46 protein-coding genes (1 of these 46 running past the window's edge) are annotated in these 57,671 nt (G+C 44.9%); 19 read left to right on the top strand and 27 right to left on the bottom strand.

The window, feature by feature from the left end; translation table 11 throughout:
- The 11 genes from BLS64_RS06565 to BLS64_RS06515 all read right to left on the bottom strand — a co-directional run.
- Nucleotides 1–118 carry the 5' portion of an acyl carrier protein gene (locus BLS64_RS06565; RefSeq protein WP_093112708.1) on the bottom strand. It extends 143 nt beyond the left edge of the window, so only the first 118 of its 261 coding nucleotides appear in the window; it begins with the start codon at nucleotides 116–118; its stop codon lies off the left edge, out of view.
- Nucleotides 119–127: 9 nt separating this feature from the next.
- Complete coding sequence (locus BLS64_RS06560; RefSeq protein ID WP_093112707.1) at nucleotides 128–1,408, bottom strand: beta-ketoacyl-[acyl-carrier-protein] synthase family protein; 1,281 nt, start codon at nucleotides 1,406–1,408, stop codon at nucleotides 128–130.
- A complete protein-coding gene (locus BLS64_RS06555; protein WP_093112706.1) occupies nucleotides 1,401–1,859 on the bottom strand; it encodes a 3-hydroxyacyl-ACP dehydratase FabZ family protein in 459 nt (152 codons plus the stop codon). Before BLS64_RS06555 ends, BLS64_RS06560 begins: the two co-directional genes overlap by 8 nt.
- A gap of 4 nt (nucleotides 1,860–1,863) precedes the next feature.
- Nucleotides 1,864–2,658, bottom strand: a complete 795-nt coding sequence (locus BLS64_RS06550) for an enoyl-ACP reductase FabI (RefSeq protein ID WP_093112705.1) — start codon at nucleotides 2,656–2,658, stop codon at nucleotides 1,864–1,866.
- The gene (locus BLS64_RS06545; protein WP_093112704.1) at nucleotides 2,652–3,704 is read right to left on the bottom strand and encodes a type III polyketide synthase; all 1,053 of its coding nucleotides are present in this window, start codon (nucleotides 3,702–3,704) and stop codon (nucleotides 2,652–2,654) included. Before BLS64_RS06545 ends, BLS64_RS06550 begins: the two co-directional genes overlap by 7 nt.
- Nucleotides 3,705–3,714: 10 nt before the next feature.
- Nucleotides 3,715–4,419 (bottom strand): methyltransferase domain-containing protein, encoded by a 705-nt coding sequence (locus BLS64_RS06540; RefSeq protein ID WP_093112703.1) that lies wholly within the window; start codon nucleotides 4,417–4,419, stop codon nucleotides 3,715–3,717.
- Nucleotides 4,416–5,546, bottom strand: a complete 1,131-nt coding sequence (locus BLS64_RS06535) for an NAD(P)/FAD-dependent oxidoreductase (RefSeq protein ID WP_093112702.1) — start codon at nucleotides 5,544–5,546, stop codon at nucleotides 4,416–4,418. Before BLS64_RS06535 ends, BLS64_RS06540 begins: the two co-directional genes overlap by 4 nt.
- Nucleotides 5,547–5,600: 54 nt before the next feature.
- Nucleotides 5,601–6,293: an OmpA family protein gene (locus BLS64_RS06530; protein ID WP_093112701.1), complete on the bottom strand. Its 693-nt coding sequence runs from the start codon at nucleotides 6,291–6,293 to the stop codon at nucleotides 5,601–5,603.
- An 8-nt stretch (nucleotides 6,294–6,301) separates the two neighbouring features.
- Nucleotides 6,302–6,769, bottom strand: a complete 468-nt coding sequence (locus tag BLS64_RS06525) for a lipocalin family protein (protein WP_093112700.1) — start codon at nucleotides 6,767–6,769, stop codon at nucleotides 6,302–6,304.
- A gap of 84 nt (nucleotides 6,770–6,853) precedes the next feature.
- On the bottom strand, nucleotides 6,854–7,015 hold the full coding sequence (locus BLS64_RS06520; RefSeq protein ID WP_093112699.1) for a DUF1328 domain-containing protein: 162 nt from the start codon (nucleotides 7,013–7,015) through the stop codon (nucleotides 6,854–6,856).
- Nucleotides 7,016–7,144: 129 nt separating this feature from the next.
- A complete protein-coding gene (locus BLS64_RS06515) occupies nucleotides 7,145–9,142 on the bottom strand; it encodes an alpha-ketoacid dehydrogenase subunit alpha/beta (protein WP_093112952.1) in 1,998 nt (665 codons plus the stop codon).
- A gap of 139 nt (nucleotides 9,143–9,281) precedes the next feature.
- Between BLS64_RS06515 and BLS64_RS06510 the strand changes: the two genes are divergently transcribed.
- The 6 genes from BLS64_RS06510 (at nucleotide 9,282) to BLS64_RS06485 (ending at nucleotide 15,392) form a co-directional block, all read left to right on the top strand.
- Nucleotides 9,282–10,229 carry an isopenicillin N synthase family dioxygenase gene (locus tag BLS64_RS06510; RefSeq protein WP_093112951.1) on the top strand — a complete coding sequence of 316 codons (948 nt, stop codon included), beginning with the start codon at nucleotides 9,282–9,284 and terminating at the stop codon, nucleotides 10,227–10,229.
- 5 nt (nucleotides 10,230–10,234) lie between these two features.
- Nucleotides 10,235–10,591 (top strand): translation initiation factor, encoded by a 357-nt coding sequence (locus BLS64_RS06505; protein WP_093112698.1) that lies wholly within the window; start codon nucleotides 10,235–10,237, stop codon nucleotides 10,589–10,591.
- A gap of 14 nt (nucleotides 10,592–10,605) precedes the next feature.
- Entirely contained in the window at nucleotides 10,606–11,541 is a 936-nt protein-coding gene (locus BLS64_RS06500; protein WP_093112697.1) for a DUF1835 domain-containing protein, read from the top strand.
- A 1-nt stretch (nucleotide 11,542) separates the two neighbouring features.
- Nucleotides 11,543–12,418 (top strand): nucleoside phosphorylase, encoded by an 876-nt coding sequence (locus BLS64_RS06495; protein WP_093112696.1) that lies wholly within the window; start codon nucleotides 11,543–11,545, stop codon nucleotides 12,416–12,418.
- Between the two features lie 68 nt (nucleotides 12,419–12,486).
- Nucleotides 12,487–14,538 carry a polyphosphate kinase 1 gene (gene ppk1 / locus BLS64_RS06490; protein ID WP_093112695.1) on the top strand — a complete coding sequence of 684 codons (2,052 nt, stop codon included), beginning with the start codon at nucleotides 12,487–12,489 and terminating at the stop codon, nucleotides 14,536–14,538.
- The gene (locus BLS64_RS06485) at nucleotides 14,535–15,392 is read left to right on the top strand and encodes a substrate-binding domain-containing protein (protein WP_093112694.1); all 858 of its coding nucleotides are present in this window, start codon (nucleotides 14,535–14,537) and stop codon (nucleotides 15,390–15,392) included. Before ppk1 ends, BLS64_RS06485 begins: the two co-directional genes overlap by 4 nt.
- Here the strand turns inward: BLS64_RS06485 and ung are convergent, their stop codons facing one another.
- On the bottom strand, nucleotides 15,393–16,058 hold the full coding sequence (gene ung, locus BLS64_RS06480) for a uracil-DNA glycosylase (RefSeq protein ID WP_093112693.1): 666 nt from the start codon (nucleotides 16,056–16,058) through the stop codon (nucleotides 15,393–15,395).
- Nucleotides 16,059–16,104: 46 nt separating this feature from the next.
- Here ung and BLS64_RS06475 point away from each other — a divergent pair, with 46 nt between their 5' ends.
- Nucleotides 16,105–18,276, top strand: a complete 2,172-nt coding sequence (locus BLS64_RS06475; RefSeq protein WP_093112692.1) for an endonuclease MutS2 — start codon at nucleotides 16,105–16,107, stop codon at nucleotides 18,274–18,276.
- Between the two features lie 13 nt (nucleotides 18,277–18,289).
- Nucleotides 18,290–18,703: a thiol-disulfide oxidoreductase DCC family protein gene (locus BLS64_RS06470; RefSeq protein ID WP_093112691.1), complete on the top strand. Its 414-nt coding sequence runs from the start codon at nucleotides 18,290–18,292 to the stop codon at nucleotides 18,701–18,703.
- 7 nt (nucleotides 18,704–18,710) lie between these two features.
- Here the strand turns inward: BLS64_RS06470 and BLS64_RS06465 are convergent, their stop codons facing one another.
- The 4 genes from BLS64_RS06465 to BLS64_RS06450 all read right to left on the bottom strand — a co-directional run bounded on the left by BLS64_RS06465 (nucleotide 18,711) and on the right by BLS64_RS06450 (nucleotide 25,302).
- Nucleotides 18,711–19,862, bottom strand: coding sequence for a flavohemoglobin expression-modulating QEGLA motif protein (locus tag BLS64_RS06465; protein ID WP_093112690.1), 1,152 nt, complete (start codon nucleotides 19,860–19,862; stop codon nucleotides 18,711–18,713).
- An 82-nt stretch (nucleotides 19,863–19,944) separates the two neighbouring features.
- Nucleotides 19,945–21,255, bottom strand: coding sequence for a dicarboxylate/amino acid:cation symporter (locus BLS64_RS06460; RefSeq protein ID WP_093112689.1), 1,311 nt, complete (start codon nucleotides 21,253–21,255; stop codon nucleotides 19,945–19,947).
- Nucleotides 21,256–21,276: 21 nt separating this feature from the next.
- Entirely contained in the window at nucleotides 21,277–22,341 is a 1,065-nt protein-coding gene (gene aroC, locus BLS64_RS06455; protein ID WP_093112688.1) for a chorismate synthase, read from the bottom strand.
- A gap of 48 nt (nucleotides 22,342–22,389) precedes the next feature.
- Entirely contained in the window at nucleotides 22,390–25,302 is a 2,913-nt protein-coding gene (locus BLS64_RS06450; RefSeq protein ID WP_093112687.1) for an FAD-binding and (Fe-S)-binding domain-containing protein, read from the bottom strand.
- A gap of 129 nt (nucleotides 25,303–25,431) precedes the next feature.
- Here BLS64_RS06450 and BLS64_RS06445 point away from each other — a divergent pair, with 129 nt between their 5' ends.
- On the top strand, nucleotides 25,432–25,902 hold the full coding sequence (locus tag BLS64_RS06445; protein ID WP_093112686.1) for a hypothetical protein: 471 nt from the start codon (nucleotides 25,432–25,434) through the stop codon (nucleotides 25,900–25,902).
- A 30-nt stretch (nucleotides 25,903–25,932) separates the two neighbouring features.
- On the opposite strand, the gene bshA is transcribed toward BLS64_RS06445, so the two are convergent.
- Genes bshA through BLS64_RS06430 form a run of 3 tightly spaced genes read right to left on the bottom strand, consistent with a single transcriptional unit; the run spans nucleotide 25,933 to nucleotide 30,509 of the window.
- The gene (gene bshA / locus BLS64_RS06440; protein WP_093112685.1) at nucleotides 25,933–27,093 is read right to left on the bottom strand and encodes an N-acetyl-alpha-D-glucosaminyl L-malate synthase BshA; all 1,161 of its coding nucleotides are present in this window, start codon (nucleotides 27,091–27,093) and stop codon (nucleotides 25,933–25,935) included.
- Between the two features lie 3 nt (nucleotides 27,094–27,096).
- Nucleotides 27,097–30,024 (bottom strand): glycoside hydrolase family 3 N-terminal domain-containing protein, encoded by a 2,928-nt coding sequence (locus tag BLS64_RS06435; protein WP_093112684.1) that lies wholly within the window; start codon nucleotides 30,022–30,024, stop codon nucleotides 27,097–27,099.
- Nucleotides 30,024–30,509, bottom strand: coding sequence for an ABC transporter ATPase (locus BLS64_RS06430; RefSeq protein WP_093112683.1), 486 nt, complete (start codon nucleotides 30,507–30,509; stop codon nucleotides 30,024–30,026). Before BLS64_RS06430 ends, BLS64_RS06435 begins: the two co-directional genes overlap by 1 nt.
- A 198-nt stretch (nucleotides 30,510–30,707) precedes the next feature.
- Here BLS64_RS06430 and BLS64_RS06425 point away from each other — a divergent pair, with 198 nt between their 5' ends.
- Nucleotides 30,708–31,235, top strand: coding sequence for a hypothetical protein (locus BLS64_RS06425; protein ID WP_093112682.1), 528 nt, complete (start codon nucleotides 30,708–30,710; stop codon nucleotides 31,233–31,235).
- A 50-nt stretch (nucleotides 31,236–31,285) separates the two neighbouring features.
- Here the strand turns inward: BLS64_RS06425 and BLS64_RS06420 are convergent, their stop codons facing one another.
- Genes BLS64_RS06420 through BLS64_RS06405 form a run of 4 tightly spaced genes read right to left on the bottom strand, consistent with a single transcriptional unit; the run spans nucleotide 31,286 to nucleotide 35,612 of the window.
- Nucleotides 31,286–32,077 (bottom strand): (Fe-S)-binding protein, encoded by a 792-nt coding sequence (locus tag BLS64_RS06420; protein ID WP_093112681.1) that lies wholly within the window; start codon nucleotides 32,075–32,077, stop codon nucleotides 31,286–31,288.
- A gap of 55 nt (nucleotides 32,078–32,132) precedes the next feature.
- Complete coding sequence (locus BLS64_RS06415) at nucleotides 32,133–33,467, bottom strand: (Fe-S)-binding protein (protein ID WP_093112680.1); 1,335 nt, start codon at nucleotides 33,465–33,467, stop codon at nucleotides 32,133–32,135.
- A gap of 19 nt (nucleotides 33,468–33,486) precedes the next feature.
- Nucleotides 33,487–34,437, bottom strand: coding sequence for an MlaD family protein (locus BLS64_RS06410; RefSeq protein WP_093112679.1), 951 nt, complete (start codon nucleotides 34,435–34,437; stop codon nucleotides 33,487–33,489).
- A gap of 53 nt (nucleotides 34,438–34,490) precedes the next feature.
- Nucleotides 34,491–35,612, bottom strand: coding sequence for an N-acetylmuramoyl-L-alanine amidase family protein (locus BLS64_RS06405; protein ID WP_093112950.1), 1,122 nt, complete (start codon nucleotides 35,610–35,612; stop codon nucleotides 34,491–34,493).
- A gap of 127 nt (nucleotides 35,613–35,739) precedes the next feature.
- On the opposite strand from BLS64_RS06405, the gene BLS64_RS06400 reads away from it, so the two are divergent.
- A complete protein-coding gene (locus tag BLS64_RS06400) occupies nucleotides 35,740–38,436 on the top strand; it encodes a putative LPS assembly protein LptD (RefSeq protein ID WP_093112678.1) in 2,697 nt (898 codons plus the stop codon).
- Nucleotides 38,437–38,446: 10 nt separating this feature from the next.
- Nucleotides 38,447–38,827 carry a RidA family protein gene (locus BLS64_RS06395; RefSeq protein WP_093112677.1) on the top strand — a complete coding sequence of 127 codons (381 nt, stop codon included), beginning with the start codon at nucleotides 38,447–38,449 and terminating at the stop codon, nucleotides 38,825–38,827.
- A gap of 5 nt (nucleotides 38,828–38,832) precedes the next feature.
- On the opposite strand, the gene BLS64_RS06390 is transcribed toward BLS64_RS06395, so the two are convergent.
- The gene (locus BLS64_RS06390) at nucleotides 38,833–43,227 is read right to left on the bottom strand and encodes a translocation/assembly module TamB domain-containing protein (RefSeq protein ID WP_245693384.1); all 4,395 of its coding nucleotides are present in this window, start codon (nucleotides 43,225–43,227) and stop codon (nucleotides 38,833–38,835) included.
- Nucleotides 43,228–43,333: 106 nt separating this feature from the next.
- Here BLS64_RS06390 and tsaD point away from each other — a divergent pair, with 106 nt between their 5' ends.
- The 6 genes from tsaD to BLS64_RS06360 are packed head-to-tail and all read left to right on the top strand — an operon-like array spanning nucleotide 43,334 to nucleotide 48,563.
- Complete coding sequence (tsaD, locus tag BLS64_RS06385; RefSeq protein ID WP_093112675.1) at nucleotides 43,334–44,356, top strand: tRNA (adenosine(37)-N6)-threonylcarbamoyltransferase complex transferase subunit TsaD; 1,023 nt, start codon at nucleotides 43,334–43,336, stop codon at nucleotides 44,354–44,356.
- Between the two features lie 4 nt (nucleotides 44,357–44,360).
- The gene (locus BLS64_RS06380) at nucleotides 44,361–45,074 is read left to right on the top strand and encodes a 16S rRNA (uracil(1498)-N(3))-methyltransferase (RefSeq protein ID WP_093112674.1); all 714 of its coding nucleotides are present in this window, start codon (nucleotides 44,361–44,363) and stop codon (nucleotides 45,072–45,074) included.
- A gap of 45 nt (nucleotides 45,075–45,119) precedes the next feature.
- Entirely contained in the window at nucleotides 45,120–45,764 is a 645-nt protein-coding gene (locus BLS64_RS06375; RefSeq protein ID WP_093112673.1) for a DUF4159 domain-containing protein, read from the top strand.
- Entirely contained in the window at nucleotides 45,761–46,279 is a 519-nt protein-coding gene (locus tag BLS64_RS06370) for a TrmH family RNA methyltransferase (RefSeq protein ID WP_245693383.1), read from the top strand. Before BLS64_RS06375 ends, BLS64_RS06370 begins: the two co-directional genes overlap by 4 nt.
- Before the next feature lie 19 nt (nucleotides 46,280–46,298).
- Nucleotides 46,299–47,387 carry an AI-2E family transporter gene (locus tag BLS64_RS06365; protein ID WP_093112672.1) on the top strand — a complete coding sequence of 363 codons (1,089 nt, stop codon included), beginning with the start codon at nucleotides 46,299–46,301 and terminating at the stop codon, nucleotides 47,385–47,387.
- Nucleotides 47,388–48,563: a THUMP-like domain-containing protein gene (locus BLS64_RS06360; protein ID WP_093112671.1), complete on the top strand. Its 1,176-nt coding sequence runs from the start codon at nucleotides 47,388–47,390 to the stop codon at nucleotides 48,561–48,563. It begins immediately after the preceding gene.
- Nucleotides 48,564–48,569: 6 nt separating this feature from the next.
- Here the strand turns inward: BLS64_RS06360 and BLS64_RS06355 are convergent, their stop codons facing one another.
- The gene (locus BLS64_RS06355) at nucleotides 48,570–49,385 is read right to left on the bottom strand and encodes a glycosyltransferase family 2 protein (protein ID WP_093112670.1); all 816 of its coding nucleotides are present in this window, start codon (nucleotides 49,383–49,385) and stop codon (nucleotides 48,570–48,572) included.
- A 194-nt stretch (nucleotides 49,386–49,579) separates the two neighbouring features.
- Complete coding sequence (locus tag BLS64_RS06350; protein WP_093112669.1) at nucleotides 49,580–55,519, bottom strand: HAMP domain-containing protein; 5,940 nt, start codon at nucleotides 55,517–55,519, stop codon at nucleotides 49,580–49,582.
- A gap of 392 nt (nucleotides 55,520–55,911) precedes the next feature.
- Between BLS64_RS06350 and BLS64_RS06345 the strand changes: the two genes are divergently transcribed.
- The gene (locus BLS64_RS06345; RefSeq protein ID WP_093112948.1) at nucleotides 55,912–56,280 is read left to right on the top strand and encodes a response regulator transcription factor; all 369 of its coding nucleotides are present in this window, start codon (nucleotides 55,912–55,914) and stop codon (nucleotides 56,278–56,280) included.
- Between the two features lie 24 nt (nucleotides 56,281–56,304).
- Here BLS64_RS06345 and BLS64_RS06340 read toward each other — a convergent pair whose 3' ends face one another.
- Nucleotides 56,305–57,123: a response regulator transcription factor gene (locus BLS64_RS06340; RefSeq protein ID WP_093112668.1), complete on the bottom strand. Its 819-nt coding sequence runs from the start codon at nucleotides 57,121–57,123 to the stop codon at nucleotides 56,305–56,307.
- Between the last annotated feature and the right edge of the window lie 548 nt (nucleotides 57,124–57,671).

Here is a 57,671-nt window from a genome sequence, read left to right as displayed (position 1 = left end):
TGATCTCCAGGTCCCGGGTAAAATCAGTTTTGATGTTGAAATCCTGAAATGCAAGATCATTCTGCACATAAGGCTTCACGATCTTTTTAAGGCAGTAAATAATTTCGTTTGTTTCCATAACTAAAAATTATAGTTCATTTTTTTGTTTCCTGAATATGACAACCGCATTAACGTCTCCAAAACCAAAACTGGCCTTGATCAAAGTTTTTACCTGATGTTCTTTGGTCTTCTGCGGAATTCTGTCCCGGGAGACCTGCTTTTCAATATCCGGATGCAGGTCTTCGCTGTTAACATTCCCAAAAACAAGATCCTTCTTTACCTGAAGTACGCTTGCCACACATTCAATGCTGCCGGCGGCGCTAAGGCAGTGCCCTGTCAGTCCTTTAAAGCTATTGATCATGGGAAAATCCTCACCCTTTCTATTTAAGGCCGAAGTCCAGTTCTCCATTTCTTTAGCATCCATCGCGGTTGCCGTTAGATGGCCGTTGATGGCATCGATCTCTTCCGGATGCACCTTCGAATCTTCAAGAGCTTTTATAATGCACTTCTGCACTCCCAAAGAATTTGGAGCGGTCATGCTTCCACCGGTCCTTTGCCCGCCGCTGTTTACGTGCCCGCCAAGTACTTCGGCATAGATCTTTGCCCCTCTTTCTCTGGCCGATTCCAGGTCTTCAAGCATTAAAGCCCCTGCTCCGCTCCCCGGCACAAATCCTGCCGCCGTGGCGCTCATTGGCCTTGAACCTTCCTGTGGGCTGTCATTATATTGATGCGGCAAAATGCGCATGGCGTCAAATCCTCCCCATATATAAGGTCCGCTGTCACTGCAGCTGCCGGCGAGCATTCTTTTTGCCTGCCCCGACTTGATCCGTTCGTAAGCCATGATCACAGCTTCGGTACCTGTAGTACAGGCCGATGAATTTGTGCTCACCATATTGCCGCAGCCCAGCTTGCTGTTCAGGAAAGCGCTTATCCCACTGGCCATGGTTTGCGTCACCCCGGTGCTTCCCAGGCGGCGTACCCTGCCTTCATCGATCAAATGAATGGCTTCTCTAAATTTGTCCACACCAAGTATTCCGGTGCCAAAGATGATCCCGCTGTCCCAGTCGGTTTCCTGTTCGTTTCCAGCATCCAGTCCCGCGTCTTTCCAGGCATCCATCCCTGCTATCACGCCATAAAAGATCCCGCTGCTGTTTAGGCCTTTCAATTCAAGAGGAGTAAAATATCGCTTTAGTAATTCTTCGGAAACTTCAGGTTTCCCGGCGATCTGGCAACTGAAGTTCAGCTTTTCGAGTTCAGGCTGAAACCTGATCCCGCTTTTTCCTTCCCTCAGGGCCTCTTCAAAAGCCGCAAGCCCCACTCCGTTTGGCGCGGCGACTCCCATGCCTGTGACCACCACTCTCCTACTCATCTTCCACGATCATTCCTGAGATCTCTCCTTTGCACACCAGCTTGCCTTCCTCATTTCTCATTTTGACATTACATTTCAATTTATTGAACCGGAAATATTCTTTTTTAGAAGTGACCGTGACTCTTTCCCCGGGAAAGACCGGCAGAAAAAAGTCCACGTCAACATTGCTCATCGCTATCTGCAGTTCCTTCTCCTCTTCAGGCTCTTCCACTTCTTTTCCTTTTTGCAGCAGGTTGATCCCTAAACAAACAACTCCTATCTGCGCCATACATTCTGCCAGGATCACGCCCGGGGTCACCGGATTGTTCTTAAAATGTCCCTGGTAATAAAAAGCGCTTTCGGGAAAGGTATAGTGACCGGTAATTCCCTCTTCCCCTATTTCTTCAAGATCGTCCACGTACAGGAATGGATAGGAATAAGGCAGTTTTTCGATGAGTTCGGTAGCTTGCATCTTTTTATTTTAAATGTTCACCTCCGTTAACAGGAATGATCGTGCCTGTGATCCAGCTCGCCTCGTCCTTGCTAAGCAGGTAGACGGCGTTGGCCACATCGGCCGGCGTGGTAAGCCTCTTGAATGGATTACGTTTCACTGCATGCACCCGCAGGGTCTCATAACCCGGAATCATCTGGAATGAACGGGTAACGGTCACACCCGCCTGAATACAATTTGCCCTGATGCCTTTTGGGGCGAACTCCAGGGCAATGCTTCGGGTAATGGCTTCTAAAGCGACCTTTGCGGCCGAAACTGCGGCATAATCCTTCCAGGCCTTGGAATTTCCTTCACTGGTAAAAGAAAGAATTCGGGCATCTTTTGCGAAGACTCCGGTGTTATAGATGAGCTTGGTCCAGTCATACAGGCTAATGGCCATGGCGTCTATGGTCTGCTGAAAATCATCATTTTTCAGAGTGGGTTCCTCTCCCAGCATAGACTTCAGATTTCCCTTTGAAATACTGTGAAGAAGTGTCCTTATTTTTCCTTTTTCCCCAAGGCTGTTCCTGATCTCCAGGGCCATTTCTTCTCTTTTTTCCTTTCTTGTAGCATCGACGTTAAAAGTGTGTATCTGCACTCCCAGCTTCTGGATCTCTTCAAAGGATTCCCTGATCTCGGGAAGATCATCCTTTCTGTCCCGATGGATGATGATCACGTTCATGCCGTGCGCGGCAAGCTTTTTTGCCGAAGCAAAACCCAGTCCGCTGCTGCCACCCAGGATGAGGGCCCAGTAATCTTTGTTCTCAAAGTCTTTTACCATTCCAATAAGATTTTTTGTGCAGAAAAACCGGGACCAAAGCTCAACATGAGCCCCTGTTCTCCTTTTTGAGGATTTCTTTCCATAAAACGTTCAAGCACGTACAGCACAGTAACACTGCTCATGTTGCCATACTCGCGCAAAACGGCTTTGGTGTCATCTATGTTCTTCCCTAAGTTACCAAAAAGATCTTCAACTGTTTGCATAATTTTCTTACCTCCGGGATGAAAGATGAGATGTTGTACCTGTTCCATGCTGCTGTTATTCTTTTGCAGAAAGGGATGAACAATGTTTTCAAAATGATCTGCAATGGTTTGCGGCACTGCAGGATCGAGCACCATTTGCAGGCCCGAATTGGTGAGATCGAACCCCATGAGCCTGGTGGTATCAAAAAAATGGTACATCTCCTCTCCTATTATCTCAGGGCCTTCAGCCTCTTCCTCAGAAGAAAGCAGCACACAGGCGGCGCCATCTCCAAAAATGGCAGCGCTCACCATATTGGCCATAGAAAAATCGTTCAGCTGAAAAGTAGCCGTCGGGCTTTCCACCGCCACTACGGCCGCTCTTTTTTTCTTATTGGCCTTTAAAAAATTATGGGCGTAGATCATTCCCGAAATTCCTGCGGCACATCCCATTTCGGTCACCGGTAGCCGCGTTACATCCTGGGACAGTCCCAGTTCATTTATCAGGAAAGCATCCAAAGACGGGATCATTATTCCCGTACAACTCACCGTTATGATGTAATCCAAAGAAGCCGGATCCCAATCAGCTTTGTGCAAAGCTTTTTGCAGCACTTGGGTTCCCATTTTCTTTACTTCCCGAACATAGATGTTATTTTTTTCCTCAAAGGAAGTCGCAGTAAAAACCTCCTCTGGCTGCATAATGGAAAACCGCTTGTCTACAGCCGCGCCTTCAAAGATCTTGATGACCTTTCTGCGGAAACGCTCCTCCTGCCCGTCGAGCCAGGTCTCCACCATCGGGATCACCTCAGTGGTTTTCCTTGAATATTTCGGAAATTGCTTTGTAACCGCTCTTATTCTTACACTCATTCCAAATCTATTATTTTAACAACACCCATTGATACCTGAAAGCCCATTTCCAGGAGATCATCTGGTTCCGCGCTTTTAGATTACGGCCATACCATTTGAGATCTTCCTTCCTAAAGCTCCTTAAAATGGAAGTAAGACCATCCTTTTTTGCGATCTCATTCTTCATATAAAGATTTGAGTACAGCTTAAAAAGATGATAGGCTAGCCTGCTTCTGTGGAGATCGTTGATCACGATACCCATCTGACATACTTTTTCAAAAACCTTCATCAGGTCTTCGATCTCCTTATCCTTGAAATGATGCAGCGTAAGAGTACAAAGGATGATATCTGTTTTCTTCTCCCCGAAATCTCTTGAAGTCACATCCATTGTCTCAAAGGATATTTCCGGAAAATCCACAGATTCCTTTCGGGCTATTTCAATGGTCGAATTACTAATGTCCACCCCGATCAGTTTCATGCGAATTCCCCTGCTGCGCCCTATTTTGGCCACTTCCCGAAGCATATTCCCGTTACCGCAGCCAACGTCCATTATTTCCACCGGCTGGGAGTAACAGCCACTTTTCAGGATCTTATCTATGCCTTCCAGGGTCACCTTATACCCTCCAAGCAAACGGTTGACCCCCTCTACTTCGCCCAGGATCCTTTCCAGCTCCTCCCCGTCCAGGTCGTGGTGATCCATGATCTCTTTTCGATTGCTTCTTGTTTTAATGTTCATTGCTGAAATTTTTGAGGCTTTCCATGTGTTTGTTCGATGATCTTCGGAAGCAAAAAGGGCATTTTCAACAAGGCTTTCTGCGAAAGGTTCGACAATGTATCGTTCAGAAGCACTTTTTGAAGGTACCTTCCTGCTGTTAATCTTCGGTTGAACTCCTTTTGCCATCGCTGTTCGTATTCCTTTTCCATCATCTCACGAATCGGAGATTTTTGCTGGATTTGTTTTAGTATAACTTCCGAAGCTATCCTGGCGCTTTGTATAGCCATTGCCATTCCGTTTCCGCATAGGGGATGAATAAGCCCGGCAGTATCCCCTATCATTAGCATGTGATTTTCCACCGACTCCTTCCGGCGAAAAGAGATCTGGGCAATGCTCATGGGCTTCTCAAATATCTCTTTGGCTTCGGAAAAGAACTCGTCCAAAAAAGGATTTTTCCGAAGCACTTTTTCCCGAAAAAGTTCTGGATCTTTCATTTTCCGGAAGCTTTTATACGTGGCCAGGTAACAGACGTTCACCGCACCGGTTTCGGTCTTTGACAGGCCGCAATAACCGCCCTTGAAATTGTGCAACTCTACCAGATCATCGGGAAAATCATTTTTCTCATAATGGCTTTTAATGCCCACCCAGGGCGCGGGTTTTTGAAAAAAGCTCCTTCCCAGCTGCTTGTCCAAAAGATCCCGTTTGCCGTAAGCCCCCAAAACAAAGCGGCTTTTGTAAGTGTTTTCTGATGTATTGACAATAAAATGATCATCAGAAAAATCAACAGCCGATACTTTTTCCTCTTTTACAATTACTCCTGAGCGAACTGCTGTGCGGTATAGAAGATCATCCAGCCCGTAACGGCTAACGCCCAAACCGCCCAAGGGCAGTTCAGTAGAGAGAGTGCGGCCGTTAAGACTGCTGTATCTCATCCTGGTAATATCTTTGGGCTTGAGATCGTTTAGGTTAACATCCAACTCCCCAAAATATGGCAGAATTTCTTTTGACAGATATTCCCCGCAGACCTTGTGACGCGGAAAAGTTTCCTTCTCAAAAACAGTGGTTTTGATCCCATTTTTGGCCAAATGAATGGCAGCCGTCATGCCTGCCGGACCGCCTCCAATGATGATCACCTCTTCTCTTTCCACTTTTTAGGGTATAAAAAAACCCGGCGAACCGGGTTTTTTATGGTCTCTAATATCTTAGTTCTCTGTTTCTCTCTTAGCCTCTTCGATCAATTCCTCATTGGCTACAATGGCAAGCTCTACCCTTCGGTTCTTGGCACGACCTTCAACCGTAGAATTGTCATACTTTGGCTGGCTTTCACCGTACCACTTGGTTGTGATCCTTCCCGAAGATATCCCTTCGTTCACAAGGAAGTTGGTCACAGCCTGCGCCCTGTTCTTGGAAAGGGTAAGGTTGTAAGCATCACTACCCGTGCTGTCTGTGTGTCCTTCTACAAGGATGTTGGTATTTGGGTATTCTTTGAAGATCCCTGCAAGCTTGTTAAGCGCTTCGCGGGACTGGCCTTCGATGTTGTACTTATCTGTAGCGAAATAAACCCCGCTGGTCTCATCAAAGGTCACGTTGATACCTTCACCAACTCTTTCTACTTCAGCTCCCGGAATTTCTTCCTCTATTCGCTGTGCCTGCTTGTCCATACGGTCACCAATGTAAGCTCCGGCAGCACCACCTACTACTCCGCCAATAATGGCTCCTAAAGCGGTGTTACCTTCTCCAACCTGGTTACCCACTACACCGCCGATCACGGCACCTCCTGTGGCCCCGATAACGGCTCCTTTCTGCTTGTTACTCGCATTCTTTGTCGCTTCGCACCCGAATAAGAGGGTTGCAGCAACTAAAACGGCAAATATTCTGTTTATTGATGTTCTCATTTTTCTATTTATTTATTAAAGTTCATTCTAATTGTAAAGGGCTCTCCTTCAAAGGTAATTGTTTGCTCCCAAACCATAGTATTGTCTGTAAGATTAGTTAGGTTTAACCTGAAACCCTGGTCTGAAGCAGATTTATAATCTTCATCTGTAGGTTTAAGCATAAGATCATAATTTCCTGCAGTGGTTTCATTTATAGACCACCTGAAGAATCTGGGTTGAGTACCGCACATGATCTTGCCGGGAACATAAGACCCTGTATTGTTGTTTGAGATGAAATTCCATTTACTGTTTTCAAGACATTCCGAAGAAGTGTCATTTAATAAGGTTACCTGCAGGGCTTCTTCATTTCCCGGATAACTAATGCTGGTAAGAACCCAGTCTCCTTTCATGGTGGACCTGGCTTCTTTTACCACGGCACTTGAGCCGCAGGAAACAAGGATTGCCATTACAAATACTACTAATGCAATTTTTTTCATGTTTTCGATTTAGGTTTAATAAAAAATCCAATGCCAGATCCTGATCTTTAGAACAGCCGACATTGGATCATGCTTTTTCTACGCTTATCTTCTAAAGAGTCGGCTAATGAGTGCAATAACAAGTAATACAAGAAAAATGTAGAAAATGATCTGTGCAATATCCGCTGCACCTTCAGCGATTCCTCCGAATCCGAAGATGGCCGCAATAAGGGCAATGATCAGAAAGATTACGATAAGTCGTATCATAATAAAAAGTTTTAGTGATTAGTTACTCTAAATTACATTTCGAGCCTCCGCCAAACAAAAGATTATTAATAATTTAACAATCTTTTTGTAAAGAAATACTAACACGCGGCCAACCAGCCTTAAACTTTCTTAATACTGTAATAATTCCAACAGCTTTGCCTCAAATTTTGCCTTAGAAAGGTAGCCTTCTTCAAGGGCTTTGGCGAACGGAATTGGAGTTTCCAAACTTCCAACCCTTTTTACGGGCGCATCCAGGTATTCAAAGCATTCTTCGTTGATCATGGCGGCAATGTCTGAACCTATTCCGCCAAAAAGCGAATCTTCCTGAAGAATGATCACTTTACCGGTCTTTTTTACCGAAGAAAAGATGGATTTGGTGTCTAGTGGCTGCAGGGTTCTTAGATCCAGCAGGTCTGCATCTACATCAGGATGTCTCTCTAAAGTTTCGAGAGCCCAATGCACGGCTGCTCCAAAAGCTATGATGGTAACATTATTTCCTTCCCTAAGCTTTGCCGCTTTTCCAAAGGGTATGGTGTAATAGTTCACCGGAACTTCCTGCCGAATACTTCTGTAAAGAGCTTTGTGCTCAAAGAACAACACAGGGTTCGGGTCGTTAAATGCGGTATTCAACAGACCTTTTGCATCATAAGGAAATGCGGGATACACAACCTTCAGGCCCGGGGTTTTGGTGAACCAGGCTTCGTTCGTCTGGCTGTGGAAAGGTCCGGCGCCCACTCCTGCCCCGCAGGGCATTCTTAGCACCACATCGGCATTTTGCCCCCACCTGTAATGCACCTTGGCCAGGTAATTCACCACCGGATTGAATCCGGAGCTTACAAAATCGGCAAATTGCAACTCCACCATAGATTTCATGCCTTTTATAGAAAGTCCCATTGCGGCCTCCACGATTCCCGATTCACAAATAGGAGTGTTGCGCACTCTTTCTTTTCCGAACTCTTTTACAAAGCCTTCGGTAATCTTGAAGACTCCCCCATATTCGGCTATATCCTGACCCATTAAGACCAGGTCTTCATGTCTTTGCATCGACTGTCTTAACCCCTGGGAAACGGCGTCTATAAATCGAAGTTCTTCTGCATTTTCTTCAGGCGCAAAATTCTGATATTCAAAATTTTCATAAACATCATTTAATTCTTTGCTTTCATCGAACACCATAGCGGATTCCGCATTTGCCTTTTTGAGATCCTCCTCAATTTCGACTTTTATCTCGGCCCTGTATTTTTTATCAAGATCTTCTGAAAGTATTTCTTCGGAACTAAGGAATTGCCGGTAATTTTCTATCGGGTCTTTTTTGGCCCAGGCTGCCATCAGTTCATCCGGAACATATTTCGTTCCGCTGGCCTCTTCATGACCCCGCATCCTGAAGGTCTTGAATTCGACCAGTACCGGCCTTGGGTTCTCCCGCATGTTTTGAGCCAGCCTCGAAATATTTTGATATACCTCTAAAATGTTATTTCCGTCAAGGATCAGGGATTCCATCCCATAGCCGGCCGCCCTTTCTGCCAGATCCTGGCATTTGTATTGCTCATTGGTTGGCGTGGAAAGTCCGTAACCGTTGTTTTCAATGCAGAATAACACCGGAAGCTGCCACACCGAAGCGATATTAAGGGCTTCATGAAAATCTCCCTCACTGGTGCCGCCCTCGCCGGTGAATACCGCGGTGATCTTCTTCTCCTTTTTCAGCTTATGCGCCAATGCGATCCCGTCGGCCACACCTAATTGAGGTCCAAGATGAGAGATCATTCCTATGATGCGGTACTCCTGGGTCCCAAAATGAAAACTTCGGTCCCTTCCTTTTGTAAAGCCGGAAGCTTTTCCCTGCCACTGACTGAACAGCCGATGCAATGGAATGTTCCGGGAAGTGAAAACGCCCAAATTTCGGTGCATTGGAAGAATATATTCATCTTCCTGCAGAGACAGGGTAACTCCCGTAGAAATGGCCTCCTGGCCTATCCCGCTAAACCATTTTGAAATCTTTCCCTGGCGCAGCAGCACCAGCATTTTCTCCTCTATCAGCCTGGGCTTCAACATCGCCCTGTACAACAGGAGTAATTCTTCAGATTTAAGGTGGCCTTTATCGTATGAAATTTTAGAATCGGTTTGAGGCATTTGAGTTTCCATAGATGAAAATTGCTTTCTCAAATGTAGTCAAATTAGGCATTCTCTGTATTAAGAATTGTATAAAGCCCGTACAACTCTTCGGAAATTAATTAACTTTGTCTTGATATTAATAATTGAAATTATGGAAATGAACAACATTCCGAGTGGTGACCTTGCAGATTTTCTTTCTGAGGATCCGAAACGCAAACAGAAATTTGTGAACGAAATTGGAAAGGCCTATGAAGAAATAGGTTTCGTATCTCTAAAGAACCATTTTTTGAGCGATGAGCTTGTAGAAGAATTATATAAAGAAGTAAAATCGTTTTTCGACCTTCCGGTAGAGGTTAAGAAAAAATATGAAATTGAAGGCCTAGCCGGGCAGCGGGGATATATTTCCTTCGGAAAAGAGCATGCAAAAGGCAAAAAAGAAGGAGATCTTAAGGAATTTTGGCATTTTGGACAGGAGCCTGCAGCAGACGCGAATCTTACGGAAGAGTACCCTCCAAATGTTCATGTAGAAGAACTGAAGGATTTCAATCACACCGGAATGGAAGCTTACAGAATGTTGGAAAAGACCGGGATCTATGTGCTTAGAGCTTTGGCTCTTTACATTGGTCTTGACGAACATTACTTTGACCATTGGGCCAGTAATGGAAACAGTATTCTAAGACCTATTCACTACCCTCCTATTACCGAAGAACCTAAAGGCGCAGTACGTGCCGGGGAACATGGAGACATTAACCTTATCACCCTGCTTATGGGTGCTTCAACCGGAGGTTTACAAGTAAAAAGAAAAGACGGAGAGTGGATCGACGCCATTCCAAACGAAGATGAACTTGTGATCAATGTAGGGGATATGCTGGAGCGTCATACCAACAATAAACTGAGATCTACCATTCACCGGGTAGTGAATCCGCCCAAAGAACAGTGGGGCACTCCGCGTTACTCCATTCCTTTCTTCATGCACCCAAGAAGCGAAATGCCTTTGAACTGTCTTGAAGAATGCATTGACGCCGAACATCCAAAGGCATATCCTGATATTACCGCGGGAGAATTCCTTGATCAGCGATTAAGGGAAATCGGACTGAAAAAATAATAACCATGGCTAAGAAAAAACTGGGACTGGAAGATCTGGGAGGATTCGTTTTTTCAACAGATAACGATTTTGACCCCGATCAATATAATGAGGAGGAGCCACAGGAAACTTTAAAACCTTCAGAACAAAGACTGGAGGCGCATTACAGTTCAAAAGGGCGCGCAGGAAAAACAGTTACAGTGGTAAAAGGCTTTGAAGGCACCGAGGAAGATCTCAACGCGCTGGGTAAGGAGCTCAAGAAAAAATGCGGGGTTGGAGGTTCTGTAAAGGATGGTGAGATCATCATTCAGGGTGATGTACGCGACAAGGTGATGGCCCATTTAAAAGATAAAGGCTATCAGGTAAAGCGTGTGGGAGGTTAATCAATTTTCTAAATATGCAAGACAAAAAACTTTTGCACATCACCAACGGCGATGATCTTACACAAAAGATCACCGAAATGAAACTTCCGGGAGATCTTATCACCTGGAGGGAAATGCTTTGTGAAGGTCCTGCCTCGCAGGACGTTGGAGATGCAGAGTTTTTAAAATTGCGCAGAAAATTCCTGAAAGAAAATTACGGTATTGCAAAACATGACTATCATGAAAAGTTCGTTTCAGAACTGGAAAAGCTGGCTATCATAAATAATTACGATGAGATCGTGCTCTGGTTCGAGTTCGATCTCTTTTCCCATATGAACATGCTGGCCGTGATCGCCTTTTTGCTTCAGAACAAGAAGAACGATCCTGTGTCGCTGGTTTGTAGCCGAAAACTTGAAGGAGAAGAAGAAATGATCCCGCTTTCGGAACTTTCCGAAGAAAGGCTTGAAAAACACTACGAACAACGCATCCCGCTTACCGATGACGATGTTAGCACAGCCGAACTGATCTGGGAACTGTATTGCGGTAAAAACCCAAAAAGGCTGCCTGCCGAGATCAAGAAATCTACCAATTTCGAATACCTGGCCAGCAGCATAAGGGCACATATAGAGCGGTTCCCCAGTGCCAAGACCGGGTTAAACACTCTTGAGATCAACGTGCTGAAACTCATTAACAGGCATGAGATCACCACGCTTCACCAGTTGCTGGGTTATGCCCTTAAATACCAGGGCTACTACGGCTATGTGGACGTGCAAATGCAACGGGTGATCGATAAACTTCGCGATTTTTATACAGTCTCAGACGACCGCATCCGCCTGAACGAGGATGGGGAAAAGGCCCTTTCCGGCTCCAAGAATTTCTACCAAAGGTTAAAAGACAACGAATTTTATGGTGGCGTCAGAAAATATGATTTTCTCTACGACCCTGACAGCCACGACCTACTAAAACTTTAATATGAATCATTTAGCAGCTTCAGAATTAATTCTGAACAAAGACGGAAGCATCTATCACCTTAACCTGCTTCCCGAACAAATAGCCGACACCGTTATTTTGGTGGGCGACCAGGACCGGGTGGGAAAGATCACTCAATATTTCGATACTATTGAACATGTGGTCCAGAAAAGAGAATTTCATACTCAAACCGGAACTTATAAAGGCAAAAGGATCTCTGTCCTTTCCACAGGAATAGGAACAGACAACATAGACATTGTGTTGAACGAGCTTGACGCGCTTGTAAATATCGATTTTGAAACCCGGCAGATCAAAGAGAAGAAAACCAGCCTTACCATCGTGAGAGTGGGAACCTCAGGTTCCATTCAGGCTGATATCCCTGTTGATTCCATTGTAGTGAGCAAACTGGGAGTAGGTTTCGATACAGTGTTGCATTTTTACCAGAGTGAACAGGTACAGTTGCAGGATTTCAACCAGGCTCTTGAAGAGCATCTTGATATCTATGCCCGAAACAGCAAACCTTACGTGGTACCCAGTGATGAAGCGCTTGCAGAAAAATTCATGTCTCCCGGCGTTTATGAAGGCTTTACAGGTTCTAACGTTGGCTTCTACGCGCCACAGGGAAGGGTATTGCGACTCCCCTTAAAAGACGGCAATCTTCGCGACAAGATAGCTACTTTCGAGTTCAAAGGAAAAAGGATCACCAACCTGGAAATGGAGACTTCGGCGATTTTTGGATTGTCCAAATTGCTGGGCCATAAAGCGCTCTCGCTTAACGCGATCATTGCCAACCGGGCGACGGGTGAATTTACCAAAGATGGCGTAAAAGCTGTAGATGAGACGATTAGATATTGCCTGGAAAAACTAACGGAAGCCTAATTTTTCATTTAACAGAATATTAAAATCAGGAGCACCGCATATTTGTATTTTTGAGAAAACACCTCTCTATGCTGAAGCCTGAGGAAATCAAATTAAGGCACCGAGATCTAAATTGGCTGAGTTTTAACGAAAGAGTTTTACAGGAGGCACAGGACCCTTCCACTCCCCTGTACGAAAAACTTAAATTTTTGGCCATATTTTCCATGAACCTGGATGAATATTTCAGGGTGCGCGTTTCCCAATTACGGCAGATGAAGAGGGTGCGAAAAAGACTTCGGAAGAAACTCGCTTTGAAACCCAGCCAAACCGTCAAGGAGATCCTGGAGATCGTAAAAGAACAACAGGAAAAATTTGGGGAAGTATACAGAGAGGAGATCATTCCGGAGTTAGAGAAAAAAGGTATTTTCCTGGTGCACAGGGAGGATTTTGACGAGCTTCAGGAAGAGTTTGCCGCCAAGTATTTTCACAAGATAGCAGATTGCGTAAAGCCCCAGGTGGTGGCCTACGAAAAAGGCCAGGACCTTTTCCTGGAGAACAATCTGCTGTACCTGCTGGTGACGTTCAAGGATGAAGATAACTTCGGAATTGTAAACGTGCCGGTCGAGGATTGCGGAAGGTTCATCTACTTCACCTCCAATGGACCTAAACACAAGATCACTTTCCTGGATGATATCATCACCGCCCGAATACCCGAACTCTTTACCGATCATAAGATAGAAGGTGTCTACGAAATAAAGTTGTCTCGTGACGCCGAGTTATACATTGACGATGACGTGGACGGCCTGCTGGCTGAAAAGATCTATGAATCCCTGAAACAACGAACAGACGGGCAGCCTACCCGGCTGTTATATGATGCCGAAATGCCCAAAGGAGACCAGAAGATCCTGAGGAAAACTTTAGGGCTGGGAAAGATAGACATGATGCCGGGTGGAAAATATCATAACTTCAGTGATTTCTTTGATTTTCCCGATCCTACCGATAACCCTGATCTTCATTTTAAGCCTCTCCCGCCAATAAAGCATAAGGTCCTGGAGAAAACCGATGATTATTTCAAGGAAATTGCCAAAAAAGACATCGCGGTTCATTTCCCTTACATGCCCTTTGATTATGTAGAGCGTTTTTTGCAGCAGGCTTCTGTTGACAAGGATGTACAGGAGATCAAGATGTCCATCTACCGCATTGCTGATAAATCAAAGGTAACCTCTGCCCTGCTCTCGGCTCTTGAGAACGGCAAAAAGGTCACTGTTTTTATCGAGGCCAAAGCCAGATTCGATGAGCGCAACAATATTGACTGGGGCAGGAAGTTCGAGGAAAAGGGAGCCACTGTCATATACAGCTACCCAAAAATTAAGGTGCACTCCAAGATCCTGCTTATCACCAGGAAAGAGGGAGATGACTTAAAGAACTACGCCTACATAGGCACCGGTAATTTCAACAGCAAAACTGCCAAGATCTATTGCGACCATGCCATTTTCACCACCCACGAGAAGATCACGTCAGAACTTTCCAGGGTCTTCCAGGTGCTGGAAGGGGAATTGATCATTCCCAGGGCAAAACACCTGCTTATAAGCCCCTTTTCGACCCGAAAGGTTTTTACCGATCTGATCAACCGAGAGATAGAAAATGCGCGCCTGGGTAAAAAATCGGGTATCACTGCGAAAATGAACAGCCTTGAGGACAAAGAGATCATTGAACTGCTCTATAAGGCCAGCGAAGCGGGCGTCAAAATAAGATTATTGGTAAGAGGATTTAGCTGTCTCCTTCCGGGAATCGAAAAATTAAGCGAGAACATCTACATCACTAGCATAGTAGACCGGTACCTCGAACACGGCAGGATCTACCTGTTCGAAAATGACGGGAATGAGGAGATCTATTTTGGAAGCGCCGACTGGATGACCCGAAATCTGGACAGAAGGATCGAAGTGATCGCGCCCATCTGTGATAAAGATATCGCACAGGAATTCAAAGATATACTCAACATTCAGCTTAAGGACAACGTGAAGGCACGCGTGCAGGATGCCGAAGAAAGCAATAGATTTGTGAAGAGGAAATCAGGAGAAAAAGCCATCAGGTCCCAATACGAAATTTACAATTACCTCAAAGAAAAACATTCCGAATGAAAACCATTAAAGTAGGAGGTGTACCCGAACATTTTAACCTGCCCTGGCACTTGTGCATAGACGACGGTACCTTCAGAAGAAATAACCTGGATGTAAAATGGCGCGATTTTCCCGACGGCACCGGCGCCATGTGCAAAGCCTTGCGAAACAAAGAAATTGACGCGGCCGTGATCCTCACCGAAGGCATAGTGAAAGATATTCTCAATGGCAATAATGCGAAGATCGTGCAGGAATATATCGCTTCTCCCCTCATCTGGGGCATACACGTTGCAGCGAATTCACCGTACAGAAGGCTGGACGACCTCAAGAATACCAAGGTAGCCATAAGCCGTTACGGCTCTGGTTCGCATCTTATGGCCTATGTAAATGCTAAGAACCTGGGATGGGATCCTGCAGAGCTTGAGTTCGAGGTAGTAGGAGATATTAACGGGGCAATCGAAGCTTTACAGGCAGGAAAGGCAGGATACTTTATGTGGGAACACTTCACGACCAAGCCTTTGGTAGATAAAGGGATCTTTAGACGACTTGCCGATTGCCCAACTCCCTGGTCCTGTTTTGTGATCGCCGTGCGGGAAGATTTTATAGACAGGAATCCTGCAGCCATGCAAACCATGCTTCACACCCTAAACGAGGTTACGGCAAGGTTCAAGCAAATCCCCGGGATAGAGTCTGCCCTCGCGAAAAAATACGATCAAAAACTAGAAGATATCAAACAATGGCTCAAAATAACTACCTGGAGTCAGAAACAGATCTCGGTCATGGAGATCAATAAAGTACAGGAGCAGCTGGAGGAGCTGGGGCTTATTTCAGAAAAAAAGGAAAACGCTTTTTTCCTGGCAAACCATTGGAGCTGATCACCAATCTATCGGTTTTTTTCCTCTAGCGGTCAAATACTCATTGGTCTTGCTGAAGTGTCTGTTCCCGAACCAATAACCGCGATTGGCCGCTAACGGAGAAGGATGTCCGCCGGTAAGTACAAGGTGTCTGGTAGCATCTATTTTTTTGCCCTTTTTCTGAGCCGGCCCACCCCATAAGAGGAAGACCAGGTTTTCTCTTTCTTCGGAAAGCAGCCTGATGACTGCATCTGTAAAGATCTCCCATCCTTTCCCGGCGTGAGATCCGGCTTTTCCTTCCCTCACGGTCAAAGTGGTATTCAACATCATCACACCCTGCTCGGCCCAATGCCGCAGGTTTCCTGTTGCAGGAACAGGTTTTCCAAGATCATCATGTATTTCCCGGTAAATATTCCGAAGAGACGGCGGGATCTTTGCATCGGGCTGTACCGAAAAACACAGTCCGTGCGCCTGTCCAAATCCATGGTACGGATCTTGACCAATTATTACCACCTTCGTCTCGTCAAAAGAGGAAAGTTCAAAAGCCTTAAAGATATTTTCGGGATCAGGAAAGCATTCCTTTTCTTCGTATTCTTTTTCAACAAAGCTTAGAAGTTCCTTAAAATACGGCTTTTCAAGCTCATCATTTAACTTAATTTTCCAATCGGGGGGTAAGAAATCCTTCATAATATTAATTAAATTGCCGCATCCTCAAAAGTAGGGAATATTACATATGATTAAAATTACAGCTAAGACTCTTTCTGATCTTGAATTTCCTACCGTTTGCCAGCAAATAAGCAAGTTGACGGTAACAGGCCCGGGAAAAGAAAAGGTTTTGAACATTTCACCTTTTTCAAGCTACGAAAAAACGCTTTTTTCCCTGCGCCAGACCAACGAATATGTGTCTTCCTATCAGCAGGAAAGCAGGATCCCCAATCACGGATTCGATGCCATAGATCACGAGATCAAGATGCTGGGCATTGAAGATACCATGCTGGAGGCTCAGGGATTTAGAAAGATCAGCGCCATTTCGGAAACGGTGAATACCCAGATCAAGTTCTTTGAAAAATTTGAAGATATCTACCCCGCCCTGCGAAAGACAACGGGAGAAATAGAATATACCCCGGCGATCATTGAGAACATCAACAAAAAGATCGACCGCTACGGCGAGGTTAAGGATGATGCTTCTCCTCTTCTCGAGGAGATAAGAAGAAAGATCAACCGGGTAAAAGGCCAGATCAATTCCAGTTTTGGCAGCGCGCTTACCCACTATAACAGTCTGGGCTACCTGGATGACATCAGAGAAACGGTTGTGGAAAACATTCGGGTACTTGCCGTTTCGGCCATGCACCGCCGCAAGGTGAAGGGAAGTATCCTGGGGAATTCAAAAACCGGCAGCATTGTTTATATTCAGCCTGAAGCCACCCACATTCATACCCGCGAACTCAACAACCTGCAGTATGAGGAAAAGGAGGAAATAAAAGCCATTTTAAAGGGGCTTACCAGTTTTGTACGGCCTTACCGGGAGCTTTTGATAGAATACCAGGACCTGCTCAGTGACATTGATGTGATCGCTGCAAAGGCCAGGTATGGCATGGACATGAACGCAGTTCTTCCAAAAGTGACCCGAGAGAGGGAGCTGGAGATGATCGATGCCTATCACCCGTTGTTGTTGCTGAACAACAGGAGAACAGGCGAGAAAACTTTTCCGCAGACCATAAAACTGAACAAGGAACAGCGTATCATCGTTATTTCGGGGCCCAATGCCGGCGGAAAAAGTATCACCCTAAAAACAGTGGGATTGTTGCAGCTTATGCTGCAAAGCGGAATGCTCATTCCCGTGCATGAATACAGCAGGGTTTGTTTGTTCAATAAGATACTTACTGATATCGGAGACAATCAGAGTATCGAGAACCATTTAAGCACCTACAGTTATCGCCTGAAGAACATGAACTATTTTCTTCGGAAATGCGATGATAAAACGCTGTTTTTGATAGACGAGTTTGGAACGGGGAGTGACCCGGAATTGGGAGGAGCCCTGGCGGAAACCTTTTTGGAAGTGTTCTATGAAAAGGAATCTTTCGGGATCCTAACCACTCATTACGCGAACCTGAAAATGCTGGCGAACGAATTACCGAATATCACCAACGCCAACATGTTGTTCGATTCGCGCTCGCTGGAACCGCTGTATAAATTGCACATGGGAGAAGCCGGGAGCAGTTTTACTTTCGAGGTGGCCCAAAAGAACGGGATCCCGTATAGCCTGATCAACCGTTCCAAGAAGAAGGTGGAAAGAGGCAAGATAAGATTCGATAAAAGTATAGCAAATCTGCAAAAGGAACGTTCCAAACTTCAGAAGACCACAGATGCCTTAAAGACCAAGGAACAAAAGGCTGAAACCGAAAAGAAAAAGCTGGAAGAGACCAATGAGCGCATTCAGCAGAAACTGGAGAATTTTCAGGAGTTATACGATAGCAATCAGAGACTGATCTATCTTGGAAATAAGATCAATGACATCAGCGAAAAATACTTCAACAACAAGAAGAAAAAAGAGCTGATAGGCGAATTCCTGAAGATCGTGGAGGTAGAAAATTCAAAAAGAAAGAAACTTTCGGCACAACAGAAAAAAGCTGAAAAGGCCAAAGAAAAGAAGGTGCAGCAGGAGGCCGAGAAAAAGGTGAAGGAAATAAGGAAAAAGAAAAAAGAAAAACAGGAAGCCGAAAAGAAAGAAGAAATTGCGAAGCCAAAACCCGTACTCAAAGTGGGAGACCGCGTAAGGATGCAGGATGGAAAGGCTGTTGGCAGCATTGACAGCATAGAAAAAGGAAATGCCAAGGTGAATTACGGCATTTTTACAACGTCAGTTTCGGTAGAAAAACTGGAGCTAGTACAACGAAAAAAATAGAAAAAGAAGAATTATGGTAAATTTTCCGGACAACAAAAAGATCATTCTCTTTGACGGGGTCTGTACGCTGTGCAATCGCGCGGTGCAAACCATCATCAAAAATGACACGCAGGACACTTTCAGGTTTGCCCCATTGCAAAGCGATGTAGGTTTACAGATCGTTAATGAGCGTGGCATAGATACTGAAAATATTGACTCTATCATTCTAATCGAACCAGGAGTAGCCTATTACAACAAATCTACGGCGGCCATAGAGATCGCCAAGCACCTGAAGGGTTATCGCTGGCTCAGGTTTTTTAAACCCCTGCCGGAAGGTTTCAGGGACAGCATCTATGAGTTCATCGCTAATAACCGCTACAAATGGTTTGGCAAAAAAGAGAGCTGCATGATCCCTACAGATGAGGAACGGGCTCTTTTCCTGAAGTAGACAGGGTTTATTTGAGATTGCTCAGCAGGAACTCCAATTTATCATTGGTGTTCTTGTTCTCGTGGAAAGAATGGGTATAAAATTTATTCTTTTCGGCGAGCTCTTTCTTCTGAAGCTTTTTAATAAGGTCCACATCTTCCAGCCCTACTTTACCAGTGAGCAGTATACCCATATCTTTTCCGGAAGAATAGTAATCATACACCTTTTTTAGACCAGAAAGGTACTGGTAATCTTTCGTGAAGCCGCCGCCCCTGTGTGCCCTTAAAGTAATGGACCAGGAAGTCTCCCTGTCAAGTTTGTACTGACTGTAAAGCAGGTCAAACGTGTCGCTGAAGGAATATCCTTTAATGAGGCTGTCTGCCGCCAAAACACGGTATGCCAGTTCCTTCATTCGCTTCAAGGTAAGGCTGTCGCTCATGTATTCGCTAAAAGCAGCAAGTCCCGCCTGCGTAAGGTTGTTGTTCGCAAATCCGTGGGAAAAGATGCGCAGGGGTTGATTGAGTCCGTTGAAAGTAGTGAGCATGTTCACCCCTATCTCGTGATTGGCGAGTATCTTGAGGTCATTATCGCTAAATTTCCGGTTCTTTTTAACCACCAGGGTCTGGGTGGTGTTCAAAGCCATGGCTGCAGCCGTTATACTGTTGGATTGCCTTATCTTGAATTTGAAAGGATATTTTTCGCCAAAAGCCTGAAAGTACGCCTGCGCCTGGTCGGCATTGTACCGGGGGATCATTTCCTCGGCATCCTCTTCCTTGTGGAAATGCAGAATGAATTTGGCATTTTTGACATCCTTTTCCTGTGGGGTTCCAAACACCCGAAGCGAGTTATAAAAGAATTTCTTTCCCTGGCCCACTGTAGCCACACATTGTACCAGGCCTGAATATTCATAAATGGTATCATGGTAAAGCTTCCTGATATCCTCATCGGGGATATCCTCAAGCCGCTGACTGAAAAATTCACGCTGCAGGTTGAAGGGATTGAACTTAACCTTCCGGTAATTGAAAACCGGATCTTCAGAGAATTTCGAGGTAAAAAACCTTTTCTTTTCCTGTTCAATATTCAGCGGATTGAGGTAATTTAGCACATCGATCTCCTTCACCAATCTATCCAGGTTCTTATCTATTTCAAACAGGCTTTTATAGGCGCTATCCCCTTTCATAATCTATCCCTTTCAGCTTAAAAATTTAAAGTTGGGCAAATACACTTAAATAATTTAAGTTGTCCAAACTTTAGCACCTGTTTTATCTGTTTTCTGCGGAAAGATTGTCGTCCCATTCCTTCACGTGCGGCTCCCCCAGTTTATCTACAGATTTGGCGACCATCATGGAAACGGCGGCATCACCGGTCACGTTCACCGTGGTGCGGCACATGTCAAGAGGCCGGTCTACAGCAAAGATCAGTGCAAGACCGGCTTCAGGGATACCTGCCTGGGCCAGTACGATAACCAGCATCACCATTCCGGCACCGGGTACGGCAGCAGAACCTATGGAAGCTAAAGTCGCTGTAGCAATGATCCCCAATTGTGCTGAAAGCGAAAGGTCCATCCCGAAGGCCTGCGCGATGAAAACAGCGGCCACGGCCTGATATAGGCTGGTTCCATCCATGTTAATAGTGGCACCAATCGGTAATACAAAACTGGCCACTTCTTCTTCCACTCCCATGTGCTCTTCTACACGCTCCATGGTAACAGGAAGGGTTGCCGCACTTGAGCTGGTGGAAAAAGCCAACAGCTGAGCCGGGGCTATTCCATTCTCAAAAAAGGCAGGGGTCCTTCCGGTAAACACCCAAACTATAAGAATGTATACCCCTATCATTAAAAGCAGTCCTATAAGAACCGTTACCGCATACATGGCCAGCGCCTGGAACAGGTCCGCACTTGGAGATTCCACTACGAGGGCCGCTAACAGAGCAAAAACCCCGTAAGGCGCGGTAAGCATGATGATGTCGATCAGCTTCAGGATAACTTCATTGAAGCCGTCAAAAAAGGCTTTTACAGGTTTTGCCGTTTCTTCAGGGATAAGGATCAATCCGACTCCGAAGAAAATAGCGAAGAAGATCACCTGCAGCATGTTGGAATTGTCACCCGCAGCTGCGAAAATGTTGCTGGGCACCAGGTCTTCAAGAGCCTGAAGTGGCCCCGCTTCCTTCTGCTTGGCGGCATCGGCAATCCTTACCGAAGCATCCCCCTCGTAGCTGGCGATCAATTCATTCCGGGTATCTTCAGAAATAGCACTTCCCGGTTTGATCAAGTTAACCATCCCAAGGCCTATAGAAACCGCGATCACCGTAGTGGTGATGTAAATAAGAATGGTGCGGGTTCCCATTTTCGACAGCTTGGAAATGTCTTTAAGGTCTGAGATCCCTTTTATTAGTGAGGCCAGGATCAAGGGCACTGCGATCAATTTAAGGGCATTTATAAAAATGTTCCCGAAAGGCTTGATCCAGTCTCCAATGAATTCAGCGCCCCAGGAAAAATTGGTCATGAGGAGGGCAAAGATCACCCCGGCAGCCATTCCTAATAAGATCTGCCAGTGCAGTGCGAGTTTTTTCATAATCTATGGTCTCTGAAAAATTTAAATTTTTGATGTTTTATTGAGTAAATAGAAATCGGCCATTACCAGTGCAGCCATCGCTTCCACGATAGGCACCGCCCTGGGAACCACGCAGGGATCGTGTCTTCCTTTTCCCTGCATTTCCACCTTTTGGCCTTCTGTATCTATGGTTTCCTGTTTCTGAATAAGAGTGGCTACCGGCTTAAAGGCAACCCTGAAGTAAATATCCATTCCGTTGGAAATACCTCCCTGTATTCCCCCGCTGTAATTCGTTCTTGTAGAGCCATCCTCGTTAAAAAGGTCATTGTGATCACTGCCTCTCATGGTCGCACCTTTAAAGCCGCTGCCATACTCGAAGCCTTTTACGGCATTGATGGAGAGCATGGCCTGCCCCAGTTTGGCGTGCAGCTTATCAAATACTGGTTCCCCCAGTCCTGCCGGAACGTTTTGGATCACGCATTCAACTACCCCGCCAATAGTATCACCCTGCGAGCGGATCTCCCTGATATGCGCTTCCATTTTTGCAGCCGTTTCCTCATCGGGGCAACGTACAACGTTCTTCTCTATTTCTGAAAGATCAAGATCTTTATAATCCTTTTCCAAGTTTATCTCTCCCACCGCCGAAGTGTAGGCGGTGATCTTCATGTCCTTTATCAATTGTTTGGCAACAGCTCCGGCCGCGACCCTGCAGGCGGTTTCCCTGGCCGAAGAACGGCCTCCTCCCCTGTAGTCTCGATTACCATATTTTTGGTCATAAGTATAATCAGCGTGTGACGGGCGGTAGACGTCTTTAATATGGCTATAATCCTTCGATCTCTGGTCGGCGTTTTCAATGATAAAACCAATGGGAGTGCCGGTGGTTTTGCCTTCAAAGATCCCGGAAAGGAATTTTACCGTATCGGCTTCCTTCCGCTGGGTAACTATAGCCGACTGCCCCGGTTTGCGGCGTTGCATCTCCCGCTGCACCTCTTCCAGGTCGATCTTCACCCCAGCCGGACATCCATCGATAATTCCGCCAATCGCCTCCCCGTGGGACTCCCCAAAAGTGGTAAGTTTAAAAAGTGTTCCGAAGGAATTTCCCGCCATAGAGATCGAATTTGAGCAAATGTAATTTTTTAAAGCAAGACTTGAAAATCATATTTTAAGCGCCTGAGCCATGATCACCACCGGATGCAAGGCTTTTCTCCCCGTCCCGTCAATGATCTGGTGCCGGCAACTGGTACCGGGCGCGGCTATTATAATGTCATCGGAAGCCTTACGCACCGCCGGAAACAATGTCTGCTCTCCTATCTGCATGCTCACCTCGTAATGTTCTTTTTCGTAACCGAAGGATCCCGCCATTCCGCAGCAGCCCGAAGGAATGATGGTCACTTCATAATTCTGCGGAAGATTGAGCATTATGAAAGTACTCTCCACTCCCGAAAGCGCTTTTTGGTGACAATGTCCGTGCAGTTTTATCTTTTTCTTTTCCGAAGTAAAAGCCGAAGCTGAAATATTTCCGGCAAGAATTTCTTTTTTGAAGAATTCTTCCAAGAGAAACACATTCTTGGAAAGTTTTTCAGCTGCTGGCCTGTCATTTGCCAATCTCAAATACTCATCCCTGAAAGAAAGAATTGCAGAGGGCTCCAGCCCCAATAAAGGCGTATCTTCTGAAATGATCTTTCCAAAGATCTCGATGTTCTTATTTGCCACTTTCTTAGCTTCCTCTAAAAAGCCTTTGGAGATGAAGCTTCGCCCGCTCTCCGGATGCGCCACGATCTCCACCTCATAATTGAGGGTTCGTAAAAGCTTCAGGGCTGCCTTCCCCACTTCGGCATCCAGATAGTTGGTGAATTCATCATTAAATAAATAAATCTCTTTAACAGGGTTCGTTTGCTTCGTACGGTTCTTCTTGTAATATGAACTAACTGTTTCTGTAGCTACCAGCGGCATTTGCCTTTCAGGTGCTATCTCTAGCATTTTCTTTATAAGACCGGAAGATAGATTGCTCCTGAAAACCGCATTGGAAATATGCGGAAAATAAGAAGCCAGCCTGTTCATTCGGGTATTGTAGGCAAAGGCTTTGCTTCTTAAGGAACTGCCGTTCTTCCTTTGATACTGGTACTGGAATTCTGCTTTATAGGCTGCCATGTCAACGTTTGACGGACATTCGCTTTTGCAGCCCTTACAGCTGATGCACAACTCCAACACTTCCTTCAACTCCCGGTGATCAAACCTGTTCACCTTTTCTGAATGGGTCAAAAATTCCCGAAGTGCATTTGCGCGGGCACGGGTAGTGTCTTTTTCATTACGGGTGGCGCGGTAGCTAGGACACATGGTGCCCCCGGCTTCGGCAGGTTTACGGCAATCGCCGCTGCCATTACAATTTTCGGCTCCCCGAAGGATTCCCAAAGAATCTGAAAAATCCATCAGCGTGCTGATCTCCGGTTCTTTTCTTCCCGGTTCATAACGTAGGTCCTCGTCCATTGGCGGGGCATCTATGATCTTTCCGGGATTGAAAATGTGGTTTGGATCAAAGATATTTTTTACCCTTTTCAGCAACTGATAATTTTCAGCGCCTATCATGAATTCGATGAACTCTGCACGCACCCTGCCGTCACCATGCTCCCCGCTCATGGAACCTCCGTATTTTTTTACGAGGGCGGCCACATCCTGAGTGATCTTTCTAAAAAGGACCACATCTTCCTCTTTTTTGAGGTTGAGGATAGGCCTTAGATGCAGTTCCCCCGCACCGGCATGGGCATAATAAACAGCATCCTGCCCGTACTCCTTCATCAGTGCCGAAAATTCGTTGATATATTCAGCCAGGTCTTCCACGGCTACGGCGGTATCTTCTATACAGGCCACCGCTTTTTTATCTCCTACAATGTTCCCTAAAAGGCCAAGTCCGGCTTTCCTGAGCTCCAGTGCCAGGTCAATGGTGTCATTCCGCAGCACGGGCAAGGCATAGGCCAGGCCGGAATCGGTGAGGGTTTTGATGAGTTCGGCGGTACGATCGAGCAATTCGGTCTCATCGCCGGCACGCAGCTCCAGCATTAGGATGGCTGCCGGGTCACCTTCAATAAAGAACCTGTTCTCGCGATATTTTATGCTGTTCTTGGTGCAGTCCAGGATCACCTTGTCCATCATCTCACAGGTGAAAAGCGAATGCTGCATTGCTGGAACCACCGCCTGCAGGCATTTTTCAACCGAATCGAAATGAGCGGCGATCATCACCGCGTTTTCGGCAGGTAAGGGATCCAGTTGTAGGGTGATCTCTGTGGTAAAGGCAAGGGTGCCTTCACTGCCGCACAAAAGATCGGCGATGTTTATCTTTTTATTCGATTCTGAAAAGATCTCTGTATCTATCAGGCTGTCTACGGCATACCCGGTGTTGCGCCGGTGGATCTCGGGTTTGGGAAAGCCCTTTTCGATCTCCTGCCTTACCTCTTCAGGTTTCAGTTCTTCATATAACTTCCGGTAGATCTCCCCTTCCATGGAATCCAATTCCATTTTGCTTCGGAATTCTTCCGAAGAAACTTCAGAAAAAACAGCTTCAGAACCATCAGAAAGCAGTACTTTAAGCTCCACTACCTTATCGCGGGTTACACCATATTTGATCGAAGTGGTGCCGCTGGAATTGTTTCCAACCATTCCCCCTATCATGCACCTGTTGGAAGTGGAGGTGTTGGGTCCGAAGAACAATCCATACTGTTTTAAATGGCGGTTGAGGTCATCTCTAATGACTCCCGGCTGTACCCGCACCGTTCTTGCCTTCTCATCTACCTCCAGGATTCGGGTGAAATATTTGGAAACATCTGTCACGATGCCTTCTCCAACACATTGCCCTGCGAGGGAAGTACCGGCAGTCCTTGGAATGAGAGAGGTGTTATTGGTAGCGGCAAAATTAATGAGCTCCTTTAGATCCTCATTTGATTTGGGATAAGCAGCGGCAAGGGGCAAGTTCCTGTACACCGAAGCATCTGTCGCGAAAATGCTGCGCCACAGGGAATCAAAATAGAGCTCTCCTTCAAGGCGGGAAGACAGCTCTTTTAATTTATTTTTCATAGATAACGGACTGAAACAGAGGCTTCTTTCTACACTATCTCATCATTTTAACATTATATTAGCGAAAGCAGTAGTTTAATGGAATAACAGAAAACCTAATTTTGCCTAAAACTAATTAAAAGAGAAGACATGAAAAAATTGATTTTACTAGCCATTTGTTTATTAGGATTCACCTTCAGTTCGCAGGCGCAAAGTATTGCTGATCATGCCCTTGGGTTACGATTGGGAGACAATAATGGTTTGGGAACTGAGATCTCATATCAGCACGGGTTGTCTGAAAACAATCGCTTAGAATTGGATCTTGGATGGAGAAGTCACGACAATGCCGATGCTTTTAAACTTACAGGTTTGTACCAGTGGGTATGGAACATTGACGGAGGATTCAACTGGTATGTTGGTGCCGGTGGAGGAATAGGCTCTGTGGATATTGATAACGGAGACAGCGATTTCTTCGCGCTTGTCGCAGGTGATGTGGGAATCGAGTATGACTTTGATATTCCACTATTGATCTCCCTTGACTTTAGACCGGAAATTGGATTCGTCGATTACTACGATGACCTGGATTTCGATATCGCTCTGGGTATCCGTTACCAGTTCTAAAAAGAAGTTTTTGTTATAAATGAGGGCTGCCTAAAATACCTTTTTGGCAGCCTTTTTTTGTTCCTGAACCCCTGCCAGTGCTTGTTTATAAAGATCCTCGTACAAAGGTACAATGACATTGATATCGAATATACTGGCCTGGTTATGAGCGTTGGTTTTGAACCTTTGCAGGGTTTCATCATCTTTGAGAATGCTGATGGCATTCCTTCCCATTTCTTCAATTGCCCCAACCTCACTTAAAAATCCTGAATAAGCCTGCTTATTCACTTCCGGAAGTCCGCCGGTATTGGTAGAGATCACCGGAACTCCGTTCACCATGGCTTCAAGAGCGGCAAGTCCAAAACTTTCAATTTCTGAGGGCAGCAAAAAGAGGTCAGAAAAGCTCAGCACCTTATCGATCTCATGCGATTCCCCAAGGAACAGCACTTTGTCCTCAATCCCCAGTTCAGCGACCAGTTCTTCCGCCATTTCCCTTTCGGGCCCCTGCCCTACCATCACCAGTTTGGATTTTACCTCCTGCTGTATCTTGTAAAAGATCATGATCACATCATCAATACGCTTCACTTTCCTAAAGTTACTCACGTGAGTTATGATCCTCTCATCCCCACGTGCCAGCATGGAGCGCTGACAATTGCTAACAGAGTTACTGTATTTCGAAGTATCTATAAAATTGGGCACCACCTCGATCTTCTTCCTAAGCTTGAACAACCTCATGGTATCGGCTTTCAGGCTTTGGGAAACCGAAGTGACCACATCACTGTTATTGATGCTAAAAGTAACAGCAGGCTTGTAAAAAGGATGATTTCCCACCAGGGTAATATCGGTACCGTGCAGCGTGGTCATCATGGGCAGGTAGATCCCTTCTTCCTCGAGCATCTTTTTGGCCATATACCCGGCGTAGGCATGAGGAATGGCATAATGCACGTGCAGCATCTCGATCTTGTGGAGCTTGACCATATCAACCAGTTTACTGCTCAGGGCGAGTTCGTAAGGCTGATAATGGAACAATGGATATTCCGGCACATTCACTTCGTGAAAATGAATATTACCGGACAATTGTTCCAATCTTACCGGTTGTTTATAGGTAATAAAATGGATTTCATGGCCTCTCTTGGAAAGGGCCATCCCCAATTCTGTGGCAACAACTCCACTCCCCCCGAAGGTGGGATAACAAACAATAGCGATCTTCATCTATTAACGCTCTATAGCTTCGTATATGATTTCCTGTATCTTAGTACGAATTCCTTCCCGTATGAGTTTCTTGTCTTCTGAAGAAGGATGAATTCGATTGGATAAAAATACGTAAACTATTTCTTCATGAGGGTCTGCCCAGGTTAAAGTTCCTGTAAATCCGCTGTGGCCGAAACTGGTCATGGATACACAACCACAGGTAGGGCCTGCTTCTTTAAGTTGAGGTTTATCAAATCCAACCCCCCTTCTTACTTCATCCTCACAGTAATAGCAGGTGTTGAACTTATCAATGGTCTCCTGATCCAGGAATTTGATCCCGCCGTATTCTCCGCCGTTCAGGTACATCTGCATGATCTTGGCAACATCATTGGCGTTGGCAAATAGCCCCGCCTGCCCGCCTATTCCTCCCAAAATGGCTGCGCCTTCGTCATGTACATAACCGTGAAGCAGCTGTTTTCTCCACAATTTGTCATTTTCTGTTGGAATGATCTTTTCCTTCGGAAATTTATTCAGGGGCAAATAAGTTGTATTATTGGCTCCAAGAGACTGGTAAAAATGGTCCTGAGTCAGGTAATCCAAAGAAGTACCATAAATATCTTCCAGATATGCCTTTAACAGGTAGTACGGGAGATCGCTGTACTGATATTCTCTTTTCCTGTTGAGCTCACTCTTCCTGATCACTTTTACAATTGAATCTCTAATGTCATTCCGAACATACATGCCTTCAGCGATCTTGGTGTTGTACCCGGGAAATTCCTTGTCTCTCACATAACGTTTATCTGTGCGGCCGGTTTCAGGATCTTTGGTGATCGCGTAAAACGGGATCCAGGATTTGAAACGGGCATAATGTGACAGCATCTGTAAAAGAGTGATATCTGCCTTATCTGTTCCACGGAAGGCAGGAAACATCTCCCCAAGATTTGTATCAAGATCAAGCTCGTTCTTCTCTACCAGCTCCATAATAAGCGGCAAGGTAGCCAGGATCTTGGTAAGGGAAGCCAGATCATATACGTCTGAAGCTTTTACAGGCCTTTCCTTTTCATAGGTATGATAGCCGGAATTATTCTCGTAGATGACTTTTCCTTTGCGGGCCACAAGCACCTGGACACCAGGTGCCATTTTTTCATCAAGAACGGTTTGTACCAGGGAATCGATCTTTTTCAGTTTCTCCGAATTCATACCCACGCTTTCGGGAAGTCCGTACGCCAAACGCTTGAGATCCCGGGTGCGGTAACCCGTACCAACAGGGAATTCCCTGCCGGCGCTTACGGGCAATTTACCTTTAGCCTCAATGGCACCAAAGATGACCTGCGCCGCCTTCTGCTGAGCCAATTCACTGTTTTGAAACGCTACCTGAATGGCTTCAAAATTTCCGGTGGTCTTTAGATCGATCAAGGCATAAGGCCTTGTAAATATGTTCAGGATGACCCTGTTCTTTCTGGCGATCTCATACAGCCAGGCCTGTTGTTTGGCGTTCATTTTATAACCGCTCCATGGAGAGTCATTCGATTGATGGTATCCTACTATTACTAAATTATAACTGTCAAGCTCATCAAGGAGCACATTCAGATTTTCAGCAGAAACAGAATCTACACGGGTATAGCGGGATAATTGCTCATAAAAAGAATCACCACTGTCCTCTCCAAAATGCACGTAAGCGATCTTTGTTTTTTCAAGGTCTCGTATGGGAATAAGGCTCCTGTCATTCTTGATGACCGTCATGGCCTCTTCATAAAGCCTGTGCGACAGGAGCTCGCTTTTGAGCCCGTTAAGGTCCTTATGAATGTTGGTGGTATCCACTGGTTGATAGTTGTGCAGCCCCGCCTTGTATTTAGCGAACAAGATCTTTCTTACGGAATGCCTGAGGCGTTCTTCGGTGATCAAGCCCTCATTATAAGCTTTGAGGATCTTTTGCTTTGCTTTGGAAACATCTTCAGACATCAACAAAATGTCATTCCCGGCCTGGAAGGCTGCCAGGTCGATCTCGCCTGGTTCATCGAAGTCAGCCACCCCCCGCATGTTCAGGGCATCGGTGATCACCAGGCCATTGAATTCGAGTTGTTCCTTAAGAATTCCGGTTACAATTTCGTGGGAAAGCGAGGAAGGAAAATTCGAACGTTCCTCAAGACTCGGCACATTTAGATGTGCCACCATCACGCTGCTGAGGCCTTCATCCATAAGGGCCATATACGGGTACAGCTCTTCCCGGTAAATACGGTTTCTTGAAAAATCTATGGTGGGCAGGGTTTTATGTGAATCCTGCTGCGTGTCTCCATGACCCGGAAAATGTTTGGCGCTGCTCAACACATTTTCCCGCTCCATTCCTCTTACAAAAGCCGCGGCCTTTTCGGCCACGTTCTCTTTTTCTTCTCCATAAGAACGGTTCCCAATAATGGGATTTTCGGGGTTGGTATTGATATCAACCACCGGAGCGAAATTCATGTGTACTCCAAGCCTTTTAGAATGCCTGGCCACCTGTACCCCCACTTCTTCAATAAGCTGAGGGTTCTGAATGGCTCCAAGCGTCATGTTCCACGGAAAAGCATAAGTGGAATCAAGCCGCATTGCCAGCCCCCACTCGGCATCCATGCTTACCAGGAGCGGAGTCTTTGACAATTCCTGAAATTCATTGGTAAGCCGGGCCTGTCTCACAGGACCGCCTTTAGAAAAGATAACGCCACCCACTTTTTCTTCGGAAATAAGCTCGCGCACCTTTTCCTTTTCTTCCGAAGAACCGTTGGAATAGATGTCAACAATAAATAACTGTCCCACTTTTTCATTCAGGGTCATCTGGTCATAGATGCTGTCCACCCATTTGCGTTGCAGTTCATGATCTTCAGCTATTAGTGGCCGACTCTGTGAAAAGCTGTTCTGAATAAAAAGAAAGGAAAAAAATAAAAGGTAGAAAAAAGGGCTTTTTTTCAAGTTCATTAATTGAGAAAACGTTTATGCCAGCTTTCAGATGCAGGCACTTCCCAGTCTGAAAGATATTCGGCTTTGTTATTTACAAGATTATTGAATACGATGGTCTTCGGGGAAACAGCGCGGTCTTTCGCCATTTTTCGGAAATCTGTAAGCGTCTTGTAAGCCACAAAATCCCCCTGCTTGTAGGAAACATTCATCTTGTCTAAAAGGTCAACCCCGTAATCTTTTTCAAGCTGCTGAATGAATTTAACCGAAGCATCTATGGAACAACCGGTGGCTGCATTCATTTCCTGGTCAAGACCAAGAATAATGAACCTTTTATAACGGATCTCGTAAGAAGCCTTTAGGTCAGCTCCGTGGGCCGTCCAACTTTCTATGAATTCCTGAAGTTTTTCTTGTATTTCCTCCTGCTCCTGATCAGTAAAAGAGCGATTGGCCTGATAGATCCAGACACGGGAACTATCCGGTAGATTTTCAAATGGAACAAACATGTGTGAATTTTATTTTTCACAAAATTAGTTGATTCTCAGCTTTGTTCAAACTACAGGGCGTTAAAAATAGAAGCCTATTTCCACCATAAAACCTGCTTGTTAAATTCCTATTATTTAAAAAGTTATACCTGATTTTTAATTTTTAAAAAGTGACACAAATCATAAAATAATTAGAATACCAAATCTTAATTTTGTTTTATGACAAATGATCTCTCAAAATTAATCTCAAGTGCTCAAAGATTGGGCTACACCGGTGATGTTAATAATATTTATGCCATACGGGACTGGTTGCGAGAAAACCACCAGATACATGTAGAAGTAGGATGTGTATGGGACGAACAGGTGAACCTGGTAGAAGGATATTTCTACACCGTTACGGCGCCAATATACATCTACCACGATGAACCCCATTACTGTACCGGCGGAAATTCTCATTCTGCAATGCTTTTTGAAGGAGTGCAGAAAGCTCTTAAGCTTTTACAGCGATACAACAAGCAAAAACACCTACAGGTAGAGGATGATGATCTCGTTGTAGCTTACCTGAAAGGCTACAGTGAAAAGAATGCAAAACAACGGAAACAACCTCCTTATCCAACCAACATTGAAGAATACGCATACAAGCAAGGAAAGCAGGGAGATTATATAGAAGAAGGCCTTACCGATGAGGATATCATTGTGCTGGTAAGAAATGAATTAAAAGAAGAAGACCAACTTCGGCTTAAATAAAAAAAGGCTGTCAATTCATTTGACAGCCTCTCTTTTTCAGTATATTTTATCTACAGATCCTCTGCGTTGGCAATCATCTCAGCAAGATCCATCACCTCAATTTGACCTTCTTTATCTTTTGCTTTTACTCCGTCCGTAAGCATGGTGTTGCAGAAAGGACATCCGGCGGCGATCATTTCCGGCTTGACATCAATGGCCTGTTCAGTACGGGCCACGTTGACTTCTTCTTTACCGGGTTCCGGCTCCTTGAACATCTGCGCACCACCTGCACCACAGCACATGGCGTTCTTCTTACAGCGTTTCATTTCAACCAGCTCCACTTCCAGCTTTCTCAGAAGGTCACGAGGTGCCTCATAGATATCATTTCCACGCCCTAGGTAACAGGGATCGTGAAAAGTGATCCTTTTCCCTTTGAACTTGCCGCCTTCCACGGTAAGTCTGCCTTCATCCAGCAGGGATTTCAAAAAGGTGGTATGGTGCATTACCTCGTAATTGCCTCCAAGACCGGGATATTCATTTTTGATGATATTAAAGCAATGCGGACAGGTGGTCACGATCTTTTTGATCTCGTACCCGTTCAAAACTTCGATATTTCCGGCAGCCTGCATCTGGTAAAGGAATTCGTTTCCGGCCCTTTTTGCAGGATCTCCAGTACAACTTTCTTCGGTTCCCAAAACGGCAAAATCCACATTTGCCTTGCTAAGCAGTCGGACAAAGGCTTTGGTGATCTTTTTTGCACGATCGTCAAAACTTCCGGCACAACCTACCCAAAATAGAACTTCAGGTTTTTTGCCTTCTGCCATATATTCGGCCATGGTAGGCACTTTAATATTTTCAGCCATTATTGTAATTTTTAAAAAGCCTTGGGCTTTTATTTTCAGAATTTATTTGCCGGCACTAATTTTCGTTAGCCCAGTTTAAACGGTCCATCTGGTTATAAGGCCAGGGAGCACCGTTGTTCTCAATATTGCTCATCGCGTTGTTAAGATCGGCAGGACCGGCGCTTTGCTCCATCATAAGGTATCTTCGCATTTCAACAATGATAGACATCGGGTCGATTCCCACAGGGCAGGCTTCTACGCACATATTACAGGTGGTGCAGGCCCAGATCTCCTCGCGAAGAATGTAATCGTCAAGCAGTTGCTTCCCGTCATCCTTGAAAGATCCGTTCTTGTTGATATTTTCCCCTACTTCCTCAAGCCTGTCACGGGTATCCATCATGATCTTACGCGGAGAAAGCAATTTCCCGGTGTTATTCGCAGGACATTCATCTGTACACCTACCGCACTCGGTACAGGTGTAGGCATTTAGAAGTTGTACCCGGTTAAGGTCAAAAACATCTGAAGCCCCAAACTTTTCGGGTTCACCCTCCTCCTGGCCTTCAGGTTCGGCAGGGGCGGCAAACGGATCAGCGTCTGGATCCATCATCAACTGCACCTCTTTGGTTACAGCTTCAATATTGTCAAATTCTCCCTTTGGACGGATCTTTGAAAAATATACGTTTGGAAAAGCAAGCAAAATATGCAGGTGCTTTGAATAGTACAGGTAATTAAGGAAGAACAGAATTCCAAGGATATGCAGCCACCAGGCAGCTCTTTCGATGAAAATAAGCGTGGAGTTGCTCAAGCCGTCAAATAGCGGAAGAAGCATACTACTCACGGGAAAGGCTCCTGCCTCCACATAATGAGGTGCTCCGTTGATCTGTAATTGATGGTCTGCTGCGTTCATCACCAGGAATAAGGTCATAAGCACCATTTCAAAATACAGGATGTAATTGGCATCGTTCTTTGGCCAGCTGGTCATTTCACGAGCCATGAACCTGTACACATGCAGGATGTTTCTCCTCACCCAGAAAATGATCACCCCTACCAGTACCAGCAGGGCAAGTATTTCAAAGGAGGCGATAAGGAAATCATAAGCAGCGCCGCCACCGGCGAACACCCTGTGGGTTCCGAAGATCCCGTCTATGATGATCTCCAGCACTTCAATATTTATAATGATGAAGCCCAGGTAAACGATGATGTGTACGATTCCTGAAACGGGTCTTCTCACCATTTTATACTGACCGAGCGCTATTTTGGCCATTTTTTTCCAGCGAATGCCGGGATGGTCGTTGCGGTCAATCTCTCTTCCCAGTTTGATGTTTCGGATCATTCGGCGAACATTCCGAACGAATATGCCTATCCCAATGGCGAATGCAAGGATGAAAGCGATCTGTGCAATAATTTGCATGGTTGGTTGAGTTGGTTGGTTATTTCAAAGAATCTTTTGGAGGCGAATATGGGCCGGGGTTCTTTCCGAAGATAGAAAAATGAACATATCGCTTCGGATTCAGTTTTATATCCTGGATCAATTCGTCAAGCTGGTTGGTTGCTCTTTCCAGGTTGTTGTAAACCGTAGGATCATTGATAAGCCTGGCCGCGGTGCCATCACCATTATTGAGTTTGTTGGTGACATCTTCAAAATTGGAAACGGCTGTTTCCAGATCATTCGTCATCCTTTTAAGATCAACCTGTGCCAGCGTATCAGAGAAATTATTCAAGTTGGTCGTCATTTCATCCAAATTAGTAAAAGTACGGTTGAATTTGGGAGAATTCTCAGACAGAATTTTATCGGCGGATTTGGCTGTGCTACGAAGAGAGGCTACTGTAAGGGAAAGATTCTCTATACTGTTCTTCAGATCTTTTCGGGTCTCTTCATTAAGCACCTGATTAAAAGCATTCACAAGTGAATCTGTGCTCACGATCACCTTTTCCACCTTTTCCTGAAGCGGGGTAAGCCTTTCATTTACCAGTTCAAGAAGTCCTTCTTCAATAGCACTTTCCAGGGTGTCACCCGACTTTGCCATATTTCCCTGCTCATACTTCGGAAGGATCGCCACAGATTTTCCGCCGATGAGCCCGCCGCCATAGATCTGGGCCACACTGCTCTTGGCGAAAGGAAAGTCGTTATCTACGGTAAAAGTCACCACCAGTCTGCCCGAGGTGTCTAAAAAGCTAATATCGGTAACATTTCCTACTTCCAGTCCGTTAATGGTCACCGGCGAAGAGGGCGTTAGCCCTTCAACATCGTTATAGACGGCATAGAAGGTTCTGCTGGAATCAAACCAGTTCTTCCCTTTTAAAAAACTATATCCGAAAATAAAAAGAAGAATGGCCACAAGGGCCAGAAGAGCGGTTTTAACCTCTTTAGAATATTTCACAAAGATCTTATTTGATGAAGGACAAATTTAAAAATAAATATAGAAATGTTCCTTTATTTCACCTTTGTTTTTAACGCTTCGTTCACGCTGATCTTATCATTATCTTTAAAGGCTACTATATAACTGGTGCTGTACCCTTTCTTTTTTGCGTGCTCATGCAGCTCCTTGATCTGTACATAGCTTGAGGTCGCACCATAATAGTACTTATATAATTTACCTTCTTTGTTCCTGAAAACATCTGTCAATCCCTTGAAATTGCGCGGACTAGGTTCGATCTTTTTCCCTGTAGCCGCAAGCTGAATCCTGAATGTGACATCTTTGTATTCATCTGAAGGCCGCGAAGCTACTTCAGGATCTACCTTGATCGGAGGCTCTTCGGCCAGGCCTTCTAAAACTTCCAGATTGATGCTGTTCTTATAATCTTTTACCGCTTTTACGATAGCCGAAGACATTTTATCCTGACCCGAACTACTGTTAAGGAAGGAGCCTTCTCCTTTGTTGGTCAAAAAGCCGGTTTCAATAAGCACGCTTGGCATGTAGGTTTGTCTAAGCACGAGAAATCCCGCTTGTTTCACGCCGCGGTTCACCCTATTAAGCTCATGCGTAAATTTCTTCTGAATGAAATCGGCCAGCAGGATACTTTGATCAAGATATTCTTCCTGCATTAAAGTAAGGCCGATATAGGACTCAGGAGAATCAGGATTGAATCCGCCGTAGGTCACTTCATAATCTTCCTCCAGGTAGATCACCTGGTTCTCGCGCATGGCCACCTTAAGGTTATCCTCATTACGGTGAAGCCCCAGTACAAAGGTCTCTGTTCCCGAAGCCTGGGAGCTGTGCGCATTACAATGCACCGAAATAAATAGATCTGCTTCGGCCTCATTGGCGATCTCTGCACGACCCGCCAAAGTGACAAAAACGTCGGTCTTTCGGGTGTAGATTACCTTAACATCGGGCAGTTTTTCAAGTTCTGCGCCAATGTTTAACACAATGTTGAGGGCGATATCCTTCTCAAAATAACCGTTCCCCCTGTTTCCGGGGTCCTGCCCCCCATGGCCGGCGTCAAGAACCACTACAAATCGTTCGCGAGGAGGCTCACAATTGGAAGCGAATGCTTCCGCAGAAATAAAAAATGAAAAAAATAAAACTAAAAGGGCGACATGCTTCGTTCTCATATGGCTATAACGATTCAAATAGGTGGTTATTTTATTTTTTGATAAACCGAAAAGGTAGCTTAAAAAATATATGTAATTTTGAAACTTCAAAAAACAAGCCACGCTTACAAAAATAGCACATCTAGCATTGCGAACCAATATACTTCACATACTTTCCTGCAGTATTTTTTTACTGTTGAATCTTCCTCAAATTGCCGCCCAGGAGATCAAAACAAAAGAAGGTATTCGCATTCCCGCAGAGCGTGACACAGTGGCTCCTGTACAGGATTCCATAGAGATCGAAGCCCCGGTGCCGGTGATAAATATCACTCCCCAGGATTCTGTAAAACCCAAGAACCAGATGCTTACCGACCAGGTGGTCTACACAGCCGAAGATTACATGAGGTTAAGCCCCCGGGAAAACCGGCTCTACCTCTATGATCAGGCTGAAGTTACCTACGGGGACATTAACATTACTGCCGGAATGATCATTCTGGATAACGAAAAGAACGAGGTCTATGCCTACGGAATTCCTGATTCTACGGGCACTTACACGCAGAAACCGGTTTTCACACAGGCTCAAAGTGTGGTACGACCGGATTCGATCCGGTTCAATTTTGAGACCGAAAAAGCACTGGTTTTCAATTCGCGTACCGAGCAGGGAGAGTTCAAGGTTTTTGGAGCGGTGACAAAAAGAGAAAATGATTCGGTGTTTTACATGAAGAACGTGAAATTTACCACTTCTGAAGATGAAGAGGATCCCGACTACTATTTCTACGCCCGAAAGATCAAGTTCGTACCGGACAAAAAGATCGTTTCGGGGCTGGTAAACATGTACATCGCTGATGTTCCCACTCCGCTGGGACTGCCTTTCGGATATTTTCCGATGACCGACGAAGAAACTTCAGGATTCATCATTCCTTCTTTTGGGGAAGACAATAACCGTGGCTATTACCTTCAAAACGGGGGATATTACTTCGCGATAAGCGATTATGTTGATCTTACTACCCTGGGAGATTACTATACCAACGGAAGTTACGGGCTGCGCCTGGAATCTTCTTACGCCCTGCGCTACAGGTTCAGGGGGAACCTGAGTTTCAGGTATGAAAAATTGATCAACAGCGAGCGCGGTTTCCCGGATTATTCAGAAGGATCCATCTACAACCTTCGCTGGTACCATACACAGGATCAAAAAGCCAATCCTACTTCAAGATTTTCGGCCTCGGTGAACCTTGGGAGTAGCGATTATTACCAGGCTTCGACTAACCAGAGCAACTCCGGAAGCCGTCTTACCAACACCTTAAGCTCTTCGGTTTCATATTCCAAAACGTTTCCCATTGAGCCCCAGGTAAACCTGAGCATAACGGCCACCCACAGTCAGAACACGAACACACAGCAAATAAACATGACGCTGCCTACCATCCAGGCAAGCGTGGCGAGGATCTATCCTTTTGAACCAAAAATTGGAGCGAAAAAAGGAATCATTGAAAATATTAACTTTCAGTACAATTTTAGGGGAGAAAATAGATTCACGACTACAGACTCTCTTTTCTTCAAACCCGAAATGTTCGAAAACGCTGTGATGGGAGCACAACATACCGTGCCGCTTACCACCAACTTCAAGTTGTTCAATTACCTGAGCGTTAGCGCTGGTGGAAATTATACCGAAAACTGGGTGTTCAAGACCTTTGACCGCTCTTTTGACGAGGAGCTGCAACGGGAGGTGATTGACACCATTTCTGGATTTGATTCCTTTAGGACCTATAATTTCAACACAAGTATTGGAACGACCATCTACGGAACCGTCAATTTCAGTCCTGACAGCAAATACCAGGCGATAAGGCATGTGATGCGCCCCAGCATCAGCTACAATATCAACCCCGGATTTGACTATTATTATGACACTTACCTGATCCCTGAAGCTGCAGGAAGAGAAGAAAGAGAAGTGGAATATTCAAGGTTCCAGGGAACCCTCTACGGTCCTCCAGGGAAGAATTTTTCAAGCTCCATAGGCTTCGCTTTGAGCAATACTTTTGAGGCGAAAGTAAAAGATTCGGCAGATGCAGAGCCCAGGAAAGTTAAACTGCTGAACAACCTTAATGTTAGCACGTCATATAACCTGGCAGGAGATTCCTTAAAGCTATCGCCCATCAGCATCCGCGGGACACTTCCAATTATTCAGCAAAAACTGGATGTGAATTTTGGAACAAACCTGGACATCTACGCGTTGAACAACGACAACCGCAGGATCGACAAACTAAATATCAATAACGGCGGAAGTCTTTTCAGGATGACCAATGCCAACGTGAGCTTTGGGTACTCCTTTTCGAGCAGGGACTTTACCGGAGGAAAGGAGAACACCAACCGCCTAAGCAATGAAACCTTCAGGAACGGAGGGCGCCCCGATGATCTCTTCGGAAAGGGCATGGAATTAGACGGAACTTTCTATGATGAACAGGAAGAAGATGTGGCTGATGAAGAAGAGGGCCCGGAAAATAAATGGTATAACTTTGAGATTCCATGGGATCTGAGACTTGCCTATACCATGAACTATTCCAACACGGCCAGGCAGAATGAGATCTCCTCGCACTCCCTGATGTTCTCTGGAGACGTGGAACTTTCCCCACGATGGACGGTGGGAGCCTCCTCGGGTTATGATTTCGTGAACCAGGGATTCACTCATACCCAGTTGAGATTCGCCAGGGACCTCAAGAGTTGGAGAATGACCTTCAACTGGACTCCTTTTGGCCGCTACGAACAATGGAACTTCTTTATCGGGATCAAATCTGCCCTGCTGCGTGATATTAAATACGAGAAACGCAGACAACGCGACAGACAACTTTAATTCTCTTCATATGAAAAAGATCATTCGCACAACCAACGCACCGGCTCCTATTGGGCCGTACAATCAGGCAGTACTTGCAGGAAATACTTTGTACATTTCGGGCCAGATTGCCCTGGACCCTGAAACCAGTGAACTGGTACTCACCGGGATCCAGGAAGAGACGGAACAGGTCATGCAAAACCTGAAAGCGGTACTGGAAGCTGCCGGCATGAACTTCGAAAATGTGGTGAAAAGTTCCATTTTCATCAGCGATATGAACAATTTTTCGCAGATAAATTCGGTCTATTCTAAATACTTTGATGAAGAAACTGCTCCGGCAAGAGAAACAGTTGAAGTGGCCAACCTTCCGAAGTTCGTGAATGTGGAGATCAGCATGATCGCCATCAAATAATTATATCAATTGTCTTCCCCGGGGAAACGAATATAATCCGGGGCAAGGCTTTTTTGAGCCTCCTTCTCCTCTTCCTGCGGCTCTTCGGTAGCTGCAGTTGCTATTTCCTTATCAAGGATCTTCTGGATCAATTCCTTGAAGGTGTCAAAATCAACCTGGTAAGACAGGCCGACACCCTGGGTGAAGCCAAGTTCTTCTCCTATATACTGGATATTATTCTCCCGGTTAAAGATCTTCGCCCTCAGGTTTCCTTCCTCGTTCAGGAGGAATTCAATTTCAATGTTTCCAACGATAACTGTTTCGGTAACCCCACCTACCGGCACTCCCACCTGTCCGTTGATCAAAACGCGTTCACTTATCTGAGTGGAAAGAGTCACCCCGAAACGGTCTGCGGTAGATTGTTCAGGGGTCCTGGAGCCCTGTTCGTAATTAAGCCCTACTTCAAAGACACCACCATCCTCCCCTACCAGGCTACTGAAAAGCCCTGAAGAAGCACTTTGGAAAACCCCTCCTAAAATGGCACTTCCGGCGTTGCCTCCAAACACATCAGGGGTATAGAATTGTCCTAATGCCAGTAAAGAGAAAGCCTGAGCCTCACTATTACCGCTGGTCTCTATCTTATATTCCAACTCAGAACGTACCGCTGAAGTCACATTAGGATATTCCAGGTCAAAGGAAATATCGGGCTGCACCAGTTCACCTTGCAGATTGATCACCACATCTACAGGGATCCTTCTACTTACTCCAGGATTATCCAGAATGATGGCGGGATTGGCATGAGCTTCATATACCGCACTCATGTTAAGGTCGGCCTGCAAGGGGCTTCCGCTCCAGTTGATGCTTCCGCCGGGTCGTACGTCGAATCGCTTTTGAAGCGCTCCGTAATTAAAAATATATTCGCCGGTAGTTGCGATAAAGTCCCCCCACATATTGAATTTCCCAAGGGTGTTGATCTCTATCAAAAGAGTTCCGGCTCCCCGTCCTCTCAGTATGCTTCCGTCGACATCCAGTTCCACCAGCGCGTCGCTGGTGACATCAAGATCAAAATTAAGTTCAAGGCCTTTCACCTCCTCTACCTCTATTTCCTCTCCGGCAAGACGAGCTGCTTTCTCTTCAGGACTCAAAAAATTGATAAAGGAATTATCCCCAATGCTTTCGGTGTCAGAAATAGGAATTTTAAAGACGGTTCCGCGGCGGGTGGTTCCCACTACATCAATTACCAGTTCTGAAGTTGGTCCATATATGGAAGCATTCCCTCCCATAAAGGCGGTTCCGTAGTAAAGAGATTCTTCCTCCAGCTCGGTATCGAGAACCAAAAGCCGGTTCGTAGAAAGATTCAGCCCCAGGATCCATTTTTTGAAGTTGGTATGAGAGATGGTACCTCCCAAAGTTCCGGTGGTGTTATACCTGGTGTCGGTGATCTCGATATCTTCGAACTCGAACTGCTGCTTTGATAGATTGACCACTGCATTGTCTTCAAACCTGTAGTCCACCTCCAGGTAAGGAATGCTAAGCCCGGCCTTTTTCAAGAACAATCTGCCTGTGAAGTCGGGATTCTTATAACTTCCGGTGACATCGGCACTACCCGAAACATAACCACGGATATTATTGATCACATCTCCTCCAATCGGGCTAAAGGCCTCCATGTTAAAATTCCGCAGGTCAACATCCAGGTTTATGGTGGGATCATCATCAACTTCTATTTCTCCAATGGCCGATAAAGACTCCAAACCTTCGTTCCGTAGTGTCGTATTCACATTGTAGAAACTAAGATCCCTGTTCCCCATAACATCGATGTTCAGATTCCCTAAAAGTTCATCATTGATCACCAGATCACTGATGGTAAGTGAAGTATTGGGATAGTAAGCTCCATTTTGCTGCAGTAGATTCAAATTTCCGTTAACAACACCGCCCATTTCCAGCTTGTCAATTTCGGGAGTGATCTTATACAGGTCCACGTTCTCAAACTGCATTTTGAAATCTTTGTAGGTGGTATCCCGCATCTCGCCGGTAAGCCTGATCTCTTCATTCTGATGACTGAGCACCAGGGAATCCACCCTTAGGTTTTGCAGCCCCTTATCAAAGATCACCCTGTTTGACCTGTTATTTTTGGCGTTAAGCTGCCATACACTTTCCTTGAATTTGATGTCTGAACGTTGCAGCCCCACCACGGAATTGTTATTCTCATTGATAGTGTGGTACAGGTTGAGATTGTACTCGTCATTATTCTTTGGCCCTCCACGAAATTCCGAACGTACGAACAAGGTGTCATTAAGGGTAACATTAATCAGATTAAAATCGGCAATACTATAGATCCCGGTCGCCACACTATCAATTTCTATGAAAGTATTGAAAAGCGGGTTTGAGTTGTCTACCTGGATATTTACCTGATCAAAAAGGTTATTAAAAGCTTCTATTTTAGGCGATTTGAAGGCAAGCCTGAACTCAGATTCATCAGACTCCACACTTCCACGAATAAAGGTATTTGGCGCCAGGGTTATCTGCGGAAAGAACACCTCCACTATTTTATTGTAAATATCAAAATTGAATGAGAGGTATTGATCTGTGGTGATCTTGTTGGGGCGGTAATTGGTATAGAGGCTTCCCACGGCATTTTCCACCAGCGCCGGCACCTCTTTGATATCGAACACTCCCTCCACGCTTCCGTTGATCACATCTGGAGAATTTACGGTGATGGTTCTTACCGGGCCATCAAAACTTGAACTGATGCTGAGATCATTGAACATGTACCTGTCGTTCTCGTTTTCGTAAGAAGTATGCAGCAGCAGAATGTTCCCGGCAAGATCATTCAGGTTGGTACCGCGCATGTTCATGATAATATCTCCCTTAAACACGCTCAGGCTGTCCCTTTGCACCAGGTTCATCTTTGCCAGGTCGGCGTGAGCTACAGAGGCTTCAAAATCGTAAATATTGGTTCCTTCTGAAAAATCTACCAACCCGTTGAATTCCATCTGCAGGTTTGGATCAAGGGAGATGAAGTTCCCGTTGAAAACCGGCGCTTTCAGGGTACCCCGTATTTTAAGATTATTGTAGGCATAGCCTTTATATACCAGTTTCGAGATCCTTCCGCGTACCTGGGAATTAAGCGTTTCTGCGGAAAGCCCTTTTCCGCTGAAGTTGATATTAAAAGAAGTATTTCCAAGATCCCTTACCTCAAAAAGTTTCCCGAGATTGAAATTTTTCACCTCCAGGTGGCCGGAATAAGATGCTTCGGCCGTATGGCGGTAATCTTCCATCTCAAGATCAACATCGGCTGTCCCTAACTGTGAAAAAACATCGGCATCTACAATAAGGGAATTGGCAGAAACAAAGACATCCCCATGCAAATGCACATTTCCGAATTCTACCAGATCTTCAGGAAGCTTTTCCCGCAGCAGTCCCGGCAGCAGGTTCACCAGATCATAATAATTGGTGGCCAGTTCTTCCATATCTCCCTGAATAGAAAAGTTCTCCTCTGCCCCAGGCATGACGTTCTTAACCCGTAATTCTCCGGAAAGGCGGGTCCTGTCAAGGCCTTCCATCTGGAAATCGGTAAGGGTGAAATTATTCAACTGTCCTTCCAACACTGTAGAAAAGGAAAAGATCTCGTCATTTCCGAATTCCCTGTAAAACGGTTTCAGGTCGGTTGTTGAGATGGTGGATTGTCTGAAGTCGGCGGTAATGGGAACTGTGTTCACAAAATTCGAAAATCCCTGGCGGGTGTCAAAAACGATATTGGCCTCCACATTTGACTGTGGTGTAATAATCTGCAGGTCAGCGAGTGTCATCGCTTCGCTGGTATAAGAAAAATTAGTGCTCAAAAAATCGATTTCCAGCCCTCTTTTTTCAAGGGCGGAAAGTTTTCTTACGTCTACACTTATATCTGAATTTTCCAGCAGAAAATCATCGGCATTCAGGTTAAGGTCATTGAGCACAAGGATCTCCGGGTTATTGGCATTTTCATTCATGTAGCTGAAATGCCCGTTTATCACCTCCAGGTCGTTAATGGCCATGACAAAAGAAGAAGATTTCTTCTTTTTTTCAGATTTGAGCTTATTCAGGAAGACATTAAGGTTATCGCGGTTCTCCCCTTCATAGATCTTGAGGTCAAATTGCAGGTCGTGCGCGGTAGTATTTCCTAAAACAGGATTATTATTGAACAAACTTTTAAAGCTGGTAAGCGAGGTTGTCACCTTCTCAGAAAAGATCAGCGTATCCTGGTGGTGGTCACGAATAAGCACATCCCTAAGATCCATTCTCCCTCCATAAGTGATCCCCACCTTGCCAATGGTTATGTCCACATCTTTGTTCTCCTTCAGGGAGTTAGTGATCTTTCTCGCTACGGAAGTCTGAACAGAGGGAATAGAAAACACTATCAGTAAAATGATAAAAAGAAGCAACAGCGCGACCACTGTTTTACCCAGTATTTTCCAGAATTTTTTGATAGGATTTTTATGTTATAACTTTGCGAACAATATTAACAATTTTCAGGCCTAAATCATAAAGATGGCTTCACAAAAAATATATATTCTCGGCATTGAATCTTCCTGTGATGATACGGCCGCAGCTGTTCTTTGCAACGGCAAAATACTTTCCAATGTTGTAGCCACCCAGGAGGTCCATAAAAAGTATGGCGGCGTGGTGCCAGAACTGGCTTCCAGGGCGCACCAGCAGAACATAGTGCCGGTGATCCACGAGGCTCTAGATCGGGCCGGTATCACCAAAAAAGACCTTACAGCCATTGCTTTCACCCGCGGCCCCGGGTTAATGGGTTCGCTCCTGGTAGGTACTTCTTTTGCGAAATCTATGGCACTTGGTCTTAACATTCCGCTGATAGATGTGAACCATATGCAGGCTCACATTCTGGCGCATTTCATAGAGGAAGAAGGTTTTGACAAGCCTGAATTCCCCTTTTTAGCCCTAACGATCAGCGGAGGACATACCCAGGTGGTCAAGGTTTCCGATTATTTTGAGATGGAAGTCATAGGACAAACTTTGGACGATGCCGTAGGAGAAGCCTTTGATAAAAGCGCGAAAATTCTGGGCCTTCCCTATCCCGGCGGGCCTTTGGTAGACAAATATGCCCAACAAGGTAATCCAAAGGCTTTTCAGTTCCCTAAACCAAAAGTGGGAGACCTTAATTTCAGCTTTAGTGGGCTCAAAACCTCAATTCTTTACTTTATTCAGAAGGAATTAAAGGAAAACCCAGATTTCATTTCCCAGAACCTGGAAGATATCTGCGCTTCAATTCAGCATACCATCATCAATATTCTCATGGATAAGATGAAAAAAGCGGTGAAGCAGACAGGAATTCGGCAGATCGCTATCGGCGGTGGCGTTTCAGCCAACAGCGGAATAAGAAAGACCCTGAAGGAAGCCGAAAAGAAGTACGGGTGGAAAACTTTTATTCCGAAGTTTGAGTACACCACAGACAATGCTGCGATGATCGCCATCGCCGGACATTATAAATACCTGACAGGCGATTTTGCAGACATGGAAGTCACTGCCAAAGCCCGGATAAAAATGTAATTTTATGCAGTTATTCTACCATCCAGAAGTGGCTCCGGGAGACAAGGAAGTGGTCTTTCCTCGCGAGGAAAGCAAACATATCGTAAAGGTCTTGCGAAAGAAGGAAGGAGACCAGTTACACCTTACCAACGGGAAAGGATGGCTCTTTGTGACCGAACTTATCGCCGCGAACCAGAACAGCTGTACGGCAAGGGTCTTAAGTTCTGAAGAAGCCCCGCCCGCCCCCTATCACCTGCATATGGTTGTGGCTCCCACCAAAATGAACGACCGTTACGAATGGTTCCTGGAAAAGGCTACTGAGATAGGTGTACAAGAGATCACCCCTGTAATTTGTGACCATAGCGAAAGAAAGGTGGTGAAGCTGAACCGTTACGAAAGGGTTTTGCAAAGCGCATTAAAACAGTCATTGCACACTCGTTTCCCTGTGTTGAACGAGCCCGTATCTTTTACAGAGCTGGTAGAAAGAGAAATCCCAGGGCAGAAATTCATTGCCCATTGCGAGGAAGATGCCGAAAAGAACCTGCTTTCAAAAAGACTGAAAAAAGGAGCGCAGGTGACGATACTGATAGGGCCCGAGGGAGATTTTTCACCGGATGAGATCAGTACCGCCTTGAAGAATAGTTGGGAAGCGGTAAGTCTTGGCAGCAGCAGGCTTCGTACTGAGACAGCTGCCATAGTGGCCTGCCACACTGCCGCCCTTTTGAACGAAACTGAATAAACCTGTTCGGCATTCTCTTTATTTCTTATTTTTACGTTTTACAGCATGAAAAAAGTCCTGCTCATCTTGATATTTTTACCCGCTACTTTAGTGTTGCACGGGCAGGAGATCGCCGTTCTTAAATATAAGGGAGGTGGTGACTGGTACGGCAATCCTACTTCTTTGCCAAATCTTATAAAGTTCTGCAATGAAAACCTTTCCACTTCCATAGATCCCGATCCTGAAACCGTTGAACCGGGAAGCATTGATATTTTTCAATATCCCTTCGTGCATATGACCGGCCACGGAAATGTTTTCTTTACTGAAGAAGATGCCGAAAACCTTCGGAATTATCTGATGAGCGGCGGTTTTCTGCACATTGACGATAATTACGGAATGAACGAATTCGTAAGAAGGGAGCTCAAAAAAGTATTCCCAGAGAAAGAATTAGTTGAACTTCCAACAGATCACCCCATTTTCAGCAGCGCTTATCCCTTTCCTGAAGGTCTTCCAAAGATCCATGAACACGACAGAAAACGGCCCCAGGCTTTCGGGATCTTTGAAAAAGACCGGCTCATTTGCCTGTTCACGTACGAAAGCGACCTGGGAGACGGCTGGGAAAATGAACAGGTACACAATGACCCGCCCGAAGTACGACTGAAAGCGCTCCAAATGGGCGCGAACATCATCAAATACGCGTTTCAGAATTGATACAGTTATCTCACGATGCCATTCCTTTTAAGGAAAAGAAATTCCCCATTGTTCTAGTGCTGGATTCAATTACCGGTCCGGCGAATGTGGGCAGTTTGTTCCGGCTGGCAGATGCCTTCAGTATAGAAAAAATGATCTTTTGCGGCAGCAGTTTTTCTGACCTTAACAGCAGCAGAGTAAAAAGAACGGCACGAGCCACTATCAAAAATGTTATTTCTGAAGAACAGGAAAGCGCCGTCGATGCCTGCAGGAAACTTGCTCAAGAAGGTTACAGCATCCTTGCCCTGGAGATAAGTGAAGGGAGTTTACCTGTTGATTCCCTTAAGTATGACAGGTTCGAAAAAATAGCGCTTGTCCTGGGAAATGAAAATTCAGGTATCGACGAAGAGGTCTTAAAATTAGCCGATGAACATCTGCATATCAATATGTTCGGAAAGAACAGCAGCATGAACGTGGCGCAGGCCGCCGGCATCGCCCTGTTCGAAATAACAAAAAGCCTGCAGCCAGTTAAATGAGAAATAATATATTTACTTCGTGAACGAGAAAGAGTTATCCTACGGAATTTTAAGGGCCATTGGTATTTTGCTCGGGGTGGTATTTCTGCTGTACTTCCTCTATGAGATACAATCTGTCCTCCTGTATATCGCGGTTGCCGGTGTAATTTCGCTGGTGGGGCGACCGGTGGTCATCTTTCTGCGCAACCGGTTAAGGCTTCCCAACAAGATCGCCGTGGTCATGGTTTTACTGCTGGTGGTTTCCATGTTCATTGGACTCATTACCATTTTCATTCCTATCGTGGTGGAACAAAGCAAGAACCTGGGGCAGATAGATATGGACGCTTTTACTCGCGATCTTAACGAACTAAACACTCAGATAAACAATTACCTGGGCGTGGATGAAATTGACATTATTGAAGGGATCAAACAAACGGAATTCGCCCGTAACTTTGACCTTTCTACCATTCCCACTTACCTGAACAATTTCTTCGGAATACTGGGAGCGGCTGCTATCGCCGTATTTTCAGTGATCTTCATCTCCTTCTTTTTCCTGAAGGACAGTAAGTTAATGCTGAACAGTATCCTGGTCTTTGCGAACCAGGGCCATGAGGAGAAATTCCAGAGGGTGTTCAACAAGATCAAGATCCTGCTTTCCCGTTACTTTGTAGGCCTCACTTTGCAAATAACTGTACTTTTTGTTCTCTACAGCATCCTTCTTTCAATCTTTGAGATCGATAATCCAATTGCTATTGCGTTCATCTGCGCATTTCTTAATATCATCCCATACCTGGGGCCGATAATCGCAGGGATTCTGATTTCACTTTTCGTGATCTCCAGTAACCTGGGAGCCGATTTCCAAACCATCATCCTGCCGCAGCTTATTTATGTAATGTCTGGTTACATTATTTGTCAGCTTATCGACAACTTCATCAACCAGCCGCTTATTTTTGGAGCGAGTGTACGTTCTCATCCCCTGGAGATCTTCCTGGTGATCCTTATCGCCGGATTAACTTCAGGAATTATGGGAATGATCGTCGCAGTGCCTTTTTATACCGCCATAAAGGTGATCGCCAAGGAATCTTTGAGCGAATATAAGATCGTGAAGCGATTAACACGCGATCTGTAGATGAATAATTCTCTTTTGCATAAAGAGGTCCAAATTTACCTGGAAAAAAACTTCAGGGAAGATGTATCAAAAATAGTTTTTAAAGGGAGCCCTTTTCCCGGCGTATCTGCACAGGAACTGGCCGTACAACTTACCGGAAAGAAAAAAGCTGAAAAGAAACTCCCCACCTGGTTCAAAACGCGCGGAATAATTTATCCTCCAACGTTAAACCTGGAACAGACCTCTTCAGAGACAACAGCCGCGTATAAAGCTTCTCTTATAGAAGGCAATTCTATTGTAGATGTTACCGGTGGCTTCGGAATTGATTCCTATTTCTTATCCCGAAATTTTCAAAGGGTGATCCACTGCGAACTGAATGAAGAACTTTCTGAAATTGCCTCTCATAATTTTGAAGTCTTGGGTGCTGAAAATGTCTCAGTTTACCTTGGGAACGGAATAGAATTTATTAGAAATTCCTTTGAACTTTTTAACTGGATCTATATTGATCCTTCCAGGAGAGACGATGCCGGCGGAAGGATCTTTCAGCTTTCTGATTGCCTGCCCAATGTTCCGGAAAATATAGATCTGCTTTTGGAGAAAGGAAAAAATATACTTATAAAAACCTCTCCCCTCCTTGACCTGAAAGCCGGACTACGGGAACTGAAAAATGTTCATGAAATACACATTGTCGCCGTTGAAAATGATGTGAAAGAGCTTTTATGGATTTTAAAGCAGGAGCCTTCCGAAGAAATTAAGATCAAAACCATCAACTTTGGAAAAAAGGAAAGGCAGGTTTACGAAAATTATTGGGGCAATGAACATACAGTGAGGTTCAGCGAGCCTTTGGCCTACCTGTATGAACCGAATGCTGCTGTAATGAAAAGCGGACTTTTTGATGCTATTTCCGAAGATTTTGCACTTTTGAAACTACACACAAACTCACATCTCTATACTTCCAAAGAGCTAAAGGATTTTCCCGGAAGACGTTTTCATGTCCTCAAAACCCTTCCATTCAAAAAGAAAAAGTTGAAGGCAGAACTTGATCTGAAGAAGGCGCATATTACCACCCGAAATTTTTCTGAAAGCGTGGCAAGTTTGAGAAAACAGCTTAAGCTGAAGGACGGGGGGGAACATTACCTGTTTTTCACCACTCTCAAAAGTGAGGAAAAGATAGTACTTGTCTGCAAAAAGGTCTAGAATTCCTTATTCCAGCGGAAGTTTGGTATCAGAAAACTCTTTTCCTGCCATACCCCCATTGATCTTTCTGAAGATGTTCCTGGGAAGAATATAAAAAAGAGCGATCCCCACGAACCATATATTCAAAAGGGTGATCCTGGCTACATCACGAAAAGGTTTAAAATGGGTAACCCTTTCGTCTGGATCATACAACACCTTTACCGGAAGGTTCTTTACCTCCACACCCTCCCAGGCTGCCTTTACTATCACCTCAATCTCCAGTTCAAATCTACTGGTAAAAAGATCTAATTGATTTACAGTTCTTACAGGATAAAGCCGGTAACCACATTGGGTATCCTGCAACTTGACACCTGTTTCGACCCAATACCAGAAACTGGAACATCGGTTGCCAAAACTGCTTTTTTGGGGAACGGAGGGATCATCCATTTTTCGGGAACCGATCACCAGTAGTTCGGGGTCGTTTGGAGCCTTTTCCTCAAGAGCATTAAGAAAAACTGGAAGATCGTCGGGAAAATGTTGTCCGTCTGAATCCATGGTAATGGCATATTCATAACCTGCTTCTGCAGCTGCTTCAAAACCTGTCCTTAGTGCATTTCCCTTGCCTTTGTTTCTAGGCAGATCGATCACCTGCAGCTGATTATAAGCATGAAGAACTTTGGGGGTGTGATCTGTAGAGCCGTCATTCACCACAATTATATTGGCTGTATAGTTCAACACTCCCTCAAGAACCCGCTTTAAGGTTTTCGCGTTATTATAGGTAGGGATCAAGACACAACATTGAAGGGAATCGAATTTGGACTGAAGTAATGGTTCTGTGTTCAAGAAAATCGGTTTGTTCTAAATTTAAGAAATTCAGCCGATTCAGCATTGTGCCCTTCGTTAAAATCTGGATAGGTAATTTGATCAAAGAACAGCCTGTTCAAAATAAAGACCGGACAAACTGAGTCTGCCCGGTCTCTTTCATTGTACTAACTTGATCCTCTTCAGTTTCAAACTAAAGTAAACTCAACTTAATTCTACTGGTACAACCACAGTCGCACTATGTTCAGCAATTTATCAATGTTCACCGGTTTAGTGAGATAATCATTGGCTCCTGCCTCGAGGCTTTTGGCCTTGTCTTCGGGCATTGCCTTAGCGGTCAACGAAATTATAGGCAGATCCTTAAAGGCATCATATTCCCTGATCTGAGTTGTGGCCTCATAGCCGTTCATAACAGGCATCATTACATCCATCAACACCACATCTACATCCTTTTCTTCTTCTAATTTCTCAATGGCAAGTTTCCCGTTTTCCGCAACGACCACCTTCATGCCAGACTCTGTAAGGGCTTTGGTAAGCGCATAGGAATTACGCTTATCATCATCTACCACCAATACCTTTTTGTCCTTTAAAAGGTGTTTGGGGTTGTGCAGGTCGGCCATTATTTTCTTTTGACGTGAAGACAGTTTGTTCTCGTCACTATGCAGGAATAAAGACACCTCATCTAAAAGATGTTCTGGTGTAGAAGCACCTTTGATCAAGATACTGTCGGCAAATTTATGCAGTTCTTTTACTTCCTTTTTCGTGAGCTCTTTACCGGTATACACAACGACAGGTACGTTGAAGTCTTTCTTACCGGAATTGAGCTTTTTAAGCACCTCAAAACCGGTTATATCAGGTAATTTGAGGTCAAGGATGATACAATCAAATCTTTGAGACCTAATTGTGTCCAATGCATCCTGTCCCGTAACTGCTGTAGAAATATTGATCTGCTTATTCTGCAAAGTACTTCTAATGGCTTTAAGAGACGCCTCATCATCTTCAACAATTAGAACTTCCTTAGATAGAGAATCGTGCAGTTTCTCAATCCTTTTGATGGTATTCTCAATATCTTTATTGGATACAGGCTTAAAACTGAAGCCCATTGCACCTTTGCTGAGGGCCTCATGTCGATGATCTTCTTCTGAAGTGAAAAAGACCGGAATATGCCTGGTTTCCAGACTGAATTTCAAATGATCCAGAACAATGAGCCCTCTCATATCGGGCAAAGGCTCACTCAGAAATATTCCATTTGGCTGATATTGAGCTGCCAGTTTCATTCCTTCTTTACCATCTTTTGCAAAAAGCAATTTGTAACCGTCTTTTCGAACGACTCTTCTTACTAACTGACCAAAAAACCTGTCTTCATCAATTATCAGTAAAGAATTTTCAGAAGCTTTTAAATTATCCCTGTCATCAGGAATATGAGCTTCAGGTATGTCCTCAGATTTCTCCTTCTCCAAATCAATAACCTTACTCTCCTGGGAAATGGAATTCTTTGACTTGCTATAAGAGGAGATCGCATCATCCATCTCTTTGATTGGTGCACTATTAAGATCTGTAGGCACATAGACTTTGAAAATACTACCTTTTCCTTCGGTACTTTCAATATGTATCTCTCCTCCCAATAATCGCGAAAGTTCCCTGGAGATGGTCAATCCTAGTCCTGTACCACCATACTGGCGGCTAATTCCTCCTTCGGCCTGCTGAAAGGCCTCAAAGATCATCATTCGTTTGGCTTCAGGAATTCCAATTCCGGTATCTTTTACTGCAATTTCCAATACTTCGGAATGAGGCAGGGTGATCTCCCTGAAATTCACTCCTGAACCAGGTTTAGAGATAGACACGCTTACCGAGCCTTTTTCCGTAAACTTTATAGCGTTAGAAATCAGGTTTTTAATAATCTGTTCCAGGCGTTGCCCATCTGTTACGATTCTTTCGGGCACGTTTGCCTTCCGCTGAATAGTGAATTTAAGCTTTTTCGATTTCGCCAGGGGCTCGAACTGGTTTTGCAGGTTATCTATCAGGTTTTCTATAAGGATGTCTTCCGGGTGTATCTGCAGCTTACCGGCCTCTACTTTAGAAAGGTCCAGAATATCGTTAATAAGGTTAAGCAGGTTTAAACCACCTTCGTAAATAATGCTGGCCGATTTCTGCTGGTCTTTATAAAGGTTTCCTTTTCGGTTATCACTAAGGTCCTTAGAAAGTATGAGAAGACTGTTAAGTGGTGTTCTCAGCTCATGAGACATATTGGCCAGGAATTCAGATTTGTACTTACTGGCAAGCTCCAGTTCCTTGGCTTTGCGCTCTACTTCAACCCTGCTTGACTGCAGATCCTCTTTCTGCATCTCAAGATCCTTGGTTTTGGACTCCAGGTCATCATTTGCCATCTGCAACTCCTGACTCTGAATTTTCAGCTTCTCCTGCTGATTCAATAATTCTTCAGATTGACGCTGAGACTCCTCAAGCAGGTCTTTCATTTTTTCCCTATCGAGGGATACGTTGGTCGTAATCGCAATGTTCTCTCCTACTGATCGTACCAGTTCCAGCTGGTTGTCATTAAAGGCCTTAAAAGAACCAATTTCTATGACTCCTCTTACCTCGCCATCTATCATGAATGGCTGCACGAGAATATGCCTTGGCGTCTTTTCTCCCAGCCCTGACGAAACACTGATATAGTCTGTAGGTATACCCGAAAGTACGATCGGTTCTTTTTCTGAGGCAGCCTGCCCAACCAGTCCTTCTCCAAAATCGAAAGTTGTTTTAAGGGATTTTCTATGGGTAAAGGCATAAGAGCCGGTCATTCTCAACTGCTTCTTATCGTTATTCTTTTCAGCCAGGTAAATTACACCCACCTGGCCGTCCAGGTATTTGGTCAGGTAAGAAATGATGTTCTTGGAAAGGGTCAACAGATCCTGCTCTCCACGCATCCTGTCGTTAAGCCCCGCCTGTCCCGTCTTGATCCATGCTTCATTCTCGTTCTCTTCAGAAATTCGCTTAAGGTTCTCGGTCATCGAGTTTAGAGCGATCCCCAGTTGGTCGGCCTCACTACGAAGCGGCATTTCTATCGAGAAGTTACCTTCTGCAATGGTATTGGCGGCTTTCACAATCGTGGTGAATGAGTCCACCATCGCGTTAATGTTGTTCTTAAGCTCCTGAACCTCACCCTTAACTTCCACGTCGATCTTTCTAGAGAAATCTCCTCGAGCAAGTGCGGTAGATACTCCCGCAATATCCCGTACCTGAGAGGTAAGGTTACTCGCCATCTGGTTCACATTATCGGTAAGATCTTTCCAGGATCCGGCCACGTTAGGCACTTCTGCCTGTCCACCAAGAATACCTTCGGTCCCCACCTCACGTGCCACGTTGGTTACCTCATCTGCAAAAATGTTCAGGGCGTCCACCATTCGGTTAATGGTGGTAGAGAGTTCAAGTACTTCCCCTCCTTTCCCCTGTTCAGAAATCTTCTGAGAAAGGTCACCGTTCGCAACCGCAGTGGTTACCGAGGCGATCTCCCGCACCTGAGTGGTAAGGTTAGAGGCCATGGTGTTCACATTATCGGTCAAGCCTTTCCAGGTACCTGCAACGTTCGGCACTTTTGCCTGACCTCCCAGCATACCTTCGGTACCCACCTCACGTGCCACACGCGTTACTTCCGCGGCAAAAACGTTAAGCGAGTCCACCATCTGGTTGATCGTATCCTTCAGTTCAGCAATTTCTCCTTTTACATCAATAGAGATCTTTTGAGAAAGGTCCCCGTTCGCTACCGCGGTGGCCACGTTGGCGATCTCCCTCACCTGGCTGGTAAGATTACTCGCCATGGTATTCACATTTCCGGTAAGATCGAGCCATGCTCCGGCCACGTTAGGCACTTCTGCCTGACCACCCAACATTCCTTCGGTCCCCACCTCACGGGCCACACGGGTTACCTCGTTAGAAAGAATGTTCAGCGAGTCCACCATCGTGTTGATAATGGTAGAGAGCTCCAGTACTTCTCCTCCTTTTTCTTCTTCGGAAATCTTTTTGGAAAGATCCCCGTTTGCCACCGCTTTGGTCACCGATGCAATTTCCCTCACCTGTGTGGTAAGATTGGATGCCATGGTATTTACGTTCTCGGTAAGTTCCAGCCAGGCACCACCTACGTTCGGTACTTCTGCCTGACCACCCAGGATACCTTCGGTACCCACCTCACGAGCCACACGGGTTACCTCATCAGAGAAAATGTTCAGGGAATCCACCATCGTGTTGATGGTCTCTTTCAGTTCTGCGATCTCCCCTTTGGCTTCAATAGCAATCTTTTGTGCCAGGTCACCTTTGGCAACCGCGGTTGCCACATTCGCGATCTCCCTTACCTGTGTGGTAAGATTAGATGCCATGTAGTTCACATTATCGGTAAGGTCTTTCCAGGTTCCCGCTACATCAGGCACTTTCGCCTGACCCCCCAGAATACCTTCGGTACCCACCTCACGTGCCACACGCGTTACCTCGTCAGAAAAGATGTTCAGCGAGTCCACCATCTGGTTAATGGTATCTTTCAATTCGGCGATCTCTCCTTTTACATCAATGGTAATCTTTTGTGAAAGGTCACCATCGGCCACCGCGGTCGCTACGTTGGCGATCTCCCTCACCTGAGTAGTAAGGTTACTCGCCATGATATTCACATTATCTGTAAGATCCTTCCAGGTTCCTGCCGCACTCGGTACTGTTGCCTGGCCTCCCAGTTTTCCTTCGGTACCTACCTCACGGGCCACACGAGTTACCTCCGCAGCAAATAACGTCAGGGAATCAACCATGCTGTTGATCGTATTGGAAAGGATCAATACCTCTCCCCCTTTTCCTTCTTCGGTAATCTTTTGCGAAAGATCTCCCTGTGCCACCGCGGTCGTTACCGATGCGATCTCCCTTACCTGGTTAGTCAGGTTGCTCGCCATGGTATTTACATTATCGGTAAGATCTTTCCAGGTTCCGGCCACATCTGGTACTTCGGCCTGTCCTCCCAGTTTACCTTCGGTTCCCACCTCACGTGCCACACGGGTTACCTCATCAGAGAAGATGTTCAGCGAGTCCACCATCTGGTTGATAGTATCTTTTAATTCCGCGATTTCTCCTTTTACGTTAATGGATATTTTCTTTGAAAGGTCACCATTCGCTACCGATGTTGCTACTCCAGCGATCTCCCTTACCTGTGCGGTAAGATTAGATGCCATGGTGTTCACGTTCACCGTAAGATCCTTCCAGGTTCCTGCAACGTTTGGTACATTTGCCTGGCCTCCCAGTTTTCCTTCAACACCCACCTCACGTGCCACATTGGTCACCTCAGCAGCGAAAATGTTCAGGGAGTCCACCATTCGGTTAATGGTTGTCGATAATCCAAGTACTTCCCCACCTTTTCCTTCTTCGGTAATTTTCCTGGAAAGGTCACCATCGGCCACCGCTGTGGTTACTCCGGCGATCTCCCGTACCTGCTCGGTAAGGTTACTCGCCATCTGGTTCACATTATCGGTAAGGTCCTTCCAGGTTCCGGATACGTTTGGTACACTTGCCTGTCCTCCCAGTTTTCCTTCAACACCCACCTCACGGGCAACCTGGGTAACCTGTTCAGCAAAAATGTTCAAACTTCCCAGGGTTCGGTTGATCACATCGGCCATGGCCCGGAAATCTCCGGTTACCGTAAGACTAAATTTGTCTTCCAGTTTTCCTGCTGCAATACTGTTAAGAATTCGGCTTACCTCAAGTACCGGTTTCGCGATCGCCTCAATAAGAATATTAATGTTGTCGATCATGTCCTTCCAGACCCCGCTGGAAGCTTTGAATTCAGCCCTTGCATCAAGGTTACCTTCAATACCACCTACACGTGATATACGGGACACCTCGGTACTTACACCCCCAATCATCTCAACCATCGTGTTATAAGCTTCGGCTACATCGGCAAACTTATCATTACGTTCTTTGGAAAGTCTAACAGAAATATCTCCTTCCCTAAAGGCCTCCAACGCAAATATAAGTCTGTCAAGCTGCTCATGCACATAATCGCTGTCCTTGAACATTTCCTCATGGGCTACTCTTTTTGACTTTTTAACTATGGGACGTTTGGTTGGGGTAACTTTTTGAGAAGTGGTTTTTGTTTTTGTCTTGGGGGATGTTGTTCTTTTTGCCATTTCAAGAAGGGGTTATATTATCTGAATTCGAATATCACATTGATTTTTCTGAATGGACCGTAAAAAAAGGGCTTTATATCTAAAGACTATGTGAAATTTTTGTGAAAACTGGTAAAAAAATTTTGTGATAACATCGGGAATCCTACGACAGGATAAATGTATACCACTGACTTTTAGAAGATAACTCCCCTTTTTACATAATTTTTTTAACATTAAGATTATAATTTTGTTTTCTGTCTATTTGACCGTACTTGGAGTTTATAGTTTTATGAGTACTTTTGGCAAGCGACAAAGCATCCAAAAAAATTATTCTATTGGGATGTTCAGAGATTTCTGTTGAAAAGATTGTTGCCCCTAAATTTGACCGACATCAATTCAATAAAAACATTCATATGAATAAAATCTTACTAGTTGAAGACGATTTTAACCTTGGGGACATACTCAAGGACCAGCTCGAAATGAACGGCTATGACGTGAAGCTTTTGAGGGTGCCAGCTCAGACAGTCGAAACACTTCAGGCAGAAAAATTTGATCTGGTAATACTTGACAAGTTGTTGAGCGGAACTGACGGAACTGAAGTTTGCAATATGATCAGAGAAACAGAAGGGGTCTCCCAAACTCCAATCCTCATGATGTCAGGCTTTGATGGCGCCCAGGAAGTTTGTATTTCTGCCGGCGCTAATAATTTTATTGCCAAACCTTTTTCTGTGGATGACTTTCTGCAAAGTATTGAAGCTACAATAAATAAAAAGGAAGCTTAGTACAACCTGTTTTTCGCTTTGATCTTAAACTAATTTCGGGCCCGGAGAGATCACTCCGCTGGTAAGACATTTAGCAACTAGTTCGGTCGTATTCGTGCATCCGGTTTTTCGCAGGATATTTTTTCTATGTGTTTTAATGGTGTGAGGTGAGAGATTAAGTTCCTTTGCAATTTGATCGGCACTTAAGCCTCGCGAAAAACTGTTCACTATTTGCTTTTCTCTTTTGGTTAAAAAAGTAGAAAAATCTGAGTATTCAGCATCTAACACTTCTGGATCAAAATTACCCTGGGAGATATCAACATTAAAATAAGATCTTCCACCGTGCAAATGAATAAAAGAAACAGTATTCGTACTTGTAACCTGGAGATGAGACACGTCGGTTTGAAGGCAGAAAACATGTTCCGGCGTTCCATTTTCTAAAACACTTAAAGGAAAAGCCTGATACAGCATTTTCCTTTTCTTTCCTTCCCCGTCCAGCATTCGATAGGTAAACATATTCTTATAAGCCCATACCTCTTCCTTTTTCAAAAATGAGGTGTAAAAATCACTTATAACCTTACTTTTAAGTTTAACGCTCTCAATCTCTTCGGAGACCACTGTTTGCAAAAGATCTTGCAATTTAATTTCCCTTAGGCTCTTACTCACAAAATCCTTTACAGAATCTGAAACATATTCCAGTTCAAAGTTATATATATTAACCACATAAAAATAGGAGTGGCCGGGGGCGAAAAGGGATGCGAATCTTTTAAAATACTCAGATACCTGAAAAGGACGGTATTCTTTCACCTGACTGGAGTACTTTTCCTGCCAGTAATCTGAGATCTGTTTAAGTTCCTTTTCCATACATTCCAAATTATAATTTTATATTAAGAGTAGTAAAATAACGAAGCTTTTCGAAAAGAGGAAAGAAAAAAGCCTCCGGAAAAATTCTGAAGGCCTTTGTGTCAAATACTTTTTGGCGCAATCGAAAACCGAATCTATATTTTATCCCTAATAAAATACCGGAAGTTCACCCCTACTTGAACTTCCTAACAGATCCTCAAAAATTGCTTAACTCAATTATTTAACGGGGCTAAGATAGAAAGGTGTAGTTTGTGAAAAAATACCATTAAAGAGGTATTTTTTAGCGGCAAAGCTCTCAGGCTGCACCTGCACTACCTTTTTTGTAGATCCTGCAGCTTAAAAGCAAGCGTTAGATTTGCGCCATAGAAAACCTTTCACTTTAGTGAATGAATAATGTTTGTCGAAGTAGCAGACCAAGCATCGGGGGAACCTGCGGCATTTTTATTTTGTAAAAAATAAAAAAGGCTCCGCATTACCATACGGAACCTTTTTTAAGTCGGGGTGGCAGCCCCGAAGCATCGGGGGAACCTGCGGCATTATTATTTTGT

The sequence above is a fragment of the Salinimicrobium catena genome, from assembly GCF_900102915.1.
GTDB classification, from domain to species: Bacteria; Bacteroidota; Bacteroidia; order Flavobacteriales; family Flavobacteriaceae; genus Salinimicrobium; species Salinimicrobium catena.
This window is presented reverse-complemented; position numbering and strand designations above follow the sequence as displayed.

Coding starts and splice junctions, on each gene's coding strand:
- BLS64_RS06460 (WP_093112689.1), bottom strand. CDS start 21,255: ATGAAAAAACTCGCACTGCACTGGCAGATCTTATTAGGAATGGCTGCC.
- BLS64_RS06380 (WP_093112674.1), top strand. CDS start 44,361: ATGCAGTTATTCTACCATCCAGAAGTGGCTCCGGGAGACAAGGAAGTG.
- ppk1 (WP_093112695.1), top strand. CDS start 12,487: ATGCTGAAGCCTGAGGAAATCAAATTAAGGCACCGAGATCTAAATTGG.
- BLS64_RS06420 (WP_093112681.1), bottom strand. CDS start 32,077: ATGGCTGAAAATATTAAAGTGCCTACCATGGCCGAATATATGGCAGAA.
- tsaD (WP_093112675.1), top strand. CDS start 43,334: ATGGCTTCACAAAAAATATATATTCTCGGCATTGAATCTTCCTGTGAT.
- bshA (WP_093112685.1), bottom strand. CDS start 27,093: ATGAAGATCGCTATTGTTTGTTATCCCACCTTCGGGGGGAGTGGAGTT.
- BLS64_RS06540 (WP_093112703.1), bottom strand. CDS start 4,419: ATGAACATTAAAACAAGAAGCAATCGAAAAGAGATCATGGATCACCAC.
- BLS64_RS06510 (WP_093112951.1), top strand. CDS start 9,282: ATGAACAACATTCCGAGTGGTGACCTTGCAGATTTTCTTTCTGAGGAT.
- BLS64_RS06530 (WP_093112701.1), bottom strand. CDS start 6,293: ATGAGAACATCAATAAACAGAATATTTGCCGTTTTAGTTGCTGCAACC.
- BLS64_RS06495 (WP_093112696.1), top strand. CDS start 11,543: ATGAATCATTTAGCAGCTTCAGAATTAATTCTGAACAAAGACGGAAGC.
- BLS64_RS06340 (WP_093112668.1), bottom strand. CDS start 57,123: ATGGAAAAGGAACTTAAACAGATCTCAGATTACTGGCAGGAAAAGTAC.
- BLS64_RS06500 (WP_093112697.1), top strand. CDS start 10,606: ATGCAAGACAAAAAACTTTTGCACATCACCAACGGCGATGATCTTACA.
- BLS64_RS06520 (WP_093112699.1), bottom strand. CDS start 7,015: ATGATACGACTTATCGTAATCTTTCTGATCATTGCCCTTATTGCGGCC.
- BLS64_RS06350 (WP_093112669.1), bottom strand. CDS start 55,519: ATGGCAAAAAGAACAACATCCCCCAAGACAAAAACAAAAACCACTTCT.
- ung (WP_093112693.1), bottom strand. CDS start 16,058: ATGAAGGATTTCTTACCCCCCGATTGGAAAATTAAGTTAAATGATGAG.
- BLS64_RS06555 (WP_093112706.1), bottom strand. CDS start 1,859: ATGCAAGCTACCGAACTCATCGAAAAACTGCCTTATTCCTATCCATTC.
- BLS64_RS06485 (WP_093112694.1), top strand. CDS start 14,535: ATGAAAACCATTAAAGTAGGAGGTGTACCCGAACATTTTAACCTGCCC.
- BLS64_RS06405 (WP_093112950.1), bottom strand. CDS start 35,612: ATGAGAACGAAGCATGTCGCCCTTTTAGTTTTATTTTTTTCATTTTTT.
- BLS64_RS06445 (WP_093112686.1), top strand. CDS start 25,432: ATGAAAAAATTGATTTTACTAGCCATTTGTTTATTAGGATTCACCTTC.
- BLS64_RS06505 (WP_093112698.1), top strand. CDS start 10,235: ATGGCTAAGAAAAAACTGGGACTGGAAGATCTGGGAGGATTCGTTTTT.
- BLS64_RS06545 (WP_093112704.1), bottom strand. CDS start 3,704: ATGAGTGTAAGAATAAGAGCGGTTACAAAGCAATTTCCGAAATATTCA.
- BLS64_RS06395 (WP_093112677.1), top strand. CDS start 38,447: ATGAAAAAGATCATTCGCACAACCAACGCACCGGCTCCTATTGGGCCG.
- BLS64_RS06525 (WP_093112700.1), bottom strand. CDS start 6,769: ATGAAAAAAATTGCATTAGTAGTATTTGTAATGGCAATCCTTGTTTCC.
- BLS64_RS06515 (WP_093112952.1), bottom strand. CDS start 9,142: ATGCCTCAAACCGATTCTAAAATTTCATACGATAAAGGCCACCTTAAA.
- BLS64_RS06475 (WP_093112692.1), top strand. CDS start 16,105: ATGATTAAAATTACAGCTAAGACTCTTTCTGATCTTGAATTTCCTACC.
- BLS64_RS06375 (WP_093112673.1), top strand. CDS start 45,120: ATGAAAAAAGTCCTGCTCATCTTGATATTTTTACCCGCTACTTTAGTG.
- aroC (WP_093112688.1), bottom strand. CDS start 22,341: ATGGCGGGAAATTCCTTCGGAACACTTTTTAAACTTACCACTTTTGGG.
- BLS64_RS06425 (WP_093112682.1), top strand. CDS start 30,708: ATGACAAATGATCTCTCAAAATTAATCTCAAGTGCTCAAAGATTGGGC.
- BLS64_RS06360 (WP_093112671.1), top strand. CDS start 47,388: ATGAATAATTCTCTTTTGCATAAAGAGGTCCAAATTTACCTGGAAAAA.
- BLS64_RS06430 (WP_093112683.1), bottom strand. CDS start 30,509: ATGTTTGTTCCATTTGAAAATCTACCGGATAGTTCCCGTGTCTGGATC.
- BLS64_RS06560 (WP_093112707.1), bottom strand. CDS start 1,408: ATGAGTAGGAGAGTGGTGGTCACAGGCATGGGAGTCGCCGCGCCAAAC.
- BLS64_RS06435 (WP_093112684.1), bottom strand. CDS start 30,024: ATGAACTTGAAAAAAAGCCCTTTTTTCTACCTTTTATTTTTTTCCTTT.
- BLS64_RS06465 (WP_093112690.1), bottom strand. CDS start 19,862: ATGAAAGGGGATAGCGCCTATAAAAGCCTGTTTGAAATAGATAAGAAC.
- BLS64_RS06470 (WP_093112691.1), top strand. CDS start 18,290: ATGGTAAATTTTCCGGACAACAAAAAGATCATTCTCTTTGACGGGGTC.
- BLS64_RS06415 (WP_093112680.1), bottom strand. CDS start 33,467: ATGCAAATTATTGCACAGATCGCTTTCATCCTTGCATTCGCCATTGGG.
- BLS64_RS06345 (WP_093112948.1), top strand. CDS start 55,912: ATGAATAAAATCTTACTAGTTGAAGACGATTTTAACCTTGGGGACATA.
- BLS64_RS06550 (WP_093112705.1), bottom strand. CDS start 2,658: ATGGTAAAAGACTTTGAGAACAAAGATTACTGGGCCCTCATCCTGGGT.
- BLS64_RS06450 (WP_093112687.1), bottom strand. CDS start 25,302: ATGAAAAATAAATTAAAAGAGCTGTCTTCCCGCCTTGAAGGAGAGCTC.